Annotated in this window: 64 protein-coding genes (1 of these 64 running past the window's edge); 38 read left to right on the top strand and 26 right to left on the bottom strand. The window is 44.7% G+C overall.

The window, feature by feature from the left end; all coding sequences use genetic code 11:
- From ACE5CV_RS01685 to ACE5CV_RS01650, 8 genes are all read right to left on the bottom strand, one after another.
- Positions 1–1,294 carry the 5' end (the start) of a gliding motility-associated C-terminal domain-containing protein gene (locus ACE5CV_RS01685; RefSeq protein ID WP_374948416.1) on the bottom strand. Its footprint begins 2,570 nt before the window's first position, so the window shows 1,294 of its 3,864 coding nt (coding positions 1–1,294); the start codon lies at positions 1,292–1,294; the stop codon falls past the left edge of the window.
- A gap of 53 nt (positions 1,295–1,347) precedes the next feature.
- Complete coding sequence (locus ACE5CV_RS01680) at positions 1,348–5,250, bottom strand: gliding motility-associated C-terminal domain-containing protein (RefSeq protein ID WP_374948415.1); 3,903 nt, start codon at positions 5,248–5,250, stop codon at positions 1,348–1,350.
- A 13-nt stretch (positions 5,251–5,263) separates the two neighbouring features.
- Positions 5,264–6,244, bottom strand: coding sequence for a glycoside hydrolase family 43 protein (locus ACE5CV_RS01675; protein WP_374948414.1), 981 nt, complete (start codon positions 6,242–6,244; stop codon positions 5,264–5,266).
- A 2-nt stretch (positions 6,245–6,246) separates the two neighbouring features.
- Positions 6,247–6,993 carry a YdcF family protein gene (locus tag ACE5CV_RS01670; RefSeq protein WP_374948413.1) on the bottom strand — a complete coding sequence of 249 codons (747 nt, stop codon included), beginning with the start codon at positions 6,991–6,993 and terminating at the stop codon, positions 6,247–6,249.
- A 240-nt stretch (positions 6,994–7,233) separates the two neighbouring features.
- Entirely contained in the window at positions 7,234–7,866 is a 633-nt protein-coding gene (locus ACE5CV_RS01665) for a gluconate 2-dehydrogenase subunit 3 family protein (RefSeq protein WP_374948412.1), read from the bottom strand.
- Positions 7,867–7,872: 6 nt separating this feature from the next.
- Positions 7,873–9,606: a GMC family oxidoreductase gene (locus ACE5CV_RS01660; protein WP_374948411.1), complete on the bottom strand. Its 1,734-nt coding sequence runs from the start codon at positions 9,604–9,606 to the stop codon at positions 7,873–7,875.
- 44 nt (positions 9,607–9,650) lie between these two features.
- On the bottom strand, positions 9,651–10,316 hold the full coding sequence (locus ACE5CV_RS01655) for a DUF1080 domain-containing protein (protein WP_374948410.1): 666 nt from the start codon (positions 10,314–10,316) through the stop codon (positions 9,651–9,653).
- Positions 10,317–10,596: 280 nt separating this feature from the next.
- Positions 10,597–11,595: a hypothetical protein gene (locus ACE5CV_RS01650; RefSeq protein WP_374948409.1), complete on the bottom strand. Its 999-nt coding sequence runs from the start codon at positions 11,593–11,595 to the stop codon at positions 10,597–10,599.
- Between the two features lie 176 nt (positions 11,596–11,771).
- Here ACE5CV_RS01650 and ACE5CV_RS01645 point away from each other — a divergent pair, with 176 nt between their 5' ends.
- Positions 11,772–13,004 carry a DEAD/DEAH box helicase gene (locus tag ACE5CV_RS01645; protein ID WP_374948408.1) on the top strand — a complete coding sequence of 411 codons (1,233 nt, stop codon included), beginning with the start codon at positions 11,772–11,774 and terminating at the stop codon, positions 13,002–13,004.
- Between the two features lie 81 nt (positions 13,005–13,085).
- Positions 13,086–13,961 (top strand): sugar phosphate isomerase/epimerase family protein, encoded by an 876-nt coding sequence (locus ACE5CV_RS01640; RefSeq protein ID WP_374948407.1) that lies wholly within the window; start codon positions 13,086–13,088, stop codon positions 13,959–13,961.
- 87 nt (positions 13,962–14,048) lie between these two features.
- Here ACE5CV_RS01640 and ACE5CV_RS01635 read toward each other — a convergent pair whose 3' ends face one another.
- The 3 genes from ACE5CV_RS01635 to ACE5CV_RS01625 are packed head-to-tail and all read right to left on the bottom strand — an operon-like array spanning position 14,049 to position 15,496.
- Positions 14,049–14,627, bottom strand: coding sequence for a pentapeptide repeat-containing protein (locus ACE5CV_RS01635; protein WP_374948406.1), 579 nt, complete (start codon positions 14,625–14,627; stop codon positions 14,049–14,051).
- Positions 14,628–14,636: 9 nt separating this feature from the next.
- Positions 14,637–14,783 (bottom strand): hypothetical protein, encoded by a 147-nt coding sequence (locus ACE5CV_RS01630; protein WP_374948405.1) that lies wholly within the window; start codon positions 14,781–14,783, stop codon positions 14,637–14,639.
- The gene (locus ACE5CV_RS01625) at positions 14,780–15,496 is read right to left on the bottom strand and encodes an alpha/beta hydrolase (RefSeq protein ID WP_374948404.1); all 717 of its coding nucleotides are present in this window, start codon (positions 15,494–15,496) and stop codon (positions 14,780–14,782) included. Before ACE5CV_RS01625 ends, ACE5CV_RS01630 begins: the two co-directional genes overlap by 4 nt.
- A 55-nt stretch (positions 15,497–15,551) precedes the next feature.
- Here ACE5CV_RS01625 and ACE5CV_RS01620 point away from each other — a divergent pair, with 55 nt between their 5' ends.
- Positions 15,552–16,130 (top strand): peroxiredoxin, encoded by a 579-nt coding sequence (locus ACE5CV_RS01620; RefSeq protein ID WP_374948403.1) that lies wholly within the window; start codon positions 15,552–15,554, stop codon positions 16,128–16,130.
- Positions 16,131–16,305: 175 nt separating this feature from the next.
- Positions 16,306–17,478, top strand: coding sequence for an alpha/beta hydrolase fold domain-containing protein (locus tag ACE5CV_RS01615; RefSeq protein ID WP_374948402.1), 1,173 nt, complete (start codon positions 16,306–16,308; stop codon positions 17,476–17,478).
- A 127-nt stretch (positions 17,479–17,605) separates the two neighbouring features.
- Here the strand turns inward: ACE5CV_RS01615 and ACE5CV_RS01610 are convergent, their stop codons facing one another.
- The 3 genes from ACE5CV_RS01610 to ACE5CV_RS01600 are packed head-to-tail and all read right to left on the bottom strand — an operon-like array spanning position 17,606 to position 19,904.
- Positions 17,606–18,382 carry a molybdopterin-dependent oxidoreductase gene (locus ACE5CV_RS01610; protein ID WP_374948401.1) on the bottom strand — a complete coding sequence of 259 codons (777 nt, stop codon included), beginning with the start codon at positions 18,380–18,382 and terminating at the stop codon, positions 17,606–17,608.
- A complete protein-coding gene (locus ACE5CV_RS01605; protein ID WP_374948400.1) occupies positions 18,372–19,064 on the bottom strand; it encodes a cytochrome b/b6 domain-containing protein in 693 nt (230 codons plus the stop codon). The genes ACE5CV_RS01610 and ACE5CV_RS01605 overlap by 11 nt, the downstream gene beginning before the upstream one ends.
- Before the next feature lie 42 nt (positions 19,065–19,106).
- Complete coding sequence (locus ACE5CV_RS01600) at positions 19,107–19,904, bottom strand: DUF1223 domain-containing protein (protein WP_374948399.1); 798 nt, start codon at positions 19,902–19,904, stop codon at positions 19,107–19,109.
- A gap of 164 nt (positions 19,905–20,068) precedes the next feature.
- Here ACE5CV_RS01600 and ACE5CV_RS01595 point away from each other — a divergent pair, with 164 nt between their 5' ends.
- The 6 genes from ACE5CV_RS01595 to ACE5CV_RS01570 all read left to right on the top strand — a co-directional run bounded on the left by ACE5CV_RS01595 (position 20,069) and on the right by ACE5CV_RS01570 (position 22,492).
- A complete protein-coding gene (locus ACE5CV_RS01595) occupies positions 20,069–20,644 on the top strand; it encodes a sigma-70 family RNA polymerase sigma factor (protein ID WP_374948398.1) in 576 nt (191 codons plus the stop codon).
- Between the two features lie 3 nt (positions 20,645–20,647).
- Positions 20,648–20,920: a zf-HC2 domain-containing protein gene (locus ACE5CV_RS01590; RefSeq protein WP_374948397.1), complete on the top strand. Its 273-nt coding sequence runs from the start codon at positions 20,648–20,650 to the stop codon at positions 20,918–20,920.
- A gap of 57 nt (positions 20,921–20,977) precedes the next feature.
- Positions 20,978–21,211 (top strand): hypothetical protein, encoded by a 234-nt coding sequence (locus tag ACE5CV_RS01585; protein WP_374948396.1) that lies wholly within the window; start codon positions 20,978–20,980, stop codon positions 21,209–21,211.
- A gap of 98 nt (positions 21,212–21,309) precedes the next feature.
- Positions 21,310–21,684: a redoxin domain-containing protein gene (locus tag ACE5CV_RS01580; RefSeq protein WP_374948395.1), complete on the top strand. Its 375-nt coding sequence runs from the start codon at positions 21,310–21,312 to the stop codon at positions 21,682–21,684.
- Complete coding sequence (locus ACE5CV_RS01575; protein WP_374948394.1) at positions 21,681–21,809, top strand: hypothetical protein; 129 nt, start codon at positions 21,681–21,683, stop codon at positions 21,807–21,809. The genes ACE5CV_RS01580 and ACE5CV_RS01575 overlap by 4 nt, the downstream gene beginning before the upstream one ends.
- Positions 21,810–21,982: 173 nt before the next feature.
- Positions 21,983–22,492, top strand: a complete 510-nt coding sequence (locus ACE5CV_RS01570) for a molybdopterin-binding protein (RefSeq protein ID WP_374948393.1) — start codon at positions 21,983–21,985, stop codon at positions 22,490–22,492.
- 97 nt (positions 22,493–22,589) lie between these two features.
- Here ACE5CV_RS01570 and ACE5CV_RS01565 read toward each other — a convergent pair whose 3' ends face one another.
- From ACE5CV_RS01565 to modA, 3 genes are read right to left on the bottom strand one after another with little or no spacing between them, the layout of a single operon-like run.
- Entirely contained in the window at positions 22,590–23,213 is a 624-nt protein-coding gene (locus ACE5CV_RS01565) for a sulfate/molybdate ABC transporter ATP-binding protein (RefSeq protein WP_374948392.1), read from the bottom strand.
- Positions 23,210–23,881, bottom strand: a complete 672-nt coding sequence (gene modB, locus ACE5CV_RS01560; protein WP_374948391.1) for a molybdate ABC transporter permease subunit — start codon at positions 23,879–23,881, stop codon at positions 23,210–23,212. The genes ACE5CV_RS01565 and modB overlap by 4 nt, the downstream gene beginning before the upstream one ends.
- Positions 23,882–23,896: 15 nt before the next feature.
- The gene (gene modA / locus ACE5CV_RS01555; protein ID WP_374948390.1) at positions 23,897–24,664 is read right to left on the bottom strand and encodes a molybdate ABC transporter substrate-binding protein; all 768 of its coding nucleotides are present in this window, start codon (positions 24,662–24,664) and stop codon (positions 23,897–23,899) included.
- Between the two features lie 320 nt (positions 24,665–24,984).
- Between modA and ACE5CV_RS01550 the strand changes: the two genes are divergently transcribed.
- Together ACE5CV_RS01550 and ACE5CV_RS01545 are read left to right on the top strand one after the other, a co-directional pair.
- Positions 24,985–25,833, top strand: coding sequence for a family 16 glycosylhydrolase (locus ACE5CV_RS01550; RefSeq protein ID WP_374948389.1), 849 nt, complete (start codon positions 24,985–24,987; stop codon positions 25,831–25,833).
- 15 nt (positions 25,834–25,848) lie between these two features.
- Positions 25,849–27,078 (top strand): glycoside hydrolase family 5 protein, encoded by a 1,230-nt coding sequence (locus tag ACE5CV_RS01545; RefSeq protein WP_374948388.1) that lies wholly within the window; start codon positions 25,849–25,851, stop codon positions 27,076–27,078.
- A 46-nt stretch (positions 27,079–27,124) separates the two neighbouring features.
- Here the strand turns inward: ACE5CV_RS01545 and ACE5CV_RS01540 are convergent, their stop codons facing one another.
- From ACE5CV_RS01540 to ACE5CV_RS01530, 3 genes are all read right to left on the bottom strand, one after another.
- Positions 27,125–28,030 (bottom strand): prohibitin family protein, encoded by a 906-nt coding sequence (locus tag ACE5CV_RS01540; RefSeq protein WP_374948387.1) that lies wholly within the window; start codon positions 28,028–28,030, stop codon positions 27,125–27,127.
- 125 nt (positions 28,031–28,155) lie between these two features.
- Positions 28,156–28,341, bottom strand: a complete 186-nt coding sequence (locus ACE5CV_RS01535) for a DUF6358 family protein (RefSeq protein WP_374948386.1) — start codon at positions 28,339–28,341, stop codon at positions 28,156–28,158.
- 5 nt (positions 28,342–28,346) lie between these two features.
- On the bottom strand, positions 28,347–28,661 hold the full coding sequence (locus ACE5CV_RS01530) for a rhodanese-like domain-containing protein (protein WP_374948385.1): 315 nt from the start codon (positions 28,659–28,661) through the stop codon (positions 28,347–28,349).
- A gap of 126 nt (positions 28,662–28,787) precedes the next feature.
- Between ACE5CV_RS01530 and ACE5CV_RS01525 the strand changes: the two genes are divergently transcribed.
- From ACE5CV_RS01525 to ACE5CV_RS01510, 4 genes are all read left to right on the top strand, one after another.
- A complete protein-coding gene (locus tag ACE5CV_RS01525) occupies positions 28,788–29,906 on the top strand; it encodes a DUF4407 domain-containing protein (protein ID WP_374948384.1) in 1,119 nt (372 codons plus the stop codon).
- Between the two features lie 107 nt (positions 29,907–30,013).
- Positions 30,014–31,885: a M61 family metallopeptidase gene (locus ACE5CV_RS01520; RefSeq protein WP_374948383.1), complete on the top strand. Its 1,872-nt coding sequence runs from the start codon at positions 30,014–30,016 to the stop codon at positions 31,883–31,885.
- A 2-nt stretch (positions 31,886–31,887) separates the two neighbouring features.
- Complete coding sequence (locus tag ACE5CV_RS01515; protein WP_374948382.1) at positions 31,888–33,207, top strand: M20/M25/M40 family metallo-hydrolase; 1,320 nt, start codon at positions 31,888–31,890, stop codon at positions 33,205–33,207.
- Positions 33,208–33,298: 91 nt separating this feature from the next.
- Positions 33,299–34,159 carry a neutral zinc metallopeptidase gene (locus ACE5CV_RS01510; RefSeq protein ID WP_374948381.1) on the top strand — a complete coding sequence of 287 codons (861 nt, stop codon included), beginning with the start codon at positions 33,299–33,301 and terminating at the stop codon, positions 34,157–34,159.
- A gap of 7 nt (positions 34,160–34,166) precedes the next feature.
- Here the strand turns inward: ACE5CV_RS01510 and ACE5CV_RS01505 are convergent, their stop codons facing one another.
- The 6 genes from ACE5CV_RS01505 to metK form a co-directional block, all read right to left on the bottom strand.
- A complete protein-coding gene (locus ACE5CV_RS01505; protein ID WP_374948380.1) occupies positions 34,167–34,898 on the bottom strand; it encodes a lysophospholipid acyltransferase family protein in 732 nt (243 codons plus the stop codon).
- 47 nt (positions 34,899–34,945) lie between these two features.
- On the bottom strand, positions 34,946–35,506 hold the full coding sequence (locus tag ACE5CV_RS01500) for an NUDIX domain-containing protein (protein ID WP_374948379.1): 561 nt from the start codon (positions 35,504–35,506) through the stop codon (positions 34,946–34,948).
- 111 nt (positions 35,507–35,617) lie between these two features.
- The gene (locus tag ACE5CV_RS01495) at positions 35,618–35,785 is read right to left on the bottom strand and encodes an EamA family transporter (RefSeq protein ID WP_374948645.1); all 168 of its coding nucleotides are present in this window, start codon (positions 35,783–35,785) and stop codon (positions 35,618–35,620) included.
- 12 nt (positions 35,786–35,797) lie between these two features.
- Complete coding sequence (locus ACE5CV_RS01490; protein ID WP_374948378.1) at positions 35,798–36,082, bottom strand: hypothetical protein; 285 nt, start codon at positions 36,080–36,082, stop codon at positions 35,798–35,800.
- Entirely contained in the window at positions 36,070–36,543 is a 474-nt protein-coding gene (locus ACE5CV_RS01485) for an EamA family transporter (RefSeq protein WP_374948377.1), read from the bottom strand. Before ACE5CV_RS01485 ends, ACE5CV_RS01490 begins: the two co-directional genes overlap by 13 nt.
- 74 nt (positions 36,544–36,617) lie before the next feature.
- Complete coding sequence (gene metK / locus ACE5CV_RS01480; protein WP_374948376.1) at positions 36,618–37,868, bottom strand: methionine adenosyltransferase; 1,251 nt, start codon at positions 37,866–37,868, stop codon at positions 36,618–36,620.
- A gap of 207 nt (positions 37,869–38,075) precedes the next feature.
- Here metK and ACE5CV_RS01475 point away from each other — a divergent pair, with 207 nt between their 5' ends.
- The 22 genes from ACE5CV_RS01475 to nuoL all read left to right on the top strand — a co-directional run bounded on the left by ACE5CV_RS01475 (position 38,076) and on the right by nuoL (position 56,116).
- Positions 38,076–38,966 (top strand): diacylglycerol/lipid kinase family protein, encoded by an 891-nt coding sequence (locus tag ACE5CV_RS01475; protein WP_374948375.1) that lies wholly within the window; start codon positions 38,076–38,078, stop codon positions 38,964–38,966.
- 1 nt (position 38,967) lies between these two features.
- On the top strand, positions 38,968–39,303 hold the full coding sequence (locus ACE5CV_RS01470; protein ID WP_374948374.1) for a translation initiation factor: 336 nt from the start codon (positions 38,968–38,970) through the stop codon (positions 39,301–39,303).
- Positions 39,304–39,775: 472 nt separating this feature from the next.
- A complete protein-coding gene (locus ACE5CV_RS01465) occupies positions 39,776–40,615 on the top strand; it encodes a MotA/TolQ/ExbB proton channel family protein (RefSeq protein WP_374948373.1) in 840 nt (279 codons plus the stop codon).
- An 88-nt stretch (positions 40,616–40,703) separates the two neighbouring features.
- Positions 40,704–41,321: an ExbD/TolR family protein gene (locus ACE5CV_RS01460; RefSeq protein WP_374948372.1), complete on the top strand. Its 618-nt coding sequence runs from the start codon at positions 40,704–40,706 to the stop codon at positions 41,319–41,321.
- Between the two features lie 6 nt (positions 41,322–41,327).
- Positions 41,328–41,861, top strand: a complete 534-nt coding sequence (locus ACE5CV_RS01455) for an ExbD/TolR family protein (protein ID WP_374948371.1) — start codon at positions 41,328–41,330, stop codon at positions 41,859–41,861.
- 45 nt (positions 41,862–41,906) lie between these two features.
- A complete protein-coding gene (locus ACE5CV_RS01450; protein ID WP_374948370.1) occupies positions 41,907–42,731 on the top strand; it encodes an energy transducer TonB in 825 nt (274 codons plus the stop codon).
- A gap of 9 nt (positions 42,732–42,740) precedes the next feature.
- A complete protein-coding gene (locus ACE5CV_RS01445) occupies positions 42,741–42,980 on the top strand; it encodes a hypothetical protein (RefSeq protein ID WP_374948369.1) in 240 nt (79 codons plus the stop codon).
- Complete coding sequence (locus ACE5CV_RS01440; RefSeq protein WP_374948368.1) at positions 42,961–43,884, top strand: PstS family phosphate ABC transporter substrate-binding protein; 924 nt, start codon at positions 42,961–42,963, stop codon at positions 43,882–43,884. Before ACE5CV_RS01445 ends, ACE5CV_RS01440 begins: the two co-directional genes overlap by 20 nt.
- A 26-nt stretch (positions 43,885–43,910) precedes the next feature.
- On the top strand, positions 43,911–45,596 hold the full coding sequence (locus tag ACE5CV_RS01435; RefSeq protein ID WP_374948367.1) for a tetratricopeptide repeat protein: 1,686 nt from the start codon (positions 43,911–43,913) through the stop codon (positions 45,594–45,596).
- Between the two features lie 74 nt (positions 45,597–45,670).
- Positions 45,671–46,042: an NADH-quinone oxidoreductase subunit A gene (locus ACE5CV_RS01430; RefSeq protein ID WP_374948366.1), complete on the top strand. Its 372-nt coding sequence runs from the start codon at positions 45,671–45,673 to the stop codon at positions 46,040–46,042.
- 170 nt (positions 46,043–46,212) lie between these two features.
- Positions 46,213–46,755 carry an NADH-quinone oxidoreductase subunit B gene (locus ACE5CV_RS01425; RefSeq protein ID WP_191163532.1) on the top strand — a complete coding sequence of 181 codons (543 nt, stop codon included), beginning with the start codon at positions 46,213–46,215 and terminating at the stop codon, positions 46,753–46,755.
- A 1-nt stretch (position 46,756) separates the two neighbouring features.
- Entirely contained in the window at positions 46,757–47,260 is a 504-nt protein-coding gene (locus ACE5CV_RS01420) for an NADH-quinone oxidoreductase subunit C (protein WP_374948365.1), read from the top strand.
- 5 nt (positions 47,261–47,265) lie between these two features.
- Positions 47,266–48,477 carry an NADH-quinone oxidoreductase subunit D gene (locus ACE5CV_RS01415; RefSeq protein ID WP_374948364.1) on the top strand — a complete coding sequence of 404 codons (1,212 nt, stop codon included), beginning with the start codon at positions 47,266–47,268 and terminating at the stop codon, positions 48,475–48,477.
- The gene (gene nuoE, locus ACE5CV_RS01410) at positions 48,470–48,994 is read left to right on the top strand and encodes an NADH-quinone oxidoreductase subunit NuoE (RefSeq protein ID WP_374948363.1); all 525 of its coding nucleotides are present in this window, start codon (positions 48,470–48,472) and stop codon (positions 48,992–48,994) included. Before ACE5CV_RS01415 ends, nuoE begins: the two co-directional genes overlap by 8 nt.
- A 1-nt stretch (position 48,995) precedes the next feature.
- Positions 48,996–49,178 (top strand): hypothetical protein, encoded by a 183-nt coding sequence (locus ACE5CV_RS01405; RefSeq protein ID WP_374948362.1) that lies wholly within the window; start codon positions 48,996–48,998, stop codon positions 49,176–49,178.
- A 5-nt stretch (positions 49,179–49,183) separates the two neighbouring features.
- Positions 49,184–50,545 (top strand): NADH-quinone oxidoreductase subunit NuoF, encoded by a 1,362-nt coding sequence (gene nuoF, locus ACE5CV_RS01400; RefSeq protein WP_374948361.1) that lies wholly within the window; start codon positions 49,184–49,186, stop codon positions 50,543–50,545.
- An 88-nt stretch (positions 50,546–50,633) separates the two neighbouring features.
- Positions 50,634–51,632: a 2Fe-2S iron-sulfur cluster-binding protein gene (locus ACE5CV_RS01395; protein ID WP_374948360.1), complete on the top strand. Its 999-nt coding sequence runs from the start codon at positions 50,634–50,636 to the stop codon at positions 51,630–51,632.
- Entirely contained in the window at positions 51,632–52,666 is a 1,035-nt protein-coding gene (gene nuoH / locus ACE5CV_RS01390; protein ID WP_374948359.1) for an NADH-quinone oxidoreductase subunit NuoH, read from the top strand. The genes ACE5CV_RS01395 and nuoH overlap by 1 nt, the downstream gene beginning before the upstream one ends.
- 11 nt (positions 52,667–52,677) lie before the next feature.
- Positions 52,678–53,175, top strand: coding sequence for a NuoI/complex I 23 kDa subunit family protein (locus ACE5CV_RS01385; protein ID WP_374948358.1), 498 nt, complete (start codon positions 52,678–52,680; stop codon positions 53,173–53,175).
- A 62-nt stretch (positions 53,176–53,237) separates the two neighbouring features.
- Positions 53,238–53,747 (top strand): NADH-quinone oxidoreductase subunit J, encoded by a 510-nt coding sequence (locus ACE5CV_RS01380; RefSeq protein ID WP_374948357.1) that lies wholly within the window; start codon positions 53,238–53,240, stop codon positions 53,745–53,747.
- A complete protein-coding gene (nuoK, locus tag ACE5CV_RS01375) occupies positions 53,747–54,076 on the top strand; it encodes an NADH-quinone oxidoreductase subunit NuoK (protein WP_374948356.1) in 330 nt (109 codons plus the stop codon). Before ACE5CV_RS01380 ends, nuoK begins: the two co-directional genes overlap by 1 nt.
- A 129-nt stretch (positions 54,077–54,205) precedes the next feature.
- Complete coding sequence (nuoL, locus tag ACE5CV_RS01370) at positions 54,206–56,116, top strand: NADH-quinone oxidoreductase subunit L (RefSeq protein ID WP_374948355.1); 1,911 nt, start codon at positions 54,206–54,208, stop codon at positions 56,114–56,116.
- Positions 56,117–56,138 lie beyond the last annotated feature (22 nt).

Genomic DNA, 56,138 nt, shown 5'->3' with positions numbered 1-56,138 from the left:
TCGCATTTTTGCCTGTTGTGTTATAGGCAAATACCGAAAATTGGCTTGCCTGCAATTTTTCTGTCGGTGTACCGCTTATAATTCCTGTTGTAGGGTCAAAGCTAAGTCCCGGCGGTAAATTAGGCTCAATGTAGTAGCCTGTTGTCACTACCTTGCGGATGCGGTTATTTACCGGATCCGCTACATACACGTCACCATTTGGTGCTACGGTAACGCCGCCGCTGCCGTTAAAACGTGCCGCCTGGCCAATGCCATTGGCATAGCCCGCTATATAACCGCCTAATGTAGTTACCGATCCTTCCGAGTCGAAACGGCGGATCTTACTGTTTCCGTCGAAAAAGTATAGCGTTTTCATCGCATCAAGCACCATGCCCGAGGGTTGGCTTACCCTTGCCCCCTTATAAGTGCCATCGTAGTCGCCAGGCAGGGCGTTCCCTACTACGGTAAGCACATTCCCATCCTCGTCTATTGTCCGCATCATAGAAAGTTCGCCCACAAAGATCTTTTTACCATCAGGTGTAACAGCTATCGCACTTGGCCCCCTGAAGGTGGCCGCCGTACCCTGCTGATCCGCGTCGGATGATACGCCTCTGCCGGGATTGGTGCTGCCAGCGATGGTGCGTACGCTGCCATCAGGTGCAATGCCCCTTATCATATTGTTACCGTAGTCAGCTACATATAAAAAGCCGGCATCATCTACCGCTATACCGGTAGGATTGTTAAACCTTGCCGCTTCGCCCTGTGCATTCGTAACCCCGGCAAAGCCACCTTTGCCTGCAACTGTTGTTACCAGCCCGGCCGGTGTTATTTTACGTATAGTGTTTCCTTTTTTATCAGTTACATATAGGTTGCCCGCCTTATCAATGGTCATCCCGGTAGGTGCAGAAAAACTGGCCAGGATGCCCAACCCGTCTGCAGTGCCGTCGGCACCACTGCCTGCAAAAGTGATTACCAATCCGCCGGGCGTTATCTTACGGATCACGTTATTGCCCGCATCGGCCACATAAAGATTACCGGCCGCATCTATGGCAATGCCTGTTGGTGAGTTAAAGGTGGCGGATGCTTTTGGGCCGTCGGCCGCGCCGGCCGCACCCGTGCCTGCAAAAGTTGCTACTTCAGAAAAAACCGTAGCCGGCACAGCACCGCCCGCATTAGCTGGGCCGAAGGGCGTGATCGGCACACCAACGGTAAACGACTTAGGCGAATCATATGTGATATCCGGCGCTTGCGCGTAGCAATTGCAGGCCGCCAAAATGGCAACGAAAAACAACAGGCAGCACCGGGTCCAATTCACAAACGGGTTAAAATGTAATTACCTGAATATTGCCAGGTGGTTTATAAATATAATCAGCGTATAATGGTTACCGAGCCGGTAAGTGGTTTCTTGCCGGTTTTGGTGTCAACAATATAGTAATAAGTTCCGGCAGATAAAACGCGCCCCTGGTAATTGCCGTCCCAAGGTTTGCTGTACCCTACCGATTGGAAGATCAGCGCCCCATAACGGTTAAAGACAGATACCCGGCAGTCCGGATAGTTCTGTAACACCGGGATCTCCCAACGGTCGTTTATACCATCGCCATTAGGCGTAAATGTATTGGGCAAGGCAATCTGGCAGTCATCTTCGGTACGTACTACCGCAGTATAACTATCTGATGTTACTATAGGGCTTACCGCGCATGTCGCGGCAACGGTAACTACGCAAGTTACTGCATCGCCGTTCATTAGGTTGTTAGTGGTATAGGATGTGCTGTTTTGGCCAGCATTTACACCGTTAACCTGCCATTGATAAGACAAGCCGCTGCTGCTCACTGGTGTACCCGATGCAACTACAATAAAATCAATGGTACTGCCCGGGCATATTGGGCCGGCTACAGATGTTATAACGGTAAAAATCGCATCAACCGCAGGATCGGCGGTGATGGATGCCTCGTTAGATGGGGCGGATTGAACAGGTGCACAGCCATCGCTGTTGGTTACTACGCAGGTGATTTTATCGCCGGTTTTTAAGGTAGATGATGTAAACTCGGCCGAGGCGGTATAAACGGAAACGCCGTTAACCAGCCAGTTATACGTGGGCGCAGTGCCCCCATTTGTAACCGTGGCTGTGTAAGTAACCGCTACACCCTCGCAAGCGCTTGCCAAAGCAGGGGTTACAATTACTGCCGGGGATGGAAGTTGGCTGGCCGTTACTTTAAAGGTAACTGTGGCTTTGTCATACGGGCTCAAATCATCATTAGCAGTAAGTACTACATCAACTGTTTGGCCATCGCTTAAAACTGTCCCGGCTGCAGGCGTTTGTGTAAACCGGATGTTGGTTGTGCAGCTGCTTTTTGCAGTAGCAGTAGCTGTATAATCGGGGACTACAGCTGGGCAAACGGCCAGGTAGGGAATAGTTACCGGCTGGTAGGTAGATGTGATGGTAATAGGGCTGGTGATGATCACCGGTATATCTGTTGTTTTTTTGTTGGATGTGCTGGTGTTATCTAAAAAACCCGCGGTAGTGCTCCCGGCAATAGTGGTGACCACCCCGCCCGGCGTGATCTTACGGATCATGTGGTTATCCGTATCAGCAATATAAAGGTTGTCTGACGGGTCGATAGCAATGCCCTGCGGGTTAGAGAACCGCGCTGCTTGCCCTGTACCGTCTGCCGAACCGATGGCACCCACTTCGGTACTGCCGGCAAAAACGGTTAGCTGGCCAGCCGGGGTAATCTTATAGATCTTTGGTTCTGACGAGGCTACAAATATATCGCCCTGGCTGTTCACCACTAAACGGGTAAAGCGCAGCAAAGGGTCGCTTTTATAGTAAATGGTACTCACCACACCTGCCGGTGTAACTTTACGTATAGTGTTCTGATCATTCAGCGCTGACGAACTGACAAACAAATCGCCGTTAGGACCAAAGAAGAGGCCGGTAATGCCGTTAAAGGCAGCGGCGGCACCAACCCCATCAGTGTTATTCTCTAAATTATTCCCGGTGTATTTTAACCCGCTCCCGGCAAATACCGTTGCCGAACTGCCATCATGCGTAACTTTATAAATGCGGTACCCATCAGATACGTAAATGAAACCTGCCCGATCAACCGCAATAGCCACGGCCATCATCGGGTCCAGGTCGTTAAAAACCCGCAAGGCATCATCGGCAAATGTACTTACCACACCAGCCGGCGTTATCTTACGGATCAATGCATTTTCCACATCACACACATAGGTATTACCGTCGGCATCAGTCGCGATGCTGAGGAGGTTCCGGCTAAAAGATGATACTTTGGGCTGTCCGTCTACCCGCCCCGGCGAACCGCTGCCGGCCAGTGTGGTAACACGGGTATCGGTACCAATTTTTCTAATTTTATAGTTGCCCCTGTCAGCAATGTAAACGTTACCGGTGGTTTGGTCATAAACCAGGTTGGTGGGATGGTCAAATCTTGCACTGAGGGGGTCGGCCGGGTCCGCACCATAGCCGGCGGTAATACTAACCGTTTGGGGGCCAATGCTGGTACAATCGTAAAGAGATGTTTCAAGTTTGATCTCTGCTTCGGGCTGGGTAGCATCAATGGCAATATCGGCCACCTTATCTGTAGTTACAGTTACCTTTCCGGTTTCATCAACAGGAATGATAACGGGGTTACCCTTAGGGGTAACCGTTGGATATTGGTAAACAATGGGTACAGCACTCACAACAAGCGTTTGCGAAACCGGTGTGGCATCGGCAAAATTAGGGTCGCCTTTTTGATAGGCAGTTATGGTAACGGTTCCCGGCCCCAAAATATGGATCTTACCATCGGATATCGACGCCACGCTGATGTCGCTGCTCTCAAAAGTTATCGGTAAATTAGGGTTGGAGCTGTTGGCCACCAGCGGAAAATCGAGGTCGGTTTCTTTTTTTGGTGGCAGCGGCCCAAACGTGATAGTTTGGGTTTGTGGTGTAAAAACGTTTACCTGGATATTAACCACGTAAACGCCTTTACCCTGTGTGTTGTAGCCAATAATAGTGTAATCTTTTGCCGGCGACGGCGCAGTCGGCGTACCGCTGATGATCCCGGTGGTGCCGTCGAAAATGAGGCCGGGGGGTAGTTCCGGAAAGATCTGGTAGCCGGTTGTTGAAACCCTTCGGATTGCGTTGTTGCCGGCATCAGCTACATATAAAAATCCGTTGGCATCAAGCGTTACACCTGCCGGCCGGTTAAATGCTGCTTTAAGGCCAATACCATCAATGAACCCTGCCGTTTCCGGCGTGCCAGCGAGTTTAGAAATAAAATCCTCCTGACGGCCAAACCTGCGAATAAGGTGGTTGCCCATATCAGCTATGAACATCGTGTTAGCCTGATCTATCGTAATCCCGTAAGGGCGTTGGAAAACAGCTGTTTTAGAGTCACCGTCATATGGGCCGTAAGAATGGACTACGCCGGCAACCGTACTCACAATTGCCGAAGGGGTTACCCGGCGGATGATCTCGGCGTTTACCACATACAAATTTCCTTCGGGGCCGGTAATAAGGTGTGCCAACCCGTAGAAAGCAGCAGTTACGCCCGGGCCGTTAATATTACTGGCGGAATTGCCTGTACCGCCGCCGGCAAAAGGCACAACGTACCCACCCGTTGGGGGCACCTGCCGTATCCTGGCATTGTTGGTATCCGTAATATAGAAATTGCCATAAGCATCGATAGTTATGCCTGTTGGGTTGTTGAACGTGTTATTGGTAAGGCCAACCGTACCCGGCACGCCGGCAAAAACGGTTACATCGCCGGCAGGAGTTATTTTACGAATAAGTTGATTGCCCTGGTCTACAACAAATAAGTTGCCAGCCGGATCAAACACCATCCCTATAGGGTGCGAGAACCGGGCAGCTGTTCCGTTGCCATCCTGGTAACCTGCTGTACCATCACCTGCAAATGTGCTTACTACACCTGCCGGGGTTATTTTGCGGATAACGTTATTATCTGCATCGGCTACAAAAAAATTCCCGGCGGCATCCTGTTTGATGTCAAGCGGACCTTTAAAAGTGGCCAGGTTGCCTGTGCCGTTCGCGGCACCTTCGCTGCCATTGCCTGCAAATGTTGTTACCTCGCCATAATTGTTAGCCGGAACAGTACCGCTGCCAGCCCTGGGTATGGGCGTTAAAGGCGTAATAGGAACACTAACCCGATAGTTTTGCGGTGGTAAATCACGGAACTTTGGCGATTGGGCGTAACTATTGTTCACCGCTGATAAGGCAATCAGATAGCAAACAATTTGATATAGCCGTTTCACAAGCCCACGCTGGTTATTTTATCTTAGCTGCGGTAACGCCCTCATTGGTGATCTTTACCGGTTTGATCAATCCGTTGGCATCAAACTCCATCTTATCTACACAAGTTACGCGGTGGTTCCCATCAGTTTCGGTCAACGGGCGGCGGTGGTAAATTATATACCATTCATCTTTACCCGGCACCTGTACTACCGAATGGTGGCCCGCACCGGTTGCTACCGCTGCATCCTGCTGCAATACGGTGCCAATCTTTTTAAACGGTCCATTAATGTTATCGCCCACCGCATATGCCACGCGGTAATCCGGGCCTGTCCAGCCGCCTTCGCTCCACATAAAGTAGTATTTGCCCTTGCGGATAAACATTATCGGCCCCTCTACATAACCTTCGGGCGTTATAGAGCGGTATGTAGTACCGTCGCTAAACGGAACAAGGCCGGTAAAGTCGTTTTTCAGCTTCGCGATATTGCAGTGGCCCCATCCGCCGTAAATAATGTAGTACTGGCTGTCTTTGTCTTTAAAAACAAACTGGTCTATAGGCTGCGCACCGTTGATGATCTTGTCAATAAGCGGTTTGCCCAGGTAATCCTTAAACGGCCCCTCGGGTTTATCGGCAACGGCTATGCCTATGCCCCCAACAGTCTGGTCGTTCTGGATATCATTCGCACCAAAGAAGAAGTAGTACTTGTTATCTTTTTTAACCAGTGCCGGCGCCCACATGGCGCGTTTTGCCCATTTCACATTTGAGGAATCGAGCACGTTATCGTGTTTGGTCCAGTTCACCAGATCTGGCGAGGAAAAGGCATCGAAATGCACTTGTTTATTGTACTTGTCTGAGTAGGTTGGGTAAACCCAGTATTGCTTGCCAAAGATAGTTGCCTCCGGATCAGCATACCATCCCTGGAAAATAGGATTGCCGGATGTTTTTTTGGTTTGGGCCCCTGCGCTGTACGCAGTAATGCCGATGAGGAATGTAAATATCAGCGTTGCTTTTTTCATGATCAGATGTGTTTAAAATAAGTAACTATATAGCCAACTATCTCTTTGGTGTAGCGGCCCCACGTTCCAAATGCATCAGCACTTGGTAAAAGGTCGCTCCATTCCAGGTCGCCCTTTACAATAAAATCTGCAGGGAAGGGAGTCACGTCCAGTCCTGCTTTTTTAAAGATCAACAAAGCGCGGCGCATGTGAAAGGCTGATGTCACCAATAAGAATGGTGGCTTAAGCCGGGCCTTCTGCAGAATCTTTTTGGCGAACAAAGCGTTTTCAATTGTATTCCGCGCCTGGTTATCTATCAGGATGGCGCTATCGGCATAATGCATTTTATGTAACTCATTATTCACAAAATCGCCTTCGCGAAATTTGCCGGGTTTGATATCGGCATTGCCGCCGGTAAAAAGCAAATGTGTTGCCCGGTGTGTAGCCAGTAATTTGGTAGCCTGAATAAACCTGTCGGCACTTTGATTAAAGATGCCCTTTTTGTCGTCGCCTTCAGATACAAAGCCGCCCAACAAAATTACGCTGCTGTAAATTTTGCCGGTAGGCGGGTAGGTGCTTACATCCCATTCACGTGCAAATATTTTAATAAGTGCCGTATTGCCAAACAGGTAAAGTAAAGTTACCCCCTTAATCAGCAACCGTTGTTTGCGCCTGGTATTTTTGCAAAATACCGCATATATAAGCACTGCTAATGCCCATGTGAACGGGTATATAAAAATTACCAGCAGTTTAGAAAGGATGAAATACATACGGTTTATAAGTGCGGTACAATTTAGCGCTTTTTTTTATTAGCGGGTGCAACTGGCTTATATTTCGGAGCTCCAGTTGCAAATAAAGGTGAGGTTGCATGTGGCTGAATCCATACTAATTTGCTCCGGAAGGATTTCTTGTTGCTAACGTGCAGTCGTAAGGGCGCTTTTTTCCAACAAAATCGCTAACAAAAAAAGCCACCCTTTACAGGTGGCTTTGCTTATCTGACTCAGTTCAAATCAGATCTTAACATTTTCCATTCCGTATTGCTTCAATACATCAAGCGGTACGCCTTCCCATTTATTGGGGGCGTTACCGGCGTAGCCGATATCTTTGGTGCCCATTTCGCTGCTCCAAAATCCGGATGCCGTTAAATCACGCATGCGGTTAAAAAAAGCAACGCCCTGTGCCATTTCTGCTTTGGCCTTGTAAGGGTAAGCGATCTGGTCGAGCAGTTCTGTTTGCTGTGCTTTGGTGCTGGCAATAAATGTTTTGCCGTAGTGGTTAAGGCAGTACAGATCCAGCCATTTTAACCCGCCGCGCATTGGCAACTTATGGCTCGGGATATCCTTAACAATAAATTCAATAAACTCGGGTACTTTGGCATCACTTGCGCTGCCCGATTTATCATCCTTTGGGATAATAATATCTGCCAGCAGGGTAATGGTGGCCATTTCGTGATCATCAAAATATTTTTCGTCCTTTATTTTCTTTTCCCGTTCAACCTCGTCGGCGGTGCGGCCGGGTACAGCTGCTTCTTTGCCCGATGGTGTTTCGGTTTGGTTTTTTTCACCGGGTTTACAGCCGCCAAGCAGCAAGCCTGTTGATACGGTGCCTAACCCTATGGCTTTAAGTGTGTCGCGTCTGTTCATGATGAGTTATACATTAAGTTGTTTACGTTGTTGTAAGATATACTCGGCCGTGCGCATACTCAGCGCAAGGATGGTCCAGGTGGCGTTTTTATCGCCCTGTTGCACAAACGGCGCAGCATCAACCACAAAAAGGTTTTTACAGTCGTGCGCCTGGCACCATTTGTTTAGCGCCGATTTTTTAGGATCGTCGCCCATACGTACAGTGCCAACTTCGTGAATAATTTTACCTGGTGCCTCCAAACCATAATTGGTCTCCGGCCCTTGCTTAGTGCCGTAAATAGCGCCCATGCCATGTAAAATTTCTTCAAAAGTATCCTGCATATGTTTAGCCTGGTTAATCTCGTCATTGGTCCATTTGTAATGAAAGCGCAACACCGGGATACCATATTTATCAACAACGTTAGGGTCAATTTCACAATAGTTATCAGCACGGGCAATAGCGGTACCACGGCCGGCCATGCCTACCTGGGTGCCATAAAAGCGGCGGTAATCGTCTTTCAGCCCAACGCCGTAACCGCCGCCATCTTTTTTCTTACCATCGCGCCCCGGTACGGCACCGTTCATGTCTTGTATGCCGCCACCAAAACCGTAGCTGGGCATGTGCATACCGCCACCATACTCAATGTGATAACCGCGTGGAAAATTCAATTTTTTGTTATCCAGCCACCAGGGCGAATAAATATGCACGCTGCCTACGCCGTCTTCATTATAACGCTTGCGGTCCATTAGCTGCGGCAGGAAACCTCCTGCGCCGGATCCGGTGGAATCGTGCAGATATTTACCCACAACCCCGCTTGCATTTGCCAAACCACCCGGATGGGCGGCCGATTTAGAATTAAGCAGTAAACGCGCGCTTTCGCCGGCGCTTGCACCTAATATTACCATTTTGGCGTTCACCTGGTACTCCTGCATATCATCCTTGTTAACGTATGATACGCCTGTTGCCAAACCGTTTTTGTCGGTAAGCACTTCGCGTACCATTGCATTGGTGATCACTTTTAGGTTACCGGTTTTCATAGCCGGAATAACCAGGCATGATGACGCCGAAAAATCGCCGTAAACTTTGCAACTGCGGCCACACTGCCCGCAGAAGAAGCATGCGCCACGGTCTTTGTTGTTTGGCAATGCTTCGGTTAAAACCGAGCCACGGCCGGTAATTACCTTTACGCCGGCCTTGGTAGCGCTTTGTTTAATAAACAGTTCGTTTAAACGCGGTTTTGGCGGGGGCAGGAAAATGCCATCCGGCTCACTTTCAATATTCTCCTTAGTGCCGTAGATGCCTATCATCCTGTCTACCTTATCGTAATAGGGCTTCAGCTCATCGTAGGTGATTGGCCATGGGTCGGTCAGTCCGTCTTTAGGCTTAAAATCGTCCGGGCCCATTCGCAGCGAGATACGGCCCCAGTGATTGGTACGGCCGCCCAGCATCCTTGCACGAAACCATGAAAATTCAGTTTTATCTTTGGTAGTGTAAGGTTCGCCTTCCAGCTCCCATCCGCCATAGGCTGCGTCGAAGTCGCCAAACGGACGGGTAGTACCTGCACCACGGCGGGCCGATTCCCAGGCCCACTTTAGTTGGTGCGAATCGGTCTTGGGGTCAAAAAATGCCCCGGCTTCCAGCATGAGCACTTTTACACCTGCGTTGGCCAGTACATAGCCGGCCATACCACCGCCCGCGCCCGAGCCTACTACGACCACATCATAAGTGGCGGTGGATTTTTTAATCTGTAAATCTTCCATTTAATAAATTATATGTCGAACTATAATGTTTTGAATTGGTTGGCTTACAGTTGTTTAAGCTTGATGTTTTTGTAAGCTACAACAGCGCCATGCTGCTGTAAAGCGATGTGGCCTTTTGGGTATTTGCCAAAATCTTTCCAGGTTTTAAATTTGCTGTTATTGATCAGTTCTGTCCACTCGGGGCTGCCCATCTGCACGTTTATCACTTCTTTGCCATTTAGCCAAAATACCAGGTGGCCTTTGTCGTTACGCAGTTTAACAGTATTCCACTGGCCGGCAGGTTTTGCTGCATCGGCCGGGGCCGCTTTCATATCATATAATGAACCGGCAAGGTGATTGGCCTTTTTATTATCCTCGGCCTTTTGGTTATCTAAAACCTGCATTTCAATACCGCTCAGGTAAGTTGCACCTAAAGCAGGGTCTTCGTGCACGCCAAAGATGACACCGCTGTTACCACCCTCGGCAATTTTCCACTCAAGAGATAGCTCGTAGTTTTCGTACTCCGCATCGGTGATCAGGTCGGCCTGGTTTGGCGCTTTAGGGTCTAAGGTAAGTGCACCGTCAACTACGCTCCATGGGCCGGCATCGGTATGCAGGTAGCTGTGCCATCCTTTGGTAGTTTTGCCATCAAACAGCGGTTGTGTTTTTTGTGCCGAAGCCGACAAGCCTAAAGCGGTAAGTGCTAAGGCGCTTAACAATAATTTTTTCATAGCATGTAAAGTTTTAACAGCGTTGGGATGCTGCCATAGATTATAAATTAGAATAGTAAATGTAGGATTATTTTTGAATGATGATATAAACGTGAAGTTATCAATCGAAAAAATTACGGAAGGGATTTATTGAATATAGCGATGGTTTTTACATTTATTGCTAAAGCAAAACGATGCCAATAAACGGATTGGTAGGCATCCCGGATAGGTGTACAGCCAACATTCAGGCGAAATATATTGTCCCCGGCTTACAGATAATCAAGCTTTAATCAGTTGCTTATTATCGGTTGATAAGGAAGGAGAGGCCCGAAGATACGCCCACGGTTGCATAACCGTAGCTTTGCTGGAACGAAAAATTATAATCGTCCTGACCACGGTAACCGCCCCCGGCCATTATTGATACATCCTTCAGGAAGGGCAGATGGTAATAATATTTAAGGGCAACATTAACGCGTTTCTTGATGTCGAAAGCGCCGTAATTATTGTATTTGTCAGCTATATAAGTAAAATCGAACTGGATGCGCTGCCAGTTATCAAATAAGTAGGTGTCGGGCTTTATTGGGTCGGCAACACGTTTGGCAAGGTTGTATAAAAAGGTTCCGTTTACACGCACAAATCCATAATGGCCATCTAGCCCTTCGGCAGCGCCGGTGCCAAACAAACCGGAGTGTACCTCTAACCCTACTGTGGCGTAACGGTTTATAATACGGTCGGTTTTATCCGTCCGGTGGCCGGATGTGTAATTAAGCGAATAAAAATTGGTTGAAAATTTACCGCTATCCACATTAAAGCGCCCATCGGGCAATACAGTTGGCCCACGTACCCCATTAGAGTGGTGGGTATAGCCCAGCGATAAAAACTTCGGGTTAAATGGGTCATTATTTAACCTGCTGTAAAGCATACCGCCCGGCATATAACTGGGCGATTTGACGGGAGCACCCCGGGTAGCCAGCAGCCTGATCTTGATCCGGGTAAAAGCGTTAAAGAAAAACCGCGACTTAGGCGTATTAAAAACTACAAAGTTGGCCACCACATCGGCAACTAACTGCGTTTTTTGAGGCTGGAAAAATTCTTGGCCGAAAAAAGATGTTTTTAAGTTTTGCTGGTAAATGCTGTTAAAATCCCGGTTAAGGATGCGTTTGGCGATAGTAGCTTTATTAGTGCTATCCCTTAGGTAACGGGCAGAATCGGCAGTTGCCTCAGCCGCATGGCTTGTAAACGGGAGTGTAAAAAGAAGGACAATATATAAGGTAAATAAGCGAAGTAAGAGTTTGATCATCGTATATAAGGAAATTAGGGGGCTGAAATTTGTTATAGTACAGGCATAAAACTGTATTGTTTGTAACAGCGGCAGTGTTTTGTACAACCAAATGTATAGTTTACCATGTCATTACACAGTAAACATCGTTTTACATAACTAAATGCCTATCTTGCAGATCAATTTTTAACAGAATAGTGACTTTTCAGGATTTCAATTTTAACGACCAACTACTCGAAGGCGTACTTAGTATGGGTTATAATACCCCAACACCCATTCAGCAAATGGCCATCCCGGTTATTTTAAATGGCGACGACCTTATAGCCTGTGCCCAAACCGGCACCGGCAAAACAGCTTCATACCTGCTGCCGGTATTAAACTACATCAGCAATACACATAAACATCAAACTACCGCCCTGGTGCTTGCGCCAACGCGCGAGCTTGCACAACAGATAGACCAGCAGGTAGAAGGGCTTGCCTATTTTACCGGCATCAGCTCGCAGGCCGTATTTGGCGGCGGCGATGGTATGGCTTACGAACAGCAGCGCCGCGGTATCCAAAATAATGTAAACATTATTATAGCTACGCCGGGCAGGTTAATTGCCCATTTAACATCAGGTGTCTTAAAGTTTAATGACATCACACACCTGGTGCTGGACGAGGCCGACCGCATGCTTGATATGGGCTTTTATGATGATATTATGCGTATTGTAGGCTATCTGCCCAAAAAACGGCAAACGCTTTTATTTTCAGCAACAATGCCGGGCAGGATCCGCACGTTGGCTAAAAATATCCTTACCGATCCGCAGCAGATCAATATCGCCATTTCCCAGCCGGCAGCAGGCATCGATCAGCAGATCTATCGCCTGCACGACCAGCAGAAAACGCCTTTGCTTAAGATGTTGCTTAAGGATGCCAGCTATACCAGCTCTATTATATTTGCATCGCGAAAGGAAATAGTAAAATCGCTTTATAAAGAATTAAAGCACGCACATATTGATGCCGCGGCCTTTCACTCAGACCTGCAGCAAGGCGAGCGCGAAGAGATCTTGTTGCGTTTTAAAAATAAAAAACTGCCTGTTATCATCGGCACCGATGCGTTATCACGTGGTATTGATGTAGAAGGGATAGATCTTGTAGTGAATTACGATGTGCCCGGCGACCCGGAGGATTATGTGCACCGCATTGGCCGTACAGCCCGCGCCGCAACAACGGGTACTGCCATAACCTTTGTGAACGACCGTGACCTTAAGCGCCTAAAAAGCATTGAACAGCTTATTGACAAGCCGATAAATGTAAAGGAACTGCCTGAAGAATTAAGGGCGATTGAGCCGGTTAAAGAAGAGCGCCCGCATGGCGGCCCGCGTACAGACAGCAAACGCAAGCCTAACAGATACAAGGGAAATAAACCGCGCCCGGCAACAAATTAAACCTTGTAAAAATTATGTGGTCTATTTGTTTGTATTAGTCAATGCGTTACTTTTACACAAACCAAATTAAATAACCAGATAATGACAACCAGACGTTCGTTCCTGAAAACCACTTCCATGCTATCTGCAGGGCTGTTGGTAGCGCCTAATTTGTTTGCACGAAACAAAAAATACATTGGCTTACAACTGTACACCGTGCGCGATGCTATGGCGAAAGACCCGGCCGGTACACTTGCAAAAGTGGCACAGGTAGGCTTTAATTCTGTTGAGAACGCCACTTATACCGGCACCCAGAAGTTTTATGGGATGGAAGCGGCAGATTATGCCAAGCTTTTAAAAGATAACGGACTGATAAGCCCGAGCGGCCACTATATGCTGGGCGAAGGTATGGGTGCTACAAAAGGCACTATAATTAACGAATGGCAAAAAGCGGTTGACGATGCAGCAGCAGTTGGCATTAAATATATGGTTTGCGCTTACTTATTAGACAGCGAACGCGGTACTTTAACCCATTACAAGCAAACTGCTGACAAATTGAACAAGGCCGGTGAGGTATGTAAAAAGGCAGGCATCCAGCTTTGCTACCATAACCACGACTTTGAATTTATTAAACAGGATGGCAAACTGCCATACGAAGCCTTGCTAAACTTTACCGATCCTAAACTGGTAAAAATGGAAATGGACATTTACTGGATGTACCGCGCCAAGCAAGACCCTATTGCCATGTTTAACCGCTATCCGGGCCGTTTCCCACTTTGGCACGTAAAGGATATGGATAACACCCCTAAACAAATGTTTACCGAAGTTGGTAACGGCGTAATTCCGTTTAAAGACATCTTTAAGCATGCAGGTAAGGCAGGGTTAAATTATTTCTTTAATGAGCAGGACATTTGCCCTGGCGACCCTTTTGATAGCATTACTAAAAGCTACAGCTATATTAAACAAAACCTGGTATAAGTAGTGGTCAGATATTAAAAGCCGTGCATTGCAAAATGCGCGGCTTTTACGTCTATGCCTGAGCCGGACTACTACTACTTAAAGCTGTTAAACAACTTTTAACTGGTGCTTGGTTAATAAGCCTGCTAAGCCCTGCATAGAAAATACCGCTTTTTTTAGCTTATTTATTTCCGGATCGATATCAAAGTTATATGCAGTTGTGAAGTTTACACTGCTAAGGTCGGTTTGGCTAAATACAGCGTTGGTCAAGTCGCACTCGCTAAAGGTAGAGTTGGTTAAAACCGCATCGGCAAAGGTTACTTCTTTAAGGTTGCATTTGCTAAACTTAGTTTTTACCATCTTTTTACCTAAAAAAGAGCTATAATCGAGCAGGCAATTATCAAATTCAACACTAAATAAAAAGTCTGCGCATTTACTGAAGTTTACACCCAGCACCTTGCAGTTTTTAAATGTAGCATCGTTAAGGGTGCTCTGGTCAAGCTTCATCATTGATAGGTTGCAGCTATCGAAACTGCACTCCAAAAACTTATTGGCAGTAAAACTGCTGTTCGCAAAATCGCAGTTGCGGAACGTGCAGCTTTGAAATTCTTTGCCGCGTACAGATATATCGGTAAAGTTTTCTTTTTCAAACAGATGGTCTTCGTAGGCTAATTGGTCTATCAACATAATTGCTGGCTAAATCTTATTTATTTCACTCACCAGATCTGCTATCATACCTGGATTTTTAATTATCGCAGCATGCCCTGCGTTGTCATAGTTGCAGGTTCGGATCTCCGGGTGTTCTTTCAAAAATTGCTGCAGGTATTCATGCGGTAGTGTCATATCATGTTCGTCATAAGCCAGCCAGTGGTTAAGCTTCGGGCCGAATTGGTATAAGTCGTGCATGTTAAACGCTGATGCGGCCGGCCATAACGTTCTTCAAAGCTGTCCAAAAATGCTTTGCGGCTGTGCTCAGCTACGCCGGCATTTTCCATGGTCTTCAAAAAATTCTCATGAAGCAGGATGATCGGGGTTATGCTGATGAGCAACTTAGGGGTTATAGCTAATTCATTCAAGGTTACCACGTTGGCAAGCCCACCTGCCGAGTGGCCAATTACCACATAAGGCGGGCCAAATTTTTGGATGACGGCCTTAGCCGCAGCAACAAACAGCAGGATGTTGGATAGCTCTCCTTCTGAACTGCCGCAGGCGGGCGCATCAAAAGCAATAATCTCCACATCTTCAAGTTCCAAAAGCGCGGTTATCATTTCGGCAAAATCTGCTGCTTTTGAACCCCATCCGTGGGTGATCAATATGCTATTTTTTCCGCTGCCCCACTTAAAGCCGTTAACGGTCAACAATCCATTTGTAAAATATTGATCATGAACGCCTACCGTAAATTTTTCGGCTTGGCTTAACAGTTGCTCCTGGTGCAGCCTTAAAGGCATTTTTGGCGGATAACAAATAAGCCGCCAAAGCATTTCTATTAGTTGGGGCGTGGTGGGTTGCCGGCCCAGTTCCCTTACCTGGCTGACTATCTGCTTTAGTTTTTTCATAGAAATGGTGCGTACAACAAAGCTATACAATGTTACGTACTCACTTTAATAATTGATGATGGAAAAATCGCAGCCGCACAATACCACGTATATGAAAGAGATGAACATAAAAATGATTAAATATTTGCTGATAATTTTAGGGGTGTCTTTTTTATTTGCATGTACCGCTCAGGCACAAAAGCATGTGGAAGCAGGTGAAAAGGCCCCGGTATTTTCATTATACGACCAAAAGGGAAAGGTATTTAACATGGCCGATGAAGTAGGCAAGCACACGCTGGTCATCTATTTTTACCCAAAGGACGAAAGTATGGTTTGTACAAAAGAGGCTTGCGCGTTTCGCGACAGCTTTGATGATTTTACCAAAGCCGGGGCTAAGGTTATCGGTATCAACTCGGGTACGGTTGCCAGCCATAAAGCATTTGTTGATCATTACAAGCTGCCGTTTACACTGCTAAGCGATCCGGATAACAAGGTTTACAATTTATTTGGCGTAAAAAAGAAGATGTTTATGAGCGGCCGCGAAACATTTGTGGTTGACAAAAAAGGTAAAGTTGTTTATGCCCACGCAGCCATGCTGCAAGGCAAAGAGCATGCCGACGACGCCCTTAAATTTATCAGGACTGCTAAAAATTAGACTCATCACGCCAAGACATCCGAAGCGTGATTAAAAAATATGGATGCCCATAAAGTCGAATAATGCCCTTATCTGAACAAACTTACGGTAAGGCAAAAGCGGCAAGGTGGTGGGTGTACTGGAGTTTATTTTACTTAGCTTGTGCCGAACTTTGGAATTATAACAACGGCAACGAATGGACGGTAAGCCACTACTTATTTCACAGAAAGGGAGCATGATCCGCCTGATATTATTAATACTGATCTTTTTAATCTCATTACTTACGGTATTTAGGGCACCGGCCTATTACCTGTGGCTGCTGGCTATTGGCGTAACAGAATTCCCGATGGTGTTTATGGCTATAACAGGTATTTTACTCATCGCCGGCATCTGGCTGCACAAATATCAGCTGGCTTGTAATGTTTTCGGCGGGTTGGCCCTGTTACTTTTATTATCACCAATTGTAAGGGCCTATGTCGTTTCGGCCACATTGAAACAAAATTTTGTAGCGGCGTTTGGCCCAGGCAGTGCCAATGTAAAAGGCGATAGCACAAAGTTGCCGTTCAACATTTTCCGCATATTTGGCGACCAGCCCAGCGGATCGTTTAAAACGTTTGTTTACAATACCGATAAGGATGTGCCTTTAACCCTGGATTTTTACAAATCGTTTACCGGTGGTAAAAGGCCCTGTGTAATTGTGGTACATGGTGGCTCGTGGAGCAGCGGCGATAGCAGGCAGCTGCCTGAGCTGAATGCCTACCTGGCTACGGAAGGTTATAATGTAGCGGCTGTTAATTACCGTATGGCACCTAAGTACAAAACACCGGCCCCTGTAGAGGATATTAGCCAGGTTTTTAAATACTTAAAGAGCCATGCAGATGAGCTGCAGATAGACACCGGTAATTTTGTATTGCTTGGGCGTTCTGCAGGGGCGCAGATAGCATTACTATCTGCCTATACCAAACCCGAACCGGGCCTTAAGGGAGTTGTTGATTTTTACGGCCCCGCAGACATGGTTTGGGGCTATTCGCTACCATCCAACCCGTTGGTAATGGATTCGCGGCTGGTAATGCGTAACTATATCGGCGGCTCGTATGAGGCTGTGCCGGATAAGTTTGCAGCAAGTTCGCCAATCGAATTTGTTAACCGGCAAACTGTACCAACGCTGCTTATCCATGGCGATAACGATGTGCTGGTATCGCCAGTTCACAGCCAAAAGCTTAGCGCCAGACTAAAGGCCAATAACATTAAACACTTTTGTTTGCAATTACCCTGGGCTACCCACGGGTTTGATTATAATTTGAATGGCCCGGGCGGCCAGCTATCTACCTACGTTGTTGAGCGGTTTATACATACCGTAACCAAATAATATTAAAAAACAGCTATCATAGGTACTGATTGCCGGTATGGGTTGGGGCATTTCCTTCACCCAACTACCGATCTTACCTTTTACGGGCAAAATAATTACGTTGGCGGCCACACCAATACCTGTGATCTTATAGTCCTGAATAATAATCGTACCCTATGCGGGCCCAATAATCAGGCGGGCGGGTATCGCTAAACGTAATACTGCCTATACGTTTAAGGTTTTTGATGCCATATTTAACCGGGATGATCAACCTTAACGGTGCGCCGTGGTTCATAGGCAGCGGCTGGCCATTCATTTCATAAGCCAGTATAGTTTGCGGATGGATGGCACTTGGCATATCCAGCCCCACCTGGTAACCCTTGTCAGGTGTCATCATGCCTACATAGCCTAGCTGAGTCTGGTCGGCAAGGTTAAAGTGATTGATAAAATCTATCAGTTTCAGGCCGCCCCAGTACTGGATCTGGTCCCAGCCCTCCACACATTTAAAATCAAATACAATCTCTGTTTTAGGCAGGGCTTTGATCTGGTCGATAGTAATATCCATCGTCTGGCCATTAGCTTTTGTTACCTTCAACTTCCAGTCATCAACCACAAATTTACCGCCCATACCAATGGTGCTGTTAACACGCACATTTTTAGCAGCCATTGATTTTGGATAAGTTTTTACTAAATTGTTATTGCTAAAGAAATTACGGAAGGCCAGCTCGGTTTTGTTCAAGGCACGGCGCAGGGGCACTTTGGCACCTGCGGTTATCCCCGGGGCTTCTTTTGGCGTATGGTATAGCCATTGCCAGCCCTTATAAAAAGCCGCACCCATCAATGCAAATACCCCGAATGAAATAAAGTTACGCCGGTTGATCTTCTCATCTACAGTCAGCTCTTTGTTTGGCTTTTTATTTTCCATCTTCTTCGGGCTTTACAACAGGCTCAGGCTGTTTGTTTACGATCTCAAATCCGGATACAACCGAGCGGAAATTGTTCCAGCCGGCTAATATTACCTGTACAACGTGTATCACAAAAAAAAGCACATAACCTATAGTCAGCACAAAATGCTCGATACGTGCGGCGTGATAACCTCCGCAAAGCCAGGTAAGCGTATTAAATTGTACCGGTTTATAAATGGCCAGGCCGGTTATTAATGATCCGAACCCCATTACAATGACTGCCGTATAGGCAATGCGCTGTGCGGCATTATATTTATTTTGTGTGGGCGCCATTTTACGAATGTGCAGGTCATGCAGTAACACCAGCCACGCCTCTTTAAATGATCTGCGCTGGGGTACCAATTCGCGCCATGATCCCGAAATGATTGTATATAGTACGTAAATGATACCGTTTAACGCAAATAACCACATAAACAGGAAATGAAAGGCCATGCCCTCGGCCAGCCTGCGCGGTATGTTTAATGCATCGTAAAAGCCCTGCGGAAAAAACTTGTAATACGTATGCCCGAACAGCGTGATAGAATAGGTATCGCTCGCCCAGTAAATGAGCATCCCGCTCCATATCATAATGGCCAGCAGCGGGAAATTTACCCAGTGCGTCCATCGCATTAAAAGCGAATGTTTCTCTTTGATTACTTTCATTTTATCGGGGGCATTGCGATTGGTAAAATTAGCTGTTTTAATTTAGTTAGCCGCACTATAAGTAGTAGGTAACGCAAAACGGGCCGCGGCTATAATATTGCCGTTGGCGGGGTTTTGTACAAAGGCTATCACCTCATATTCACTCGCTTTAAAGCCTGATGGTAATGCCAATTGCACGTTGCCCTTGTTAGCAGTTATTGCCGAACTTTTTAACTGCGTTACAATTTGTACGTGCGATAAAGTGCGGCCGCTATTTTCGCCCCGTTTTACAATCGTGGTGGCGTTCTTTTTTACCAAAGCAAGCACCAGCGAATTTCCGGTAGCGCTTTCTGATGTATAACTAATAGTGGGTTGGCTATTGCCGGTTTTTATATCAACCAGCTTCAGCGCTTTTATAGCGGGTTGATCCAGCCCCGCACGGATGGCGTTGCGCAGGGTGCCCTCCTGCGAGCCTACAAATTCTTTACGGCCGTTTACAATAACCTGTGGAGTATACACCGAGCTGAGTTTTAACCATGAGGCATAAGTACTTTGCCTGTGCGAATAATCTGCGCTGCTAAACACATCTTTCCATCCCAGGCGGTTCCAGTAATCAACATGGTAAGCCAATATGTACACGGATTTGCCCTTATATTCCTTTTCAATTTTAGCTACAACCGCATCTGCTGCGGGGCAACTGGAGCAACCTTCTGAAGTGAACAGCTCAACAACCGCAAAGCCCGTGTTTTCACCGGAGCCGTTAGTGGACGGTGATGTTTTTTTTGACCCGGTGAAGGCGGCCGCTACCAGTACACCGACAGCCAGCAGCAAAGCAAACGCAAATATTTTTAGGGCTTTCATGATCTTTGTTTTAATGGTTGGTCGGTAACGGGCGTATATCCTTACAAATAAATTTACATTTTAATCGGTTACATCTTGTACAACGTACGTAAATTACAAAATGTACAATAGTTGTAAGGATTAGTTCTATTACACGACTAAGCATTCGTTATTCAATCGATCGTATGATAAACCCTCCCAAAGATCATCAGCTCGACCCGCAAAACTGGGTGCGCGCATATGCCGACTATCTGTACGCCTATGCCGCTGCCCGGATAAGTAATGATGAGCAGGCCCGCGACCTGGTGCAGGACGTTTTTTTGGCAGCGCTGCAAAGCCGGCATAATTTTGCCGGTAAAAGTTCTGAACGTACCTGGTTGACAGCGATATTAAAAAATAAAATAATCGATATATATCGAAAAAAAGCATCGGGGTTAAAAACGGAAGACATCGGTAATGGTGAATTAACCGAAACAGATTTTTTTGAACCCGGGGGGCATTGGAAAAAAGACTACTGGCCGCAGCATTTTGGCATGGATGATACCGATCCTTTAAATCAAAAGGAGTTTAACCAGATCCTGCAAAAATGCATGGACAAACTACCTCAACTGTGGCTGTCGGTTTTTACAATGAAGCACCTGGATGATGAGCCTACTGAAACCGTTTGCACCTCACTGCGGATCAGTGCAGCCAATTATTGGGTAATTATTCACCGGGCTAAACTTAACCTGAGGGCCTGCCTTCAAAAAAACTGGATCTGAGCTATGAACGGATTGAAAAAAATAATTTACAACTGCCGCAAGGCCACCTACCTGATTGATAAAAGACTGGCAGGCAAAATCACCTTCCGCGAAACGGTAGAATTGCGTATCCATTTAATTGGCTGCGATGTGTGCGGCATTTATATGAAGCAAAGCGCAAAGATCAATAATATGATACAGTCGTTATTGAAAAGCAGGGCCGGCGTGGGTATCCGGCTTGATGATGAATACAAGCAGAATTTGCAACTGAAGATAGACCGGCTGAGTAAAAATTAATTATTGTAAGGTTTAAACAATCCTGCCGACTAAGCAGGAAAATAAATTAAACAGATCATGAAAACTAACAACAGAAAGTTTCTATCAACCATTATCTTAACAGGAGTAATTGCCTTGTGCAGTAGTATGAATGTTTTTGCCACACCGCTGCAAGACAAAATGAAACCGGCAGAAAGCAAAATGCAGCCCGCCAAACCCAAAATGGCCGACAAGAAAAAACCGGCCGCTAAAATGAAAGCCAAAAAAGCAAAGGTAGATAAAATGGCTATGGATACTGCCGGTAAGATGTAATGGCCTAAAAACAATAAATAATTGGGAGGTTGTTTTTTGTTTTGAAGATGGGGGATGTATATCCCCCTCTTTCTTTAGTTAAACTTACTTTATAAGAGATGAAAAATTTTACACTAAAAACTTTGGTTGCAGTAGCCGCCCTGCTGCTATCTGTAAGGGTTACGGCGCAAACCGGGTTAAAAATAGGCGCAGAAGCGCCTGCTTTTAAAGCAACAGACAACAATGGCAAAAAGGCCGATCTTAAAGCATTATTGAAGCAGCACAAGGCAGTAGTGTTATTCTTTTACCGTGGGCAATGGTGCCCATACTGTAATAAGCAAATGGCGCATATCCAAGATTCGTTGCAGCTGTTAAATAGCAAGGGAGCGTATGTTATAGGCATAACTCCTGAACTACCGAAGGGATTGGCCAAACGGTTGCCAAAACCAAAGCTACCTATACTATTGTGCAGGATAAAGGGTACAGCATCATGAAAAGTTACGGGGTTAATTATGTAATGGACGAGAAAACGGTAACCAGGTATAAGGATTTTGGGTTAGATATGGCAAAAGCCAACGGCAACACCGATAATGTTTACCTGTACCTGCTACTTATGTGATAAACAGCCGGGGTAAAATTGTATTTGCACATTTTGACAAGGATTACAGTAAGCGTGCTTCTGTTAAAGATATTTTGGCTGTACTTTAATTGCGTCTCGAACTTTTCCGGACTGGTATTTTTTGTAATTTGCTCAACCTTACGTTAAGGATTATCCGGGTATATAAATTAACCATGAAAAAACTTTTACTGCTATTGCTTATATCTTCATCCGCTGCCTTCGCACAGGAAAAGAATCAACCAACTCAAAGATTTGCTATAACCGGCGATGTTGAAAAGGAGTCGGTAATTACACTCGACTCTCTTAAACAATACACCGTAAAGCCAATCGGCGATGTTAAGGTTACCGACCATACCGGTGCGTTTAAACACCAGGATGATGCGCTGAAAGGTGTTTTATTAAAGGATGTTTTATCGCACACCAAATTTAAAACGACCAGCCCTAAGTTATTAAGCCGCTTTTACTTTGTTTGCACCGGTGCCGACGGCTACAAGGTGGTATACTCCTGGAACGAAATTTACAATACGGTTGTAGGCGATCATGTTTTTATCATAATGGAAAAGAACGGTGTTAAGATAGAGAAGATGCCCGAAAGTATCCAGATGACATCTGCCAATGATTTTAAAACGGGCCGCAGGTACCTGCACAATCTGGATAAGATTGTTGTTGCGCAAGTGCAATAAAAGGCAGATTAAGATTAAATATAATTTCCATGGACAGATATGATATTTCTCGCTGTCGCTTGTTTGAAATTCTCGTTATTTAGCTCCGTTCTAAGCGCTAAACTTCTTCGCCTATTACCAGTTCATCATCACTTATGCCGTCTAATTCATAGGGGTTATGGCTTACAATAAGTACCGTTGCCTGTAACTCTTTAAAAAGCGCCTGTAAGTTTGCGATCAACCCGGTCTTCATCCTGATATCGAGCGCGGAAAAAGGCTCATCCATCAATAATATTTGTGGTTTGATAGCTAACGCCCTGAGTATTGCCAGCCGCTGTTGCTGCCCGCCGGATAAGTGCAAAGGTTTTTGATCTGCAAATGCAGTCAACTGGCCAAGTTCCAGTAAGCGTGCAATCCACGCCTTATCTTCCGAGGCGTATGCTAAATGCTCTCTTACAGTCATGTTAGGGAACAGCGCATAATCCTGAAAAACAAAGCCGACCCGTCGCTGCTGAGGCGGGTAGTTAACATGCTTATCAGCATCAAACCAAACCTCACCGGCTTTAATGATCCCGCTATCAGGGTCAGTTAATCCTGCAATCATTTTAAGTAACGTTGTTTTGCCCGCACCCGATGGCCCGGTTATCCGCGTAATGCAGCCGGGTGCAAATTTTTTATCTATCTGCAAATTTTGCAGCCCGTTGTAAGCCCTTAATTTTTTTGTGACGTTTACCGTTATCATTCTAATGGGCTTTTTACCTGGTACTTGTTATAAATAAAAATACCCATTACCAGCACAAAGGTTATGGCAAATAGTATGAACGAATAGTTGTTTGCAGCTGCATAATCCATTTGTTCAACAGAATCATAAACGGCAATTGATGCCACCCGCGTAACGCCGGGAATATTGCCGCCAATCATCAGCACTACGCCAAATTCGCCCAGCGTATGTGCAAAAGTGAGTATGGTTGCTGTTAATAATGAAGGTTTGATGTTAGGTAGCAGCACATAACGTAAAGTTTGCCATTGCGTTTTCCCAAGGGTATATGATGCCTGCGAAAGTGAGAGCGGCAATTGCTGAAATGCGGATTTTACGGGGCTTATCATAAACGGCATACTATAAATAACCGATGCCAGCACCAGCCCCTGGAAAGAGAATACAAGTTGTAAATTAAAAATCTCATTGAGCCATTTGCCTAACCCCCGCTGCGGACTAAAAGCAAGCAATAAATAAAAACCCAGTACAGATGGGGGCAATACCAGCGGCATAGTAATTAACGCCTCGATGACAAGCTTTAAGTAGCTGCGCTTTTTTGATAACCACCAGGCCAGCGGCAAACCAATAAGCAGCAGCAGTATTGTGGTGATAGCTGCTAATTTTAGGCTAAGCCAAACCGGCGACAGATCCATCAGTTACTATTGCGTTTATTGTACATGATAGCCATATTTAATAAAGATTTTTTTGGCTGCCGGGCTTAAAATGTACTTGTAAAATTGCTGTGCAGCAGCCTTACCGGCCCCGTGTTTAAGTATAATCATGCCTTGTTGTATGGGCGAGTAGGTTTTTGGGTTGATGGTCCACATATTCAACTGCTGCTTGCCGCTGTTTTCTTTGTAAAAAGATAACGTAGTAAACCCTGCATCAACTACCCCGGTAGATATGTAAGTATTCACCTGGCTAATGCTTTCGCCGGTTACGAGTTTACCGTTCATCTTTTTTAAGATACCCTCATGTGTAAGCGCCTCTGCCGCGGCCTTGCCATAGGGGGCTATCGACGGATTGGCAATAGCTACACGTTTTACCCCTGGCGATGTAAGAAGGCGTGCCCAGGGCTGTGCGCCTAATTTGCGGGTACTGCACATGATCAGCACGCCGTCGGCATAAACAACCGGGGCTTTTGTGGCAAAACCGGTTTTAAATAAGTCGGCCGGGAACGCCACATCCGCAGACAGGAAAACATCAAACGGAGCCCCGTTTTTAATTTGTGCGGTTAGCTTGCCTGATGCACCAGATATGGCATCAGTACTGATGCGTGTTTTAGTTTTAAAATCAGCTTGCAGGGCTTTGATCACCGGCTGCAGGTTAGCTGCGATGGCAACTTTTAGGGTTTGACCGCTTACGGCGGTATGCTGTAAGGCAAAGCAAAAGACAAAGAAGCAGGTAATGATAAACTTATTGACCGGTACGTTCATAACAGGTAAAAGGCGTTATACAAATTAAGGATATTAATGGACGCACGCCAAGTAAAACCCATAAAATATAAGTACTGAAGCGTTAAAAATCATGTTAACCCACTGTTTTTTAAATTCCTTATTGTCAATTATTTAAGCTATTTTTTACTAAAAAGTGTAAACCTTTGTTAACCTTTGTTAACCTTTGTTACGTTTTTTTTGGCTTTAGCAGCATCCCTTTTGTGCTGCCTGCACGCTCCCGGTAAAAATTATATTGCTGAATAGTTTACATTTGTGTTGGCTGTGTACCAATATGCAGCAGGCAAACCAATTACCGTTTTATGAAATACACGCTGAATGCTTTGGCAATACTTTTTCTTGCGATAAGTTTATCGGCCTGCTCTAAAAAAGGTGCCGATAATGCTGCACCGGTTGTTATAGCACCTGTATTGCCTGAAGATAAAGCATGGGCATTTGAAAGCATGCCCTACTTTGCCGACGAGTTTAATGTAAACGGTGTACCTAATGCTGCCAATTGGGCCTATGAGAATGGTGGCGGCGGTTGGGGCAACAGCGAGCTTGAATATTATACACCAGCCAACGCGGTAGTTGCAGATGGCAAACTTACTATCACCGCAAAGAAAGAGGCGATGGGCGGTATGGATTACACATCAACCCGTTTGGTATCTAAAGGACTGCAACTGGCCAGGTTCGGTCGGATAGAGGTTAAAGCGCGCCTGCCAAAAGGTACAGGCATCTGGCCGGCCATCTGGATGATGCCGCAAGACAGCAAATACGGCAACTGGCCTAAGTCGGGCGAGATCGATATTATGGAAATGGTTGGCTTCGATCCCGGCAATATCCATTTTACAGTACATAATAAAACTTATTTTGGTGCAAACGGGCAGGGCGGTGGTAAGGTAGTAAGCAGCTTTAATACCGATTACCATGTGTACCGGGTTGACTGGACACCGTATGCACTCCGTGGTTATGTAGACGGAGAACTCATTTACACCTATGCTAATAACGGCGGCGGTTCTGCTGTGTATCCGTACGATCAAAATTTTTTCCTGATCCTTAATGTGGCTGTCGGCGGTAGCTGGGGTGGACAAAAGGGTGTGGATAATACCATCTTCCCTGCCGCTATGGATGTTGACTATGTTCGCTTTTACAAAATGATTGAAAAATAATCCTTGTTATAATTTATGAAAAAGTTAATTGTATTACTGATTGCGGTAGCAACCTGCTTTAATACCGAGGCACAAACAGCAAAGTTTATAAGTACTAAGGGTAAAGATGTTATAGGGCCCGATGGCAAGCCGTTTTTAATTAAAGGCACTAACCTGGGTAACTGGCTGGTGCCCGAAGGTTACATGTTTAAATTTAAAAAGGTGAATTCGCAAAGGCTTATCAACGAAGCCCTGACAGAACTTGTTGGCCCGGAAGAAATGAAACTCTTTTGGCGCAAGTTTCAGGATACTTACATCACCGAGGCCGATATTCACTTCCTGAAAGCAACAGGCAGCAATTCCATCCGGATCCCGTTTAATTACAAGCTATTTACCAGCGAAGATTATATGGGCCAGAACAATCCTAATCGCGGGTTCGAACTTCTGGACAGGGTGATAGGCTGGTGCAAAAAGGAAAACCTGTATGTAATGCTGGATATGCACTGCGCGCCAGGCGGGCAAACGGGCGATAATATAGACGACGGCAATGGTTATCCTTTCTTGTTTAAAAGTGCCGCCAGCCGTAAGCAAACAGCCGAGATCTGGAAAAAGATCGCCGCCCGTTACGCCAACGAAAGCATTATTTTAGGATACGATTTACTCAATGAACCTATTGCGCACTACTTTGATGTAAATGACCTGAACCCGCACCTGGAGCCTACCTACAAGGAAATTACAGCAGCCATCCGCACGGTTGATAAAAATCACATCCTGTTTATTGGCGGCGCCCAGTGGGACAGTAACTTTAAACCGTTTGGTGCGCCGTTCGACCCGAAGCTGGTTTACACCTTTCATAAGTACTGGACAGACCCGACCGAGAAAGTAATACAGGAGTATGTTGATTTTCGCAATAAGTACAACGTGCCAATTTATGTGGGCGAAACGGGCGAGAACACAGATGAATGGGTAAGGGATTTTCGGATAGTATGTGAAAAAAACAATATTGGATGGCACTATTGGCCATACAAAAAGCTGGATAATACCAGGGGCTTTATGAGCTTTCACGTACCGGCCAACTACGATAAAATTATTGACTATACCGAGAAAGACCGGTCGAGCTTCGAGAATATCCGAAAGGCGGCCCCCGCTAATCGCGAAGAATTAAAAAAGGCGCTATATGATTTTTTAGAGAACAGTAGGTTTGTAAACTGCACGCCTAATAAGGGTTATATGGAGGCATTAGGATTAAAGGTACCGGCAAAGTAACTAGTAAAAAAGGGGCACAAACTTTACCAGCTTGTGCCCCTTAAAATTATTTATCGCTTATCATGATCGGGGCGCCTTTGCTGTTGCCCATAATGATCACCTTGGTGTTTGGCGATAGCGCAATTTCTTTTTGCGCTTTTATAGTTTCGTATTGTAGTTGTTTGTCTGATAAGCCGGTCGATAGGATCTTCTGGTAATCAGCAATACCCTGCGCTTCTACACGTTTACGGTCGGCTTCCTGGCGCTCTTTCTGCAGCACAAACTGCATTTTCTGGGCTTCCTGCTCAGCGTTGATCTTTGATTCGATACTTGCCCTTACCGATGCCGGCAGTGAAATGTTACGGATCAGGATCTGCTGCAGCTCCAATCCGCGCTTGGCAAAGCTTAATGCTATGGTGCGGTTTATCTTATCCTGAAATTCCTGCCTTTTAGTTGAATACAGGTCAACCGCGGCGTAATTAACCGCGTTATCCCTGATCGCAGTACGCGAAACCGTGCGGACAATCTTGTCCACGTAATCCAAACCGATATTTTGCATAATGAAAGGTGCTTTTGCAGCATCTACTTTATAAAGAACGGTCAAATCGGCTGTAACCTCTAACCCGTCTGATGAAAGTACGCGGATAGCGTCATCTCCCTGTACCTCGCCTTCGCTATGCACGGCGCTCATGGTGTAGTTTTGCGTTTGGATGTTGAACAGCGTTACATCAACCATCGGGTTGATGACGTGCAGGCCGCTCTCCAAAACATCCGGCTGCACTTTACCAAATAACACCTGTACGCCTACCTTGCCCGGCTCTATCACCTTAAAAACAGAGAACAGCAAACCTAATACGACTACTACAGCACCAATAAGCCTGATGATGCCACCAAAGCGGCTCCCCGGTTCAGGCGAACGTTTTACCATTGTGCCTGCAATAAGCAAAATGATACCAATAATTGCTATGAACATTTGTTTATGTTTAATGTAAGAGTTAGAGTACTAACACTACCCAAATGTTACGGATAGCCGGATTAGTTTAACGGGCAGTAAACCTCAAAGATCAATCGTGATAATTATATTGGTTTACCTGTCTGCTACGGTCTTTGCGTATTCTTAATCTCTTTGATCAGCCGGATCTTTAAAGTAATAATGATTCCCGCAATAAAAGCACAGGCCAATATATATTCGTACCGGCCATGCTCAAATGCCGAATAAATAACCAGGATACATACAAATATCACCAGGTTATAAAACACATTTAACGCTACCTTTTTACCCATTGCAATTAGTAAACGTTAATGTTCGGGTCGATTTCAGCCTGCCACGCTAAAATGCCACCTTTTAAATTGCTTAGGTTGGTATAACCCTGGGCTTCTAATTGCATAATGGCTGCCGCGCTGCGTTTGCCGCTACGGCACATCACTACAACAGGCTTGTCTTTACTTATTTTTTCCGTCTCTATCAGGATGCCACCCAAGGGAATCAGCTGCCCGCCGATGTTTGATGTTTCGTATTCAAAATCTTCCCGAACATCTATCAGTTGAAAATCTTCGCCGCTATCTAATTTCTCTTTTAGTTCCTGTACGCTTACTTCTTTCATATCAAATGTATTTGTAGGCCAAAGGTAGGTTTTTTCTACCTCAAATATTTACTGGCATGCTGTAACAAACAGTAGTCGAGTGCGTTTTATATACAGGCTGTAAAATATTACGGATAAACACGTTAAATGAAGAAAATAACCCGGTTTTTCTGGTCCTGTTCCGGTGCGCATATAGATACACTCAAAAAATACCCTATCGAGCATAATAAATACGTGGGCATTGGGGCTACCATATTTTTTACGGCATTGTTCGCAGCTATGTCTGGCGGGTATGCTATGTATTTTGTATTTAGCGGCAACGCGTTCGCAGTTGGGTTTGCCATATTGTTTGGGTTGATATGGGGCACTGCTATTTTTAATATGGACAGGTACATTGTATCCAGCATCAATAAGGAAGGCAGCACCAATCAGCAAATTTTGCTGGCGTCGCCGCGTATACTACTGGCGATAATGATCGGTGTAGTGATCTCCCGCCCGCTGGAGCTGAAGATCTTTGATAAAGAGATCCGCCAAAAATTAAAAACTGCTTACCTGAAAGGGCAACACAGCAAAATAGATACACTGCAGCGTACGTACAATCAAAAATATGCGCAGGAACTGGGCAAAAACAATGATCTGAAGAAGGAGAAAGATTCATTGGAGCGTGATATCAACCGTTCACGTTTTGAATTAAACCAGGAGGTATTTGGCGATAAAACCAACCAAACATCCGGCATCACTGGCTATGGCACTTACGCCAAACAAAAAGCTACAGTGCTGCAGGAAAAGCAGGAGCGGCTTAAAACCGTAACGGATAACCTGGGGCAGATGGATCAATATCTGAGCCGCCGCAAAGAATTTGAAGGCGTAAATGGGCTACGCTTATTTAGCGAACACCAGTTGGATAGCCTGGCCAATGTTGCAGGCTTTGCCGACCGTAACTGGGCCCTGGGTCAGCTTTCTTACACTGAAAAAGGTACCCGCGATCTGGATACTTATCTGGCCATCGCCTTTATTGGTTACCTGTTCATACTGTTTGAGTGTTTGCCCGTCTTTGTAAAACTGATGTCGCCCAAAGGACCTTACGATACTGCGGTTGCCAAATTAAGTGAAGCCAATATCCACTTTGCCGAAAAAGATAAAGCCAGGGACATAGCTGTAACCGACAACACCTATGACCATAACCTGGATGCCGACATCGCCCGCCGGAAACAGATTATCACTACACAATCGGAATATGACCTGAGTAGGCATAGTTACGATTAAGCTTAAACATTCTTAGCTACAACGAATGTAATATCCGGTAGCTGTAATAAAATTGATAGGGAACATATCCTGATTAAATAGTAATTTCATCGCCATAACATATCGTAATGAAAAAACTATTACTTACCGGCGCTGCCTGCTTTGTTGCCTTGCTATCTTTTGGGCAGGTAAAGACACGGACTGATATTTTTTATAATGTTTCGTTTCCTAACGCCGTGCACCATGAAGCACAGATAGTAATGACCATACCTGATGCTCCGGGAGGGACCATTCGGTTCAGGATGAGTCGTTCATCTCCCGGCCGCTATGCCACCCATGAATTTGGCAAAAATGTTTATAACGTCAAAGCAACAGACGTTGCAGGCAGCGAACTAATAGTTAAGCAAATAGAGGGCGACGTTTATGAGATTGCCAACCACCCCGATGTCGTAAAAATAAGTTATACCCTATTTGGTAACTGGACGGATGGAACTTACGCCAGTATTGATGCAAGCCATGCGCATTTAAATATGCCGGCCTCGTTTATGTGGGTATTGGGCCTGGATAAAAGAGCGGTAAAATTCCAGTTTAACGATTTGGAGAAATACGGCTGGAAAGTGGCAACACAGTTGAAGCCGGAAGGGGATAATGTTTATAGCGCACCTAATTTGCAATATATGATGGATAGCCCTGTAGAGTTATCTGCCAACAATATAGACCAGTGGACTGTAAAAAACGCCAATGGTAAAGAGCAAACCATTAAAATAAGCACCCACTCAGATGATGCCCCGGCTGCGCTAAGTACGCTTACAGATATGGTTAAAAAAGTAGTTTTAGAGGAGCAGGCCGTTTTTGGCGAACTGCCAGCCTACGATTACGGTACTTACGTTTTTTTACATGACGTGCACCCAAGTACCGCGGGCGATGGGATGGAACATCGTAATTCTACCGTTATTGTGCATCCGGCACCCAGGGTTGCTGGTTTAGAAATAAACCTGATAGGAACATTTGCTCATGAGTACTTCCACAGCTGGAATGTGGAGCGTATCCGGCCAAAAACTTTAGAACCGTTCAACTTTGAACACGCTAACATGAGCAATGAGCTTTGGTGTGCCGAAGGGTTTACCCAATATTACGGCGAACTGGTGATTACCCGTGCCGGCATCAAATCAATAGAAGATTATACCCGCACCATTGGCGGCCTGGTAAATCAGGTTTACAATACACCTGGCGCTAAATATTTTTCGCCGTTGCAGGCAAGCCGTTACGCGGTGTTTGCTGATGCAGGTGTATCGGTAGATCAACTCAACACCAATAATATTTTCACCAGTTACTATACCTACGGCGGCGCAACCGCATTGGCATTAGATCTGCGCCTGCGCAGCGAATTCAACCTTACCCTTGACGATTTTATGCGCCAGGTTTGGTTAACTCACGGCAAAACAGAGAAGGCTTATAACGTAGCAGATCTGCAAGCGGTGTTAGCGAAAGTAACAAGCCCCACCTTCGCGGCAGATTTCTTTAAACGCTACATCAATGGCGTTGAGAAAAATGACTATCAGCAATTGTTAGCCAAAGCCGGGCTAATGCTGCGCAAAACACAGGCAGGGAAAGCCTGGGCAGGCCGCATTGGTGCGGTACCGCGCCGTGGTTCATCGGGCGAAAGCAATGCGGCCGCTGGCGGCGGTGTTCCGATCACCTCACCAGCCATTAAAGATACCCCGCTTTACAAGGCAGGGTTGGATGCGGGTGATGTGATTTTGCAAGCCGATGGCAAAGATATCGACGCTGCAGGACTGACAGCAGCGGTTGCCGCTAAAAGTCCAGGAGACAAGATCAGCATAAAATATAAAAACCGTACCGGCGAGCACGAGACCACATTGGTGTTAGAAGAGAACCCAACGGTTGAGGTGGTCACCTTTGAAAAGGCAGGCCGCGAACTAACTAAACAGCAACAGGATTTCCGCAACAGCTGGTTATCAACAAAAGTTAAATCATAAACATGAAATTAAAATTATACGCGGCTATCGCCGCCATTGCCATAGCACCGGCGTTTGTAAAAGCGCAGGATGCCTTCACAAAAAATGTGGATAAACTAATCAAATCTGATGATGTAGAACGCATTATCAAAACGTTGAGCGCTGATGATATGCAGGGCCGCGGTACCTTTACACCGGGGATTTACAAAGCCGCTACCTTTATTGAAGGCGAATTTAAGCAAGCAGGTTTACAACCCTTATCAGGCAATGCAGGTTTCAGGCAAAGTTTTAGTATGGTGCAAACCAAACCGGTTAGTGCTAAAGTTACATTGAACGGTGCCGAAGTGCCAGCTGATAATATGGCTGTCACCGCTGCCGCCTCTTTCAACTGGGCTAACCTTACAGGTGTAGAAGTGGTGAAGATTCCTGCCGGCAAAAACTTTCGTAATGAATACACAGCCATTGCATCTGCCGATAAAAAGGCGTTGGTGTTGGTAGATACAAGCTACTCTGCTGTGTTTAAAAACATTGTTGCCCGTGCAAAGCGCGGCGGTACTTCCTTTAAAGGCGCAAATGCAGATAACCCTAAAGTATTCGTATTAGGCCCTTTAGATGATGTAAAATCGGCCACCGTAGTCTTTGAAACCAAAGCGGTTGAAAAACCACTTTTTAACGTTGCGGGTATGATCCCCGGCAAGTCAAAGCCTAACGAATATGTGGTGTTTTCGGGTCATTACGATCACCTGGGTATAGTTAAAGCTATGAATGGTGATAGTATTGCCAACGGTGCGGATGATGACGCTTCGGGGACTACCGCGGTGATCAGTTTGGCCAAATTTTTCAAAAAGGCAGGTGGTAACGAACGTACGCTGATCTTTGTTGCCTTTACTGCCGAAGAGATAGGCGGTTTTGGTTCGCAGTACTTTTCTAAACAGCTAAATGCCGATCAGGTAATGGCGATGTTCAATATCGAGATGATAGGTAAGGACTCTAAATTTGGTCCTAACACCGCTTTCATTACAGGTTTTGAGCGTTCGGATTTCGGCCCGATACTACAGAAGAACCTGGAAGGCACGGCATTTAAATTTTATCCGGATCCATATCCGCAGCAAAACCTGTTTTACCGCAGTGATAATGCTACGCTTGCGCGTTTAGGCGTGCCTGCGCACAGCATCTCCACAGATCAAATCGATACGGATAAATTATACCACTCGGTTGGCGATGAATTTGCCAGCCTCGATACCAAAAATATTGTAGCAACTATTAAGGCGCTTGCATTAGGTTCGCGCAGTATCATAGCCGGTAAAGACACGCCGACAAGGGTGGCTAAGCTGGATAGATAACTATATCATAATAACACCGTGCAAAGGCTCAAACATTGTTTGGGCCTTTGCTGTTTAGCAACTACATTAAATTGGGAATATTATGCAATGGATGGGCAGACGCGAAAGCAGTAATACAGAAGAGGGCGGTAGCGGCGGCGGTGGCCGTGGTATAGCTTTTGGCGGTGGTATAATTGGCATTATAGCAGCGGCTATATACTTTTTCACTGGTGTGGACCCATCTGCAATACTTAATCAAAGCCAGGATAGCGGTTCTGCACAAACCGAACAAATTGACACACGCCCTGGCGGGAGCGGTGTGGAGGATACTCCTCAAAAGAAATTTGCAAAAGTTGTACTTGCAGATACAGAAGATGTTTGGGGCAAATTATTTAAAGACATGGGCAAGAGTTACCAGAATCCCAAAATGGTGTTTTTTACCAACGGCGTATCAACAGCTTGCGGTGACGCCACATCCCAATCAGGCCCTTTTTACTGCCCCGGCGATCAGAAAGTTTATATAGATGTTTCATTCTTTGATGAATTGCAAAACCGTTTCGAGGCGGCTGGCGATTTTGCACAGGCTTATGTGATAGCGCATGAAGTTGGTCACCACGTACAGGACCTGTTAGGTGTATCGGCTAAAATGGATCAGGCAAGGCAGCAGCTTAGCGAATCTGAATATAATAAATTGTCTGTAAAGCTGGAGCTTCAAGCCGACTTTTATGCAGGGGTATGGGCTTACTATGAAAAGAACTTAAAAAATGTATTGGATCCCGGCGATATAGAAGAGGCTTTGAATGCGGCCCACCAAATAGGTGATGACCGACTGCAGAAAGAGTATCAGGGCCGTGTTACGCCAGATAGTTTCACCCATGGTACAAGTGCCCAGCGAATGTACTGGTTTAAAAAAGGGTATGAAACCGGTGACTTGAGGCAGGGTAACACATTTGCCGCCGCCGATCTGGAGTAATATTGAATTACCCTATTGAAGCCCTTATCCTGTCCTCAACTTCTTGTACTAATTCGTCGGCTGGCCTCCCGTTAGGCTCCAGCGGCTCCAGTACTGTCCAGCTCATGGGCGTTAAAGTGTTAAGAGGGTAAAAGCCATACCGGCTCATCTTCCACGAATCTTTTATGGCAACAGGCACCAAAAGTGCATTGGGACATTTTTTTAGCAAGGTAGCAACGCCTGCCGATTGGAAAGGCTTTACGCTGCCATCTTTAGAGCGTGTACCTTCCGGGAATATAGCCGCCGACCAGTTATTATCTTTCATTCTCCCGGCAAATTTTACCAGCTCGGTTATTGATTGCCTGGGGTCTTTCCTGTCGATATTTGCCCCGCCGCCAACCCGCAGGTTGTAAGAGATAGAGGGTACGCCCTTAGTTAACTCCACCTTTGAGATAAACTTTACATGGTACTTGCGCAGGTAATAAATAAGCGGGGGAATATCAAACAAACTTTGGTGATTAGCTATAAAGATCACGGGCCTGCCGGCTGGCAAGCTTTGCTTGTTGATAAAGGTTACCGGGTCGAAAATAAGGTAGGCAGTGTGTAATAAAAAAAAATTTAATATATCTACAGATCGCTTATGCGCCTTGTACCCGCCCCAATTGTAACACATCCATTGTATAGGATGGAAGATACACAGCAGTAAGAAAAATGCGGAAATAGCAATTGGTGAAAGTATATAGCCTAAAAACTTTTTCATCAAGGCCGCAAATTTAACTTTTTTTGATAAAATGCTAAAAAGTTGATTTATAAAGTATTCTCCAGCTGCATTAACCGCGCTTTTTGCACCGCGCAAACCGTTACAGAATCTGTTATTTCGCCATTGCGCACCATCTGGTACAAATCATCAAACGGAAGCTTTTTTACGATCAGTTGCTCGGTATCTTCCGGTTCAGCTTCATGCTGCTCCAGGCCGCGGGCCAGGTAAACTATGCATAATTCGTCGCTTACGGAATTAGACAAGTGCATGCGCTGCAATTCTGTCCATTGCGAAGCCTTTAATCCGGTCTCTTCCAGCAGCTCCCGTTTGGCAGCCTCTAACGGGTCGGTGCCTATTGTGCCGCCGCCCTCGGGAATTTCCCAGCTATATTCGTTAAGTACAAACCGGTACTGGCCTACCAGGTAAGTATTCATGTCATCATCCAAAGGCAAAATGCCGATAGCCAGGTTTTTAAAATGTACTTTACCATAAATACCGGGATTGCCAGACGGGTTAATCACCTGGTATTCGGTAACGTTTATCCAGGGGTTATCATACTTATCGGTTACTGAGGTTACCTGCCAGGGGTTTTGTTCGGGGTGCTCCATAAAGTAAAGGTAGTATATCGATAAGATTTAAAGATTACGCACACTTAAAATTTACAATGCTATCGCTGCATATGATGGCCTAATTCAATTCTCAATTGGCGCTAACCCCAACTAATCTACGGCTTGTCGCCTGTTAATGTATCCCGGCATATTTACCAGCAGGATACCCATAAGCACCACTATTAAACTCAATAGCTGCGCAATGTTCACACTTTCGTTAATGAGCAGCCAGCCTAAGAATACAGCCACAACCGGGTTTACGTAAGTATGGGTGCTGATGATGGCAGGTGGTTATATAGTTAGCAACCATATAAAAGAAAGATAGGCTACCAGACTACCCATCACGATAAGGAAGATGAGTCCGCCCCAGGCCTGCCATTTAACCGCAGCAAATGAGAAGGCAATATATTCGCCTTTAATAACCGAAATTAAACCACAAACTAATCCCGCCGCTAACAATTGGATACTGGCATTCATCACACTGGTGCTTTCGCCTTTGCTGCTTTTGGTGATAAGCGAACCAAAAACCCATAATAGCGCGCTAAGCAGCACAACCAGGCTCGCTATGGTTGCCATTGGCGATGGGTGCGTAACTTCAACGCCCAGTTTAGAAATAAAAATATCCCGGTAAAGCCAATGAGTAAACCTGCAATGATATATTTATTAGAGAAGTATTCGCTCCAGCGTTTACGGTCCACAAGTAAGAACATTAAAGGTTCAGTAGCTACCAATACCGCTGCCTGCCCCGAACTGATATATTGTTCGGCCCATGATATCATACCGGTACCGCCTACCAGCATTAACGTGCCACTTAAGGCTTGTTTCCATGCAAATTCAAACGGAGGCAACCGCTCGCCTTTGAGTTTACACCAGCTCAGCATGATTAGCCCGGCAGCCAGGTACCGCAGGCCTACCAGTATAAACGGCGGAAAGCTTTGCAAACCAAACGCAACTGCCAGGTAAGTAGAGCCCCATATAAGGTAGATGTTAAAGAAAGCAAAAGCGATGAGGAGAGGTGAATGGTTTTTGACGGTCATGTTTGTTATGATCTTGGTCACAAAAAAGGCGCACCAACCTGGTGCGCCTTTTTGTAATGCATTTTTATTTATTACTATAAACCAAATTCGGTTTTTACTTTATGTACATAATCTAATTTTTCCCAGGTAAACAGTTCTACTTCGCGCTCAATAGTGCTGCCATCATGTGCAAGGAACGATTTTTTTACAGTTACGCTCGGGCGGCCAAAGTGGCCGTAAGCAGCGGTTTCGCTGTAAATAGGGTTACGCAGTTTTAAGCGGGTTTCGATAGCGTATGGAGTCATGTTAAAAATCGACTCTACCTTCTTAGCTATTTCGCCATCATTCAATGCTACTTTGCTGGTACCATAAGTATTGATATAAATACCCATTGGCTGTGCAACACCAATAGCGTAAGATACTTGTACTAAAACCTCGTCGCATAAGCCGGCAGCTACCAGGTTTTTTGCAATGTGGCGGGTAGCATAAGCAGCAGAGCGGTCAACCTTTGACGGGTCTTTGCCAGAAAATGCACCACCACCGTGGGCACCTTTACCACCGTAGGTATCCACAATAATTTTACGGCCTGTCAAGCCGGTGTCGCCGTGCGGGCCACCAATAACAAATTTACCTGTAGGATTAATGTGATATTTGATATCATCATTAAACAGGTGTGCATATTTTGGGTATTTAGCTTTAACGCGCGGAATCAATACACTGATGATATCGTCATTGATCTTTTTAAGCATCGCTGCTTCTTCGTCAAAATCATCATGCTGGGTTGATATAACAATTGCGTCGATACGGGTGGGCTGATTGTTGTCGCTGTATTCTAAAGTAACCTGCGATTTTGCATCCGGGCGCAGGTAGTTGATCTCTGTGCTTTCGCGGCGAACAGCTGCAAGTTCTACAAGTAATGCGTGCGCAATATCTAATGCCAATGGCATGTAGTTATCAGTTTCGTTGGTTGCGTAACCAAACATCATCCCTTGGTCACCAGCCCCTTGCTCTTCTTTAGACTGACGGTCGACACCCTGGTTAATATCTGGCGATTGCTCGTGAATTGCAGATAACACACCACATGAGCTACCATCAAACATATATTCACCCTTGGTATAACCAATTTTATTGATCACTTCACGGGCAATTCTTTGTACATCTAAATAAGCTTTTGACTTAACCTCTCCGGCCAGAATAACCTGACCGGTAGTTACTAATGTTTCGCAGGCAACTTTAGACTCAGGGTCAAAAGCTAAAAAGTTATCAATTAACGCATCTGATATTTGATCAGCTACTTTATCCGGGTGCCCTTCTGACACGGATTCTGAGGTGAATAAGTATGGCATATAATTTATAAACGTTTAATCGAAAAAGATACAGATTTTATCTTGAAACGTTGTAAAAGAAGCAATTTTTTAGCACTTTTTTACGTGGTTGCAATTCGGCCCTAACTATTTAGGGCAATAAATCAGTCCACTTTCGGATGGCAAAAATAAAACAATTTTTCACAAAGCCGAAAATACATTTACTTTTGGCGACGAAAAGCTATATAGTTGAAAAGGAAAGCGTTATTTATTATAAACCCGGTGTCGGGAGGGAAGCAAAAGGATGATGTGCCGGGGTTTATACGTAAGTACCTTGATCATTCGATTTTAGAATATGAAACGGTTTACAGTACCGGAGTTAAACACGCCCGGGATGTAGCCAGGGAGATGGCCCCGGTATTTGATATGATTGTTGCCGTAGGCGGCGATGGTACTATCAATGAAGTTGCATCGGCCATTGCCGGTACAGATACTATACTGGGGGTCATCCCGTACGGATCGGGCAACGGCCTGTCGCGCTTTTTAGGGGTGCCGATGAATGCCAGCGCCGCTATCAAACTACTTAATACGGGTAAAGCGCTGCGGATAGATGCCGGGAAAATGAACGGCAAGTGGTTTTTTAATATGGCCGGTATGGGGTTTGATGCGCACATCAGCCATGTATTTGCTAAAGGAAGCGAAAAGCGGGGCTTTATGAGCTATTTAAAATCATCGCTCACAGAGATAGCTAAGTATAAAGCGCAAACCTATCTTATAAATATAGATGGGGTGCAGTATCAACGCGAGGCATTCATGCTCAGCCTGGCAAACTCTTCACAGTATGGTAATAACGCGCACATTTCGCCTACAGCATCTGTTCAAGATGGTCTGTTAGATGTATGCATTATTAAACCGTTCCCTTTATACAGGTTCCCGGAGATGGGTATCCGTATGTTTACCAAAACTGCAGACAGCTCAAGCTATGTAGAGATCATAAAGGGTAAGCACATTCAAATAACGCGTACCCAGCCGGGACCTATACATTTAGATGGTGAGCCGCGTGAGGCAGATATCGACCTTACAATAGATGTGATGCCGGCTGCTTTGAACATAATTGTTGGCGAATCATACTATAAATAGCATGGCTAAGAAGAATTTCACAGGAATCATGTACTCAACCGATCCGGATTTTCAGTATCAGGAAGATGGTGCCGGACAGATAGACACATTGCCGCCCCAACAGCAAAACGTCAAAATTTTTTTAGACCGGATAAAAGGCAACAAACTGGTAACCCGCATCAGCGGATTCATAGGCTTAACCAACGACCTGGAAACACTAGGCAAAAAGCTGAAAACCAAATGCGGCGTTGGTGGCTCGGTAAAGGATTCTGAAATACTGCTTCAGGGAGATTTTAGGGATAAAGTGCTCGCCATGCTGCAAACCGACGGCTATAAAGCCAAAAAAGCCGGTGGCTAACTATCACTTACCGCTGTTTAAATTGTCAACTGGCATAGCCCGGCGTACCAATTGCCGTTTTTCCTAACGTAAGGATTATCTAAACAAGCCATTTTCTTAGCCTTAACTGTAATTATTAAGACGTTTCCACTTATGGGGTGAGTGACCTTAGCTGCCTGATTAAAATCTAAGCGGACATTTAGACGCCAGTATATCAGTTTAGTTACACAGAATTTATAAGTTATAACTTGCTATTATTAAAAAAAATAAGTTTCATTGTAAAAAAATGTCTGTCAGAAAGACAATTTTTTTGCTTGATAACGTTATCTATTACCAATTTACCAAGCAGTACCGTTTTATATTAAATTATTATAAAGAATTGCAGAAATAGTTTTTTTATTTCATTTAAATTCTATTTTTGTTATTCGCTTAACACGCACACATTTTTATTAACTTATATTATAAACAAAACGAAAACTAAAAATTAAAAGTAATGGCAAACGCACCAACAAAACCAACTACTCCTGTTAACAAAGAAAGCTCAAGTGCATCCGGCGCATTTGCATCTTTAACCATTCCTATTTGCATAGCCGTAGCTATTTGTATTTTCATATTCATCCTGGGCGATCCAAGTCACTACAAAGGCGGCGACCCAACAGCGGGCGAGCCTACAGATCTTTTCGGTACTGTACACAAAGGTGGTGTTATTGTACCTCTGATCATGTCTTACGTGTTAATGGTTATCGTGTTCTCTATTGAGAGAATGGTAGTAATTGGCAAAGCATCTGGTACAGGTAACGTTGAAGCCTTTGTAAAAAGGATCCAATCTTTCTTAAACGCAGGTAACATTGCAGCAGCAAGCGCTGAGTGCGACAAACAAAAAGGTTCGGTAGCTAACGTGATCAAATCTGGTTTGAAAAAATACAGCGAAATGGAATTAGATCAGACAATGGATGTTGATCAAAAAACATTAGCTATCCAAAAAGACATCGAAGAAGCAACTGCTTTGGAAATGCCTATGTTAGAGCAAAACTTAACCATCATTGCAACATTAGTATCTATCGGTACTTTAACAGGTTTGTTAGGTACGGTTGTGGGTATGATCAAGGCCTTTGGTGAGCTTGGTGCCGGTGGTGCTGCTAACCCAACTGCATTATCAAACAGTATCTCTGAAGCATTGGTTAACACTGCATTAGGTATTGGTACTTCAGCTTGTTCAATTGTAATGTACAACGTGTTTACATCAAAAATCGATAAATTGACTTACGCTATTGATGAAACTGGTTTCAGCATTGTTCAGACGTTCGCTGCTTCTCACAAAAACATCAGGTAATAAAATATTAGTGCTTGTTTCCACGTTATAACAAAATATAATTTGGGTTTTATTTGTTTTTTCACACTAATAATTTTAAATTTACAAAATGGCAAGAGTAAAAGTACCCAGAAAGAGCACCCACATAGACATGACGGCTATGTGTGACGTAGCTTTCCTGTTGCTTACCTTCTTTATTTTAACTGCTAAACCAAGGCCGCAAGATCCGGTTCCGGTTGATATACCACCTTCGAGCTATGAAGTGCCAATTGCAGATGATAACGTATTGTTATTAACAGTTGGCCAGGGCAAAGTATTTTTTACTGTTGATGGTGCGGATATCCGCCAGCAAACCTTAGCGCAAATGGGCGAGAAATATAAAATTTCTTTCACCCCGGAAGAGGTTAAACGGTTTATCGGAACCAACATTTTTGGTGTGCCGATTGGCCAGTTGAAACCATTCCTTGCTTTGGATGCCGAGCAGCGTAAAAATTACAAGCAACCAGGTATCCCGCACGATACCACTTCTAATAATGAGCTTTCTGACTGGATCAGAGAATCAAGAAAGGTAGCTGCAAATTTGCATAACAAAGCTTTGTTCATAGCAATTAAAGGAGACAACAAAGAAGAGTATCCAACAATAAAAAAGCTGATCACTGTTCTGCAGAAACAAAAAGTTAACAAATTTAGTTTAATTACGACGCTTAGAGCTGCGCCTAAAAAATAATAGACAATGGCAGAATTAGACACCTCCTCCGGCGGGGGGAAAAAAGGCGGGAAAGTAAGAAGTAAGAAAGCTTCGACGCGTATAGATTTAACCGCAATGGTGGATCTGGCGTTTTTGCTGATAACCTTCTTTATCCTTACCACTACGCTGGCCAAGCCTAAGGCAATGGACGTTACCATGCCTGACAAGGAAGAGAAAAATACCGACCAGTTGCCGGTACCTGCTTCACGTACCATGACATTGTTATTAGGTGCTAATAACAAAATGGAGTGGTTTGTTGGCGAGCCCGGTAAAACTCCGCCTACTCAGGATACTTACGGTAAAAATGGTATCCGTAAAGCGTTGACAGAGAATGGTAAAAAGATCCAGGCTGAAAGCGGTAAGTATATGATCGTTATTATTAAGCCAAGCGATAAATCAAACTATAAAAATTTGGTTGATGCGCTTGACGAGATGAAGATCACAGCCGTTCAATCATTCGCAGTTGGTGATATTTCACCTGGTGAAGTTGAATTGTTGAAAAGAGATGGTCTTTATTAAGATCAAAAAGTAAAAATTAACATTATTAATATTAATGCCTAAAAGATGTTTGGATCAAAATTAGACATATTAAACCAGCAATGGATTGATGTTGTTTTTTCCGGACGTAATAAAGCTTATGGCGCTTACGAACTAAGAAAGGATAACCCTCGTCACACTAACAGGGCCCTGCTTATAGGTATAGTAGTATTCGTTTTCATTATTTCCTTAAAAACAATCATCAATAAGCTCGAAGGGTTCATTCCAAAGGCTGATGAGAAGGTGAAAATTACCGAGATGGTATTGCCACCGCCGCCGATGGACAACAAAGTGAAACCACCACCACCGCCACCAGAGCCGCCTAAACCAAAGGTTGATCAAGTGCGTTTCCCTCCTCTGGTTGTAAAACCGGATAACGAGATTCGCGAGAAAGATCCGCCAACCGTTAAAGAGCTCGAAGTAGCTGACCCTGGACAGAAAGACCAGAAAGGTGACCCTAACGCCGATATCCGTATCGATGAGCCGGTAGGTAACTCAGACATTAAACAAGTGGTTGAGGAAAACCCTAACCAGATTTTTACTGCGGTTGAGCAGTCGCCAGGTTTCCCTGGTGGTGATGCCAAGTTTGGTGCTTACTTAAGTAAAGCAATCCGTTACCCGGCAATCGCAAGAGAGAACAACGTTCAGGGACGTGTTATTTGTACATTCGTTGTAGAAAGAGACGGATCTTTAACTGATATTAAAGTTGTTAGAGGTATTGGCAGTGGTTGTGATGAGGAAGCCGTACGTGCACTTAAGGCATCGCCTAAGTGGAAACCGGGTATTCAAAATGGCCGTCCTGTACGTGTACAATATAGCGTACCGGTACAGTTTGCACTGGCACAGGAATAACAAAAACTAATGTTATCAAATAACAATAGAGAGCAAAAATCGCCCAAAAGGCGGTTTTTGCTTATTTTAGGAGTAGCCGCATTCATTTGCTTTTGTATATTGGGCTTAGGTCTGATCTTTTGGAAGGACATTCCGCTGGGGTCTGATCCTACCCAGCGAAAGATTTTTGGCGGTGTAATACTCATTTATGCAGTACTGCGGTTTTCCCGCTATTTAAGAAAGGACCCTGATGAAGTTGATGAAGCTTAACTTAACAAATTTATTGCTGGCATGCGCGGTAGTTGCTTTATCTGGCAGCTGCAAGCAAGCCGAAAAAAAAACATCTCAGGATGATAAATTTTTAGCGGGTACAGCCACTTTTGTAGCGGATGATTCTTTTTCACCGATAATAGATGAGGAAGCATACATTTTCAAAGCGGCTTATGTTGACGCTAATCCAATAATAAAATACAAGCCCGAAGCGTTAGTAGTAAACAGCTTAATTAACGACAGTGTTCGTGTCGCTATACTCGCTCGTGAACTTGATACCGCCGAGGTTGGTATATTTAAAAGGCGCACATTGCCGCCGGTAATAACAAAATTTGCCACAGATGCGGTGGCGCTGATAATTAACCAGGCATCAAACGATACCACCATTACCGTTAGCGAGATTGTTAAAATGCTTAACGGACAATCGCAGACTGATAAAAGTATTGTATTTGATAACCCCAACTCGAGTTTGGTAAGGTATTTGAAGCAACTATCAGGGAATAAAGATTTTAAGCAGAAGAATATCTACTCGCTTAAATCAAACAAAGAAGTTATCAGATACGTTAGTACACACCCGGATGCAATTGGTATTACCGGATTTAGCTGGCTTAATGACCCTGATAAAGATTACGCTGATGCGGTTGACAAGGTGAAAATTGTAGGAGTACGCGACGAGAAAAGCAAGAGCGCACCGGGCGAATATTTTAAACCTTCGCAGTCAACGCTAGTCCAAAAAACGTATCCGCTTAGCAGATCGTTGTACTTAGTTGATTGCACTGGAAAGAAGGGGTTAGGAGCCGGATTTGCTTCATTTTTAGCCAGCGAGCGCGGACAGCGGATTATATTAAAATCGGGCTTACTACCTGAGGTTATCCCGTCAAGGGAAATAAACATAACACACTAAATTAAATATACATTCAAAACTAAGAGATGAAAATGATCAGTAAGATAAGTAAGTTAGTATTAGCACTTGTATTAGTTGGGTCATCAGTGTTTGCTCAAAGTTTGGCCGACGCCAAAAAAGCAATTGATGCCGAGCAATACCAGAAAGCTAAATCGATGCTTAAGAATTTAACCGTTACTCAATCAACTAAAGATGAAAATTTCTTTTACCTGGGTTGGGTATATATTATGCAAGACTATAGCGACTCTGCAAAAACAGTTTTTCAAAAAGGTATTGCTGTTAATCCTAAATCGGCACTTAACTATGCAGGTTTAGGCGTTGCTGCTTTTGTGGACAAAGATCGTAACACGGCAACAACTAACTTTAATCAGGCAATTACCTTGGCCGGTAAGGATAGTAAACCATATGTTTACATTGGTAAAGGTTATTTGCTAAACGCAACTGAAGGTAAAGTAGCTGCTGCTGACGCAAACGCTGCTATCGCTATCCTTAACAAAGGTAAGGCGCTTAATGCTAAAGATGCTGAGCTGTTGGTTGTATTAGGCGATGCTTATCGTACGCAGCTAAAAAGCACCGAGGCGTTGGGTAACTACCAAAACGCTTTAGAACTTGACCCTAAGCTGGCTACTGCTAAAGTTGCCACAGGCGTACTTTGGAGATATGCCGATAATTACGAAGATTCTGAAAGATTATTTAAAGAAGCGTTAGCTATCGACCCTAACTTTGGACCGGCTTACCGCGAGTGGGCAGAAACCGACATCCGTTGGTCACTGCGCGATCCTAAAATGGCATCTGCTAAAGTTAAAGAAGGTGTAGAGCAGTACCGCAAATACATTTCGTTAACAGATAACTCTTTAGAGTCTCGTTTACGTTATGCAGATTTCCTTGCTTATGCAGGTGATTACAAAGCTTTGCAGGAAGAAGCTAATGCGTTAGCTAAATCGTCAAATGGTAACTTAAGGGTTTACCGTTACCAGGCTTATGCAGCTTATGAGAACAAAGATTATCCAACCGCTTTAACGGCGATGAATACCTGGATTACTAAAGCTGAGCCTAAACGTGTTATACCTCGTGATTACCTGTACTTAGGCCGTATCCAAATTGCTTCTGGCAAGGATTCGTTAGGTATTAAGTCGTTGCAAACCGCTTATACAATGGATACCACCCAAGCTGACGTTTATGCCGAAATTGGCAAGTCGTTATATGCGCAAAAGAAGTATGAAAAGGCAGGTGATGCTTACCGTATGTATTTAACAAAATCGCGAAAGGGTACTTTAAATGATTACTTAAGGGAGGGCACAAGCTACTACTTCGCATTTGATGCTAAAAAGCCGGACACAACACTTTTAACTAAAGCAGATTCAGCTTTTAGTTATATCAGTCAAAAATCTGGTAAGCCTATCCCTGCGGTTGTTTTATTCAGGGCTCGTGTTAATGATAGTAAAGATGCGGACCGTAATAACATTAAGGGTTATGCCAAACCGTATTACGAACAGTACATTCAGTTAGCCGGATCAACCCCGCCTGCTGATGAAAAAGCTAAAGCGCAACTTGTTGAAGCTTATAGCTATTTAGGTGCTTTCTACCAATATAAGGAAAAAGACGACGCTAAAGCCACAGAGAACTTCACTAAAGTGAGAGAATTAGACCCTGCTAACAAACAAGCAGCTGCTTTCTTTTCTAAAAAGGGCGGAGCTGCAAAGGGCAAATAACTTTAAATTAAATATTGAAAGGCCTCTTGAAAAAGAGGCCTTTTTTATTATCCGCTCATTTGTATATTTGCCATATGGAATTACAAAGTTTGCCGGTTAATTATCTGCCCATCATATTCCAAATGATAGTGGCCATTGGTTTTGTTGTGACTACCATGTTTGTAACACACAAAATTGGCCCTAAGCGGGTAACTAAAGATAAACTCACTCCCTTTGAGTCGGGTATCGAAGTTATTGGTAACGCCCGCACCCCGATGTCTATCAAGTATTTCCTGGTGGCAATACTATTTGTGCTATTTGATGTTGAGGTGATTTTTATGTACCCCTGGGCTGTAAACTTTCGCGATCTTGGTAAAGATGGTATGATAGAGATGTTTATCTTTATGGGTACTTTACTTGCCGGATTCTTTTACATCATTAAAAAAGGCGCACTGAATTGGGATTAGTTTGCGGGCTTAATCAAATTTTACAACCTAATTCAGACATTTATCTTAGACGTTCTTTAGAATTATTCTAAATATACTCCACCCTTTCTTAGTGTACCTTAAACATTAGTATTTTAATTAAATTTGCAAATCAGCTTAGCTGATGGGTTAAATTTATTTGATAATAATTCATGAGTGATATTCAAATAGTTGAGGCTCCTGCAGGATTAGAAGGGTCAGGATTTTTCGCCACCAAGCTTGATCAGGCCGTTGGCTTGGCACGCTCACACTCTTTATGGCCATTGCCTTTTGCAACATCATGCTGTGGTATTGAGTTTATGGCCACTATGGGCTCACATTACGATTTGTCCAGATTTGGTGCCGAGCGTTTAAGCTTTTCGCCGCGCCAGGCCGATTTGTTGATGGTAATGGGTACCATATCTAAAAAAATGGGCCCGGTATTACGCCAGGTTTATCTGCAAATGGCCGAGCCTCGGTGGGTTATGGCCGTTGGTGCCTGTGCATCAAGCGGGGGTATATTTGATACGTATTCTGTATTGCAGGGTATTGATGAAGTGATCCCGGTAGACGTTTACGTTCCTGGTTGCCCACCCCGCCCTGAAGCAATTATCGATGGCTTTATGGCAATCCAGAAATTAGTACAGACAGAAACACTTCGCCGCAGAGAAGAGCCTAAGTATCAGGCCTTACTTGCTTCATACGGTATACAATAAAATGGGTAAGATAGCTAACGACGTACTTTTACAAAAGCTGACCGATAAATTCCCGGGCCAGGTTGTTGAAACCGGTGCCGATTTTGGTTTGCTTACTATTGAGACCGGTAAAGAGGTTATAACAGATGTGCTTTCGTTCCTGAAAGCGGATGCAGCGTTGCAATTTATCTTTTTGACAGATTTAACCGCTATACATTATCCCGAGTCAGAGAAACCTATTGGTGTAATTTACCATCTGCACAGCTTGACTACTAACACACGCATCCGGGTAAAGGTATTCCTGACATTGGAAGATCTGCATATCCCTACAGCCACAACCTTATGGGACGGCGCCAATTGGATGGAGCGTGAAACTTATGATTTTTTCGGGGTGATATTTGACGGACACCCTGACCTGCGAAGGATATTGAATGTTGATGACATGACGGTATTCCCGATGAGGAAAGAGTTTCCGCTGGAAGACCCCAACCGTATTGATAAAAAAGATTACTTTTTCGGGAGATAATATAAATGCAGAACCACCCCGTATATTCTGACAACGATCCGCAAACCGAGTATTCCACGCTTAACCTTGGGCCTACACACCCTGCAACGCATGGTGTGTTCCAGAATGTTTTGCAGATGGATGGCGAACGTATTGTTAATGGTGTATCAACCATAGGCTATATTCACCGCGCGTTTGAAAAAATAGCTGAGCATCGCCCTTTTTACCAGATAACACCCCTTACCGATAGGTTAAATTACTGCTCGTCGCCGATCAACAACATGGGTTGGCACATGACAGTGGAGAAACTGTTAAACATCCAGATGCCGAAGCGTGTGGATTACATGCGTGTTATTATCATGGAGCTTGCCCGCATAGCAGACCACATTATCTGTAATGGTGTATTAGGGGTAGATACAGGTGCTTTTACCGGTTTCCTTTATATGATGGAGTACCGCGAAGAGATCTATGAGATTTACGAAGAGATCTGCGGCTCGCGTTTAACAACAAATATTGGCCGTATAGGTGGTTTCGAAAGGAATTTTAACAATATTGCTTTCAACAAGATCCGCAAATTCCTGGTGAAATTTCCACCGGTATTGAAAGAGTTCGAGGCTCTGTTTAACCGTAACCGAATCTTTGTAGATCGGACAAAGGGTGTAGCAGCCGTTACCCAGGAAGACGCGATCAGCTACAGCTGGAGCGGCCCTATTTTACGTGCCACTGGTGTCGATTATGATGTTAGGGCCATGGAGCCATACTCATCATATGAAGATTTTGATTTTGAAGTACCTGTTGGGGAGAATGGTGACGTTTACAATCGTTTTTTAGTACGTAACGAAGAAATGTGGCAAAGCTTGCGCATTATTGAGCAGGCGCTGAATAAGATAGAGAAAGAACCGACGGATATTTTCCATGCGAATGTACCTGCGTTTTACCTGCCTCCAAAAGAGGAAGTATACAATAACATGGAAGCTTTGATATATCACTTTAAAATTGTGATGGGCGAGGTAGATACACCTAATGCCGAAGTGTACCATGCAGTTGAAGGTGCCAATGGCGAACTTGGCTTTTACCTGGTCAACGATGGTGGCCGCTCGCCGTACCGTTTGCATTTCCGCAGGCCAAGCTTTATTAATTATCAGATGTATGCACCAATGAGCCGCGGCATGCTGTTATCTGATGCGATTATCAACATGAGTAGTTTAAACGTTATAGCCGGAGAGTTAGATGCTTAGTGTACAGACCACCGATATGCCGGTAACTTTTACACCGGAGCTGATCAGCAAATTTGCTGATGTAGTAAGCCGTTATCCCGAAGGAAAACAAAAGTCGGCTTTGTTGCCGGTTTTGCACCTGGTACAAGCCGAGTTTGGATGGGTAAGCGCACCTGCTATGGACAAAGTTGCTGAATATCTAAACATTCAGCCTATCGAGGTTTATGAAGTAGCATCGTTTTATACCATGTACTTTTTAAAACCGCAGGGCAAATACATGTTAGAGGTTTGCCGTACCGGCCCATGTGAAATTGTTGGCGCGACACTGATAATGGAGCACATTGAAAAAACACTTGGTGTAAAGGAAGGTGATGTAACTGAAGATGGTTTATTTAGCTGGAGAGGCGTAGAGTGTTTAGCTGCCTGCGGCTTTGGCCCTGTATTGCAAATTGGTCCGGAGTATACTTTTTATGAAAGGCTTACGACAGAGTCGGTTGACACTTTAATAAACGATTTAACCGCTAAGGCAAATAACTAAAATGAACGAAAGTAATAGGTTGATAAGCTGGGATGCAGCATTAGTAACAGGAGTGATCTTGTTCTTGTTTCTGCAGGTGCCTGAGCATTATAACCTTATCATCGGTTTGGTTACCGTGATGATACTTTCAAACTGTGTAAAAAATCATATTGCCGCTTATAAATTAACCGGTAAAATATATTAGTAGTAATGGGACGCAAACTTTTACTTGAACATATTAACGTACCCGGCATCAACACCTTTGATGTTTACCGCTCAAAAGGCGGCTATGCTGCTGTTGAAAAAGCGCTGAAAACTTTAACGCCTGATGAAGTCGTTGAAGAGGTTAAAAAATCGGGCTTACGCGGCCGCGGAGGCGCTGGTTTCCCAACCGGGATGAAGTGGAGTTTTCTGGCAAAGCCGGAAGGTGTAGAGCGCTACCTGGTTTGCAACGCTGATGAGTCTGAGCCTGGTACTTTTAAAGACCGCTATCTGATGACCTATATCCCTCACTTATTAATTGAGGGGATGATTGTTGCCAGCTTTGCGCTGGGTGCAAAAACATCTTTTATATATGTACGTGGCGAAATGATGCCGCAGATCCGTATCCTGGAGCGCGCTATTGCCGAAGCAAAGGCTAAAGGATTCCTGGGTAAAAATATTTTGGGCACCGGTTACGACCTGGAGCTTTACGTACAACCGGGTGGTGGTGCTTACATATGTGGTGAAGAAACCGCTTTGTTAGAATCACTGGAAGGTAAACGTGGTAACCCGAGGATAAAACCACCGTTCCCGGCTCTTGCCGGCTTGTACGGCTGCCCAACTGTAGTTAATAACGTAGAATCAATTGCAGCTGTAGTGCCGATAATCAACGAAGGCGGCGACGAGTATGCAAAGTTAGGTATCGGGCGCAGCACCGGGACAAAACTAATCTCGGCAGGTGGTAATCTGAAAAAACCTGGTGTTTACGAAATTGACTTAGGATTACCTGTCGAAGAGTTTTTATACAGTGATGAATACTGCGGTGGCATTGCTAATGGCAAGCGTTTAAAAGCGGTTGTTGCGGGTGGCTCATCGGTGCCTATATTGCCGGCTAACCTGTTCATGAAAACCATTAATGGCGAAGGTCGCTTAATGAGTTATGAGTCGCTGGCAGACGGTGGTTTTGTGAGCGGTACCATGATGGGGTCGGGTGGTTTTATCGCTTATGACGAAGACCAGTGTATTGTACGCAATACCTGGAATTTTGCACGGTTCTATCACCACGAAAGCTGCGGACAATGTTCGCCCTGCCGTGAAGGTACCGGTTGGATGGAAAAGGTATTACACCGGCTGGAATACGGCCACGGTAAAATGAGCGACATGGACCTGCTGGTTGATGTATCTAAAAAAATAGAAGGAAATACAATTTGTCCGCTGGGCGACGCAGCAGCATGGCCGGTGGCCAGTGCCATCCGCCACTTTAGGGATGAGTTTGAATGGCACGTAACAGATGCAAAAACAGCGACAACCCGCAATTACGGGCTGGCTCATTATGCAGATCCGTTGCCAAAAATAGAATTGGAGGCGTAAGCCCCACTCAACCCTCCCCGGTAGGGAGGGCTTTTGAAATAAGAAATTTTGAAGTCTCCCTTACCGGGGGAGATTACAGGGGGCTAAAATGAAGGTAACAATAGACGGATTTCCCATTGAAGTAGAGGCCGGGACAACCATCCTAAACGCTGCAAGGCTAATAGGTGGCGATATCGTTCCGCCGGCTATGTGCTATTACTCCAAACTGGAAGGCAGCGGCGGTAAGTGCCGTACCTGTTTGGTGCAGGTAACCAAAGGTTCTGAAAAAGATCCGCGGCCAATGCCTAAGCTGGTGGCTAGCTGCCGTACCACAGTAATGGACGGTATGGAAGTAAAAAACATTACGTCGCCGGAAGTTATTGAAGCACGTAAGGGTGTAGTAGAGATGTTATTGATCAACCACCCGTTGGATTGCCCGGTTTGCGACCAAGCCGGAGAGTGCCATTTACAAGATTTAGGTTACGAACACGGAGCAGCCAAGACGCGTTATGAGTTTGATCGCCGCACGTTCGAAAGAATTGATATTGGCGATAAGATTCAGCTGCACATGACGCGCTGCATACTTTGCTACCGTTGCGTGTTTGTTGCCGACCAGATCACCGATCACCGTATTCACGGTATATTAAATCGCGGCGATCATTCAGAGATCTCTACTTACATTCAAAAAGCAGTAGATAACGACTTTAGCGGTAACGTAATTGATGTTTGCCCTGTAGGTGCTTTAACCGACAGGACATTCCGTTTCAAAAACCGTGTTTGGTTCACCAAACCGGTTGAGGCGCATCGCGAATGCGAAAACCCCAAATGCTGCGGCAAAGTAACCCTGTGGTATAAAGGCGAGGACGTGATCCGTGTAACGGCACGTAAAGATGAGTATGGTGAAGCAGAAGAATTTATTTGCAACACCTGCCGTTTTGATAAAAAGAAAACCAGTGATTGGGTGATAGAAGGCCCGCGTAAAGTATCGCATAAATCTGTTATCAGCTCAAACCACTATGACACGCTTAAACCGCTTCCGGTTGTAAAACAAAACCTGGTATTGCAGGAAGCGAATAAACAACAATTTGAAAGGGAGACACGCCTGTAATGGAATTAGTAGATATTGGTATAAAGTTCGCACTGGTTGCGATTATATTTGGTATTAGCCTGGTAATTGCCATGTACTCTACCTACGCCGAGCGTAAGATAGCGGCATTTTTTCAGGATAGGGTTGGCCCTAACCGTGCGGGTCCGTTTGGTATTTTACAGCCTTTGGCTGATGGTGCCAAAATGTTTATGAAGGAAGAAATCATCCCGACTAACGCAACACCATTTTTATTTATTGTAGGCCCGTCTTTAGCAATTTTAACGGCCTGTATTGGTTCTGCAGTTATTCCCTGGGGGCAAAACATTACCATTGGCGATAAAGTGATTCCGCTGCAGGTTACGGATATTAACGTAGGTATCTTGTACATCTTCGGTGTAGTATCGTTAGGTGTATACGGCGTGATGATTGGTGGCTGGGCATCAAACAATAAATATTCTTTGTTAGGCGCTATCCGTGCAGCATCTCAAAATATTAGTTATGAAATTTCAATGGGGCTGTCTATTATCGCCCTGTTACTGGTTACCGGTACTTTAAGCTTAGGCGAAATTGCACAGCAGCAGCACGGCTGGCACTGGAACGTAATTTATCAGCCGGTTGGGTTTATCCTTTTCCTGGTTTGTGCCTTTGCCGAAACTAACCGTACGCCATTTGATTTACCGGAGTGTGAAACTGAGTTGGTTGGTGGTTACCATACCGAGTATTCGTCAATGAAACTGGGCTTTTACCTTTTTGCAGAATATATTAACATGTTCATCTCATCGGCTGTGATGGCTACCCTTTACTGGGGTGGTTATAACTACCCAGGTATGGATTTCATGAACAACCTGTTAGGCCCTGTTTGGGGCCCGTTATTAGGTACAGCCGTTTTCTTTACCAAGATATTCCTGTTCATCTTCTTCTTTATGTGGGTACGCTGGACAATCCCGCGTTTCCGCTACGATCAATTGATGGACCTGGGCTGGAAGATTTTAATACCACTGGCAATTGCCAACATTGTGGTTACCGGGATTGTTATTACTTTTTTAAATTCATAAAGGATTAGTTAATGGAATCGTTAAGTAATAAAAAGAAGCAATTAACCGTAAAACCGCTTAACTTTTTGGAGCGTGCTTACCTTCCTGCCATTGTGCAGGGCTTAAGCATTACCATGAAGCACTTTTTCAAAAAGCCGGTTACCATTGCTTATCCGGATGAGAAACGTGAATTTTCTGAAAACTATCGTGGTTTGCACTCACTTAAACGCGATGAGAATGGTGCTGAGCGATGCACCGCTTGTGGACTTTGCGCCTTGTCATGCCCTGCAGAAGCTATTACTATGACAGCTGCAGAGCGCCAGAAAGGTGAGGAGCATTTGTATCGCGAAGAAAAATATGCCGCTGTATATGAAATTAACATGCTGCGCTGTATTTTTTGTGGTCTTTGTGAAGAGGCTTGCCCTAAAGAAGCAATTTATTTGGATGGGGATATTGTTCCATCAGATTACCTGCGGAAAGATTTTATATACGGTAAGGACAAATTAGTAGAGGCACCTTTAAATCAATAACAGAAGTTTTATACCTTTGCCCAACTTTAAAGCAGGCCAAAAGTATATTGTAAAATATAAACATGAGTACATTTTACTTCATCGCGTTTTTATCCATATTCTTTTCTATACTGGTTATTTCTGCAAAAAACCCGGTGCACAGTATCCTGTACCTGATACTTACGTTTTTTACTTTTACCATCCACTACATTTTACTTAATGCACAGTTTTTAGCAATTGTAAACTTTATTGTCTACATGGGTGCTATATTGGTACTGTTCCTGTATACGCTGATGCTTATCAACCTTAACAAAGAATCGGAGCCGGTTAAGCCTTTTATGGTTAAGCTTGCGGCGGTATTTGGCGGTGGTATCTTGGCGGTGGCCCTTGTAGCATCGTTAAAGATCACCGGCGCGTCGGACCCGGTAGTATTAAAAGACCCTAACCTGGGGCTGGTAAAAAACCTGGGTAAAGTGTTATTCAAAGAATTCCTGTTGCCATTCGAAGTATCATCCGTATTGCTTTTATCGGCAATGGTAGGTGCTGTATTACTCGCAACAAAAGATCCTAAAGAACCAAAAGCAACCATCTGATGGACAGTTTAACTAATACCATTCAAGCGGTGCCGCTTAACCATTATATCATGTTAAGCGCTTTAATATTCTCAATAGGGGTTATGGGTGTTTTATTACGCCGTAATGCTATTGTGATCTTCATGTCGGTTGAGCTGATGCTTAATTCGGTTAACCTGTTGCTTACCGCATTTTCGGTTTATCGCGGTGATGCGGCCGGGCAGGTATTTGTTTTTTTTATTATGGCACTTGCCGCAGCCGAAGTTGCAGTAGGCCTGGCCATTATTGTAATGATATACCGTAATACAAATTCAATCGATATTAACGTATTGAACAGGTTGAAGTGGTAACAGGCTGAAAAGTAAGTAATGAATTTCGAGTTGAATCTTCAATTTCAAATCGATACAAGAACTAATAAACGCGTCATTGTAAAGGCTTGCCAATCAATACGTATAACGTAAAACGTCTAACAGACAAAAATGGATAAATTGATCTGGCTTATTCCTGTACTACCCTTAGCCGGTTTTGTTATTAACGGATTGGGGCGCAATTCCCTTTCAAAAGGTATCATTGGTGCGTTGGGCAGCTTATTGGTTTTGGTGGCTTTCGGCTTAAGTGTTGCCGCATTCTTCCAGATCAAATCTACCGGGGCGCCTATCAATTTTAACCTTTTCGACTGGATTGCCGTTGGCAACTTTAAGATCCAATTTTCTTTCCTTGTAGATCAGCTCAGTTCAATCATGCTGCTGATCATCACCGGTGTAGGTTTCTTAATTCACCTTTACTCAATTGGTTATATGCATGATGATGCTGGTTTCGGTAAGTTTTTCGCTTATTTAAACCTATTTGTGTTCTTTATGCTGTTGCTGGTAATGGGCAGTAACTACGTGATCATGTTTATCGGTTGGGAGGGTGTTGGCTTATGCTCGTATCTGCTTATTGGTTTCTGGTATACTAATCCAAGTTATGCCGATGCTGCAAAGAAAGCCTTTATCATGAACCGTATTGGTGATTTAGGTTTCCTGTTAGGCATTTTCTTGTTAGTAAATACATTTGGCAGTGTTGCTTATGCAGACATATTTCCGAAAGCGCCCGCAGCGGTTGCAGCAGGTGCTCCTGTAGTGTTAATCACGCTATTGTTGTTTGTGGGTGCAGTTGGTAAATCGGCACAGTTGCCGCTATTCACCTGGTTACCCGATGCAATGGCCGGCCCAACGCCTGTATCTGCATTGATCCACGCGGCAACCATGGTTACGGCTGGCATTTATATGATAGCCCGTTCTAACATTTTATTTACACTGGCGCCGGATACCATGGAGGTAATCGCCGTTGTAGGATTAGCAACAGCGTTCTTTGCGGCGCTAATCGCATTAACCCAAACCGATATCAAAAAGGTACTGGCATATTCAACGGTATCCCAATTAGGTTACATGTTTTTAGGTTTGGGCGTTGGCGCCTATACCGGATCATTCTTTCACGTTTTAACGCATGCGTTCTTTAAAGCCCTGCTATTCCTGGGCGCGGGTTCTGTTATTCATGCGATGAGCGGAGAACAGGATATGCGCAAAATGGGGGGCTTAAAGGGCAAGATCAAAGTTACATTTATCACCATGCTGGTAGGTACTATTGCTATTGCAGGTATCCCACCTTTCTCCGGGTTCTTCTCTAAGGACGAGATCCTTGCAGCGGCATTTGCTCATAGTACTACATTCTACGTAGTGGGCGTTATTACCGCCGGTTTAACATCGTTTTATATGTTCCGGATGATGTACCTTACTTTTTGGGGTAAGTTCCGCGGAACGCACGAGCAGGAGCACCACTTACATGAATCGCCTGCAAACATGACCATCCCGTTGATTGTGTTGGCTATTCTATCAGCCATCGGCGGTATGATAGGTGTACCGGCCGTAATGGGAGGCCACCATGAACTGGCAGCATTCCTGGCCCCGGTATTTGAGCCATCACTGAAATTGTTAGGCGAGCATGAACTAAGCCACAATACCGAATGGATATTGATGGGTGGATCGGTAGGTATCGCTTTAATTGCAATGGTTTACGCATACACAAAATACGTAAGCAAGGCAAGTGTACCGGTAAGTGATGAAGAAGAACGCCCGGCATTATCAAACCTGTCATACCACAAGTTTTATATTGACGAATTGTATGACATGATCATCCGGAAGCCGCTTGACGCACTATCAACTTTCTTTTACAGAGTTGTGGAACAATTGGGCATCGATGGATTTGTGAACGGCTTGGGTAAAGGCACAATCGAGACGAGTAAAGGCCTGCGCCTGTTGCAAACAGGTAACGTAGGGTTCTACATATTTATGATGGTGGTAGGTATAATTGCCATTTTGGTATACAGTTTAATTAAAATAGGCGCTTAGCGTTTAACATATAAAATGACCG

It is taken from the genome of Mucilaginibacter sp., from assembly GCF_964263795.1.
Classification (GTDB): Bacteria; Bacteroidota; Bacteroidia; order Sphingobacteriales; family Sphingobacteriaceae; genus Mucilaginibacter.
This window is presented reverse-complemented; position numbering and strand designations above follow the sequence as displayed.

Bases quoted from the DNA above. Each gene is read 5' to 3' on its own strand.
- ACE5CV_RS01675 (WP_374948414.1), bottom strand. From the start codon at position 6,244: ATGAAAAAAGCAACGCTGATATTTACATTCCTCATCGGCATTACTGCG.
- ACE5CV_RS01670 (WP_374948413.1), bottom strand. From the start codon at position 6,993: ATGTATTTCATCCTTTCTAAACTGCTGGTAATTTTTATATACCCGTTC.
- ACE5CV_RS01665 (WP_374948412.1), bottom strand. From the start codon at position 7,866: ATGAACAGACGCGACACACTTAAAGCCATAGGGTTAGGCACCGTATCA.
- ACE5CV_RS01660 (WP_374948411.1), bottom strand. From the start codon at position 9,606: ATGGAAGATTTACAGATTAAAAAATCCACCGCCACTTATGATGTGGTC.
- ACE5CV_RS01655 (WP_374948410.1), bottom strand. From the start codon at position 10,316: ATGAAAAAATTATTGTTAAGCGCCTTAGCACTTACCGCTTTAGGCTTG.
- ACE5CV_RS01650 (WP_374948409.1), bottom strand. From the start codon at position 11,595: ATGATCAAACTCTTACTTCGCTTATTTACCTTATATATTGTCCTTCTT.
- ACE5CV_RS01640 (WP_374948407.1), top strand. From the start codon at position 13,086: ATGACAACCAGACGTTCGTTCCTGAAAACCACTTCCATGCTATCTGCA.
- ACE5CV_RS01635 (WP_374948406.1), bottom strand. From the start codon at position 14,627: ATGTTGATAGACCAATTAGCCTACGAAGACCATCTGTTTGAAAAAGAA.
- ACE5CV_RS01630 (WP_374948405.1), bottom strand. From the start codon at position 14,783: ATGACACTACCGCATGAATACCTGCAGCAATTTTTGAAAGAACACCCG.
- ACE5CV_RS01625 (WP_374948404.1), bottom strand. From the start codon at position 15,496: ATGAAAAAACTAAAGCAGATAGTCAGCCAGGTAAGGGAACTGGGCCGG.
- ACE5CV_RS01620 (WP_374948403.1), top strand. From the start codon at position 15,552: ATGATGGAAAAATCGCAGCCGCACAATACCACGTATATGAAAGAGATG.
- ACE5CV_RS01615 (WP_374948402.1), top strand. From the start codon at position 16,306: ATGGACGGTAAGCCACTACTTATTTCACAGAAAGGGAGCATGATCCGC.
- ACE5CV_RS01610 (WP_374948401.1), bottom strand. From the start codon at position 18,382: ATGGAAAATAAAAAGCCAAACAAAGAGCTGACTGTAGATGAGAAGATC.
- ACE5CV_RS01605 (WP_374948400.1), bottom strand. From the start codon at position 19,064: ATGAAAGTAATCAAAGAGAAACATTCGCTTTTAATGCGATGGACGCAC.
- ACE5CV_RS01600 (WP_374948399.1), bottom strand. From the start codon at position 19,904: ATGAAAGCCCTAAAAATATTTGCGTTTGCTTTGCTGCTGGCTGTCGGT.
- ACE5CV_RS01595 (WP_374948398.1), top strand. From the start codon at position 20,069: ATGATAAACCCTCCCAAAGATCATCAGCTCGACCCGCAAAACTGGGTG.
- ACE5CV_RS01590 (WP_374948397.1), top strand. From the start codon at position 20,648: ATGAACGGATTGAAAAAAATAATTTACAACTGCCGCAAGGCCACCTAC.
- ACE5CV_RS01585 (WP_374948396.1), top strand. From the start codon at position 20,978: ATGAAAACTAACAACAGAAAGTTTCTATCAACCATTATCTTAACAGGA.
- ACE5CV_RS01580 (WP_374948395.1), top strand. From the start codon at position 21,310: ATGAAAAATTTTACACTAAAAACTTTGGTTGCAGTAGCCGCCCTGCTG.
- ACE5CV_RS01575 (WP_374948394.1), top strand. From the start codon at position 21,681: ATGAAAAGTTACGGGGTTAATTATGTAATGGACGAGAAAACGGTAACC.
- ACE5CV_RS01570 (WP_374948393.1), top strand. From the start codon at position 21,983: ATGAAAAAACTTTTACTGCTATTGCTTATATCTTCATCCGCTGCCTTC.
- ACE5CV_RS01565 (WP_374948392.1), bottom strand. From the start codon at position 23,213: ATGATAACGGTAAACGTCACAAAAAAATTAAGGGCTTACAACGGGCTG.
- modB (WP_374948391.1), bottom strand. From the start codon at position 23,881: ATGGATCTGTCGCCGGTTTGGCTTAGCCTAAAATTAGCAGCTATCACC.
- modA (WP_374948390.1), bottom strand. From the start codon at position 24,664: ATGAACGTACCGGTCAATAAGTTTATCATTACCTGCTTCTTTGTCTTT.
- ACE5CV_RS01550 (WP_374948389.1), top strand. From the start codon at position 24,985: ATGAAATACACGCTGAATGCTTTGGCAATACTTTTTCTTGCGATAAGT.
- ACE5CV_RS01545 (WP_374948388.1), top strand. From the start codon at position 25,849: ATGAAAAAGTTAATTGTATTACTGATTGCGGTAGCAACCTGCTTTAAT.
- ACE5CV_RS01540 (WP_374948387.1), bottom strand. From the start codon at position 28,030: ATGTTCATAGCAATTATTGGTATCATTTTGCTTATTGCAGGCACAATG.
- ACE5CV_RS01535 (WP_374948386.1), bottom strand. From the start codon at position 28,341: ATGGGTAAAAAGGTAGCGTTAAATGTGTTTTATAACCTGGTGATATTT.
- ACE5CV_RS01530 (WP_374948385.1), bottom strand. From the start codon at position 28,661: ATGAAAGAAGTAAGCGTACAGGAACTAAAAGAGAAATTAGATAGCGGC.
- ACE5CV_RS01525 (WP_374948384.1), top strand. From the start codon at position 28,788: ATGAAGAAAATAACCCGGTTTTTCTGGTCCTGTTCCGGTGCGCATATA.
- ACE5CV_RS01520 (WP_374948383.1), top strand. From the start codon at position 30,014: ATGAAAAAACTATTACTTACCGGCGCTGCCTGCTTTGTTGCCTTGCTA.
- ACE5CV_RS01515 (WP_374948382.1), top strand. From the start codon at position 31,888: ATGAAATTAAAATTATACGCGGCTATCGCCGCCATTGCCATAGCACCG.
- ACE5CV_RS01510 (WP_374948381.1), top strand. From the start codon at position 33,299: ATGGGCAGACGCGAAAGCAGTAATACAGAAGAGGGCGGTAGCGGCGGC.
- ACE5CV_RS01505 (WP_374948380.1), bottom strand. From the start codon at position 34,898: ATGAAAAAGTTTTTAGGCTATATACTTTCACCAATTGCTATTTCCGCA.
- ACE5CV_RS01500 (WP_374948379.1), bottom strand. From the start codon at position 35,506: ATGGAGCACCCCGAACAAAACCCCTGGCAGGTAACCTCAGTAACCGAT.
- ACE5CV_RS01490 (WP_374948378.1), bottom strand. From the start codon at position 36,082: ATGGCAACCATAGCGAGCCTGGTTGTGCTGCTTAGCGCGCTATTATGG.
- ACE5CV_RS01485 (WP_374948377.1), bottom strand. From the start codon at position 36,543: ATGACCGTCAAAAACCATTCACCTCTCCTCATCGCTTTTGCTTTCTTT.
- metK (WP_374948376.1), bottom strand. From the start codon at position 37,868: ATGCCATACTTATTCACCTCAGAATCCGTGTCAGAAGGGCACCCGGAT.
- ACE5CV_RS01470 (WP_374948374.1), top strand. From the start codon at position 38,968: ATGGCTAAGAAGAATTTCACAGGAATCATGTACTCAACCGATCCGGAT.
- ACE5CV_RS01465 (WP_374948373.1), top strand. From the start codon at position 39,776: ATGGCAAACGCACCAACAAAACCAACTACTCCTGTTAACAAAGAAAGC.
- ACE5CV_RS01460 (WP_374948372.1), top strand. From the start codon at position 40,704: ATGGCAAGAGTAAAAGTACCCAGAAAGAGCACCCACATAGACATGACG.
- ACE5CV_RS01455 (WP_374948371.1), top strand. From the start codon at position 41,328: ATGGCAGAATTAGACACCTCCTCCGGCGGGGGGAAAAAAGGCGGGAAA.
- ACE5CV_RS01450 (WP_374948370.1), top strand. From the start codon at position 41,907: ATGTTTGGATCAAAATTAGACATATTAAACCAGCAATGGATTGATGTT.
- ACE5CV_RS01445 (WP_374948369.1), top strand. From the start codon at position 42,741: ATGTTATCAAATAACAATAGAGAGCAAAAATCGCCCAAAAGGCGGTTT.
- ACE5CV_RS01440 (WP_374948368.1), top strand. From the start codon at position 42,961: ATGAAGTTGATGAAGCTTAACTTAACAAATTTATTGCTGGCATGCGCG.
- ACE5CV_RS01435 (WP_374948367.1), top strand. From the start codon at position 43,911: ATGAAAATGATCAGTAAGATAAGTAAGTTAGTATTAGCACTTGTATTA.
- ACE5CV_RS01430 (WP_374948366.1), top strand. From the start codon at position 45,671: ATGGAATTACAAAGTTTGCCGGTTAATTATCTGCCCATCATATTCCAA.
- ACE5CV_RS01425 (WP_191163532.1), top strand. From the start codon at position 46,213: ATGAGTGATATTCAAATAGTTGAGGCTCCTGCAGGATTAGAAGGGTCA.
- ACE5CV_RS01420 (WP_374948365.1), top strand. From the start codon at position 46,757: ATGGGTAAGATAGCTAACGACGTACTTTTACAAAAGCTGACCGATAAA.
- ACE5CV_RS01415 (WP_374948364.1), top strand. From the start codon at position 47,266: ATGCAGAACCACCCCGTATATTCTGACAACGATCCGCAAACCGAGTAT.
- nuoE (WP_374948363.1), top strand. From the start codon at position 48,470: ATGCTTAGTGTACAGACCACCGATATGCCGGTAACTTTTACACCGGAG.
- ACE5CV_RS01405 (WP_374948362.1), top strand. From the start codon at position 48,996: ATGAACGAAAGTAATAGGTTGATAAGCTGGGATGCAGCATTAGTAACA.
- nuoF (WP_374948361.1), top strand. From the start codon at position 49,184: ATGGGACGCAAACTTTTACTTGAACATATTAACGTACCCGGCATCAAC.
- ACE5CV_RS01395 (WP_374948360.1), top strand. From the start codon at position 50,634: ATGAAGGTAACAATAGACGGATTTCCCATTGAAGTAGAGGCCGGGACA.
- nuoH (WP_374948359.1), top strand. From the start codon at position 51,632: ATGGAATTAGTAGATATTGGTATAAAGTTCGCACTGGTTGCGATTATA.
- ACE5CV_RS01385 (WP_374948358.1), top strand. From the start codon at position 52,678: ATGGAATCGTTAAGTAATAAAAAGAAGCAATTAACCGTAAAACCGCTT.
- ACE5CV_RS01380 (WP_374948357.1), top strand. From the start codon at position 53,238: ATGAGTACATTTTACTTCATCGCGTTTTTATCCATATTCTTTTCTATA.
- nuoK (WP_374948356.1), top strand. From the start codon at position 53,747: ATGGACAGTTTAACTAATACCATTCAAGCGGTGCCGCTTAACCATTAT.
- nuoL (WP_374948355.1), top strand. From the start codon at position 54,206: ATGGATAAATTGATCTGGCTTATTCCTGTACTACCCTTAGCCGGTTTT.